This window comes from Isoptericola sp. NPDC056578, from assembly GCF_042793275.1.
In the GTDB taxonomy this organism is placed as follows: domain Bacteria; phylum Actinomycetota; class Actinomycetes; order Actinomycetales; family Cellulomonadaceae; genus Isoptericola.
This window is the reverse complement of sequence record NZ_JBHTVC010000021.1, coordinates 34,225-75,739: the sequence shown is the minus strand read 5'-3', so window position 1 is coordinate 75,739 and position 41,515 is coordinate 34,225. Positions and strand designations below refer to the sequence as shown.

Below are 41,515 nucleotides of genomic sequence, written 5' to 3'. Positions count from 1 at the left end.
GTGCACTACCTCGCGAGAACTCGAACTACCTCGGCAGTTCTCGTGCTACCTCGCGACCGGAGCGGTCAGCCGCCGCTGACGCTGAGCTCGGCCTCGCGCAGCTTCGCCTCGAACTCCGCGTCGAGGTCGCGGGAGTCGAGCCAGCCGTACGGCAGGTGCGGCTGCTTCGGTGAGCCGGCGCGGCCGCGCGGACCCTCGGCGTCCTCGCCCGGGTAGCCCTGCTCCAGGTCGAGGGCGTCGAGCCGCTCGCGCAGCTCCGCCAGCGTGGAGACCATCGCGAGCTCGTGCCGCGCCTCTCCCCCGACGACGTAGCCCTTGAGGTACCAGGCCATGTGCTTGCGCAGGTCGCGCATGCCCTTGCCCTCGTCGCCGTCGAAGTAGGCGATCATCAGCTCGCCGTGGCGGAAGATCGCGTCGGCGACCTCGCGCAGGCCGGGTCGCACGCGCGTCGTCGTGCCGTGGAACGCGGCAGCGAGGTCGGCGAAGAGCCACGGGCGGCCCTGGCACCCGCGCCCGACGACGACGCCGTCCGCCCCCGTCTCGCGCACCATCCGCAGCGCGTCCTCGGCGGACCAGATGTCGCCGTTGCCGAGCACGGGGACGCTGCGCACCTCCTCCTTGAGCCGCGCGATCGCGGTCCAGTCGGCGGTGCCCGAGTAGTACTCGGCGGCGGTGCGCGCGTGCAGCGCCACCGCGGCGACGCCGAGCGACTCGGCGATGCGGCCGGCCTCGAGGTAGGTGAGGTGGTCGTCGTCGATGCCCTTGCGCATCTTCACGGTGACGGGGACGCCGTGCGGCTCGGCCGCCTCGACGGCCGCCCGCACGATGTCGGTGAAGAGCTGCCGCTTCCACGGGAGCGCGGAGCCGCCGCCCTTGCGCGTCACCTTGGGCACGGGGCAGCCGAAGTTGAGGTCGACGTGGTCGGCCCGGTCCTCGCCCGCGATGATCTTCACCGCGGCACCGACCGTGGCGGGGTCCACGCCGTACACCTGGGCGGAGCGGGGCGTCTCGTCGTCGCCGAACGTGACGATCCGCAGCGACTCGACGTTCCGCTCCACCAGCGCGCGGCTGGTCACCATCTCCGCCACGTACAGCCCGGGGTCGTAGCCCTGCGACGCGCCGGCCTCCCGGCACAGCGTGCGGAAGGCCCGGTTGGTGACGCCGGCCATCGGCGCCAGCACCACCGGGGTGTCCACGGTGATCGGCCCGATCTGCAGCGGCGGCAGGACGCGCTCGGCGGCGGGCACAGCCGCGCCGAGCTCTCCGGACGCAGGCGTGCTGACGGGATCGAGGGTGGAAGTCACGTTCCCATTGTCGCAAACCCCGCCGTGCCGGCGCGGTCAGGTTCGTCACGCCGCCCGTCCCGGTCGCGGCGGCGGCTCAGAGCCAGCCGTTGTCCTGCGCGATCCGCACGGCCTCGGCACGCGTCCGGGCGCCCGTCTTGCCGATGGCCGCCGACAGGTAGTTGCGCACGGTGCCCTCGGAGAGGAACGCCTCCGCCGCCGCCTGCGCGACCGTGCCGCCGTCGGCCGCGAGCGCCAGCACGTGCCGCTCGCGCTCGGTGAGGGGGCTCGCCCCGACGGCCAGGGACGCGACGGCGAGGTCCGGGTCGACCGCGCGCAGCCCGGCGTGGACGCGGCGGACGGCGTCGGCGAGCTGCTCGGCGGGCGTGTCCTTGACGACGAACCCGCTCGCCCCGGCGTCGAGCGCGCGGCGGAGGTAGCCGGGACGGCCGAACGTGGTCACGACGAGCGAGCGGCACGACGGCAGCTCGCGGCGCAGCACGGCGGCGGCCGCGATGCCGTCGAGGCCGGGCATCTCGACGTCGAGCAGGGCGACGTCGACGGCGTGCTCACGGGCCGCGTCGAGCACCTCGTCGCCGCGCCCCACCTGGGCCACGACCTCGAGGTCGGGCTCGAGGTCGAGGAGGGCGGCGAGCGCGCCGCGGACGAGGGCCTGGTCGTCGGCGAGCAGCAGTCGGATCACGGGTCGATCCTGGCACCCGCCGGGGCGCCGTCGCGTACCGTCACGGCGAGATGGAAGCCGCCGAGCGTGCCCGGGCCCGTCTCCAGCACCGCGCCGGCCTGCCGGGCGCGCGCGGTCAGTCCGGTCAGCCCGTGCCCGCCGCCCCCGTCCCGTGTCCCCTCCCGTGTCCCCTCCCGTGTCCCCTCCCGTGTCGCCGGCCGGCCGCGGCCGTCGTCCTCCACCACGAGCGAGTCGGCGGTGACGGTCACGACCACGCGCGACGCGCCTGCGTGCCGCAGCACGTTGGTGGTGCCCTCGCGCAGCACCCACGCGAACAGCTCACGCCGGTCGGCGGGGACGACGTCGACGGCGCCGGGGAGGTCCGCCGCGACGCCGGCCGCGTCGAGCGCGGACCGGGTGGCGGCCAGCTCGCCGGCGAGGGTCACGCGTCGTGACCCGGCGACCATGCCGCGCACGTCGGCGAGCGCGCCGCGCGCCAGGTCCTGGATGTCCGCGACCTCGTGCGCGGCACGGGCCTCGGGCGCGGCGTCGGGCCGGTCGGGCGCGCCGGCACGCAGCAGCTTCGCGGCGAGCTCCGCCTTGACGGAGATGACGGTGAGCGAGTGGCCGAGCACGTCGTGCATGTCGCGGGCGATCCGCTCCCGCTCGCGGGCGACGGCGAGGTCGGCGAGCTCCTGCCGTGCGGCGATCAGGCGCCGGTTGCGGTCGATCACCTGCATGAACCCGTAGACAGCGGCGCTGGCCAGGACGACCGCCAGCGCGTTGCCGTCCTCCGTCGCCCAGCCCGGCAGCGCGCGGGGCAGCACGAGCATCACGACGATGCTCGTCACGACGACCCACAGCGCGGCACGGCCGCCGAGGGAGTAGATCGCCGTGACGCACACGAAGACGAGACCCACCAGGCCGTGCTCCTGCGCGGCGAGGCACGACAGGGCGACGCACCCGGCCTGGACCACGATCAGCACGACGGCGGCCCGGCGCGGCACGCGACCCCGGCGCTGCAGGGTCAGCACCGTACCGGCGAAGATGGCGCCCACGCCGAGCACGCCGAGCACGCCGACGACACGCAGCGCGACGGTCTCGGCGTCGAGCGACGCCCTGAACGGCTCCGCGAGAAAGACGACCCAGACGACCGAGACGAGCAGCCCGACGCGCCGCCGCGCCCAGGGCGGCCCGCCGGGAGCGCCGCCCTGGGCGGGGTCGAACGCGGCGCCGCCCGCGGGCTCGGCGGACGGCGCGGCGGGGGACGTCGAGGTCACGCCCCCCACCGTGCCACGCCCGCGCAGGATGCGGGCCGGAGGGTCGGCACAGCCGCTCACACCCGCGCCGTGTCCTTGCGGAACCGCCAGGCGGCGCCCGCCGCGAAGACGGCGGCCCAGGCCAGCACGTTCACGACCGCGGCGACGCCGAGGTCGCCGCCGAGCGGGGCGTGCACGAGCTCGGCCAGGCCGTACGTCGGGAAGAGCTGCGCCACCGTGGCCCACCAGCCGTCGCCGAGCGGCATGAACAGCCCGCCGGCGAAGGACAGCAGCGCCAGCACGGGCCCGAGGATCTGCATGACGTTCTCCGCCGGCAGCAGGTAGCCCATGAACAGGCCGAACGCGGCGAAGACGAGGGAGCCCACCCAGGCCAGCAGGGCGCACAGCACCCAGGCCCCCGCCGACATCCGGGCCCCGGCGACCGCCGCCACCGCGAGGGTGACCACGACGGAGCCCGCGCCGAGGACCATGGCTCCGGCGAGCTTCACCCCCACGTAGACGGCGGGGCGCAACGGCGTGAGGCGCAGCTGCCGCGTCCACCCCTGGGCACGCTCCACGGACACGCCGGCGCCGCCGGCGGTGGCGGTGACCATCGCCCCGTACAGCGCCATCGAGACGGCGATCCACCCGGCGACGTTCCCGTGGCCCGTGCTCTGGCTCACGTCGTCGCCCTGCAGGCCGAAGATGAGGAAGAGGGCCGGCGGCATCACCATCGAGAAGATCAGGGTGCGCCGGTTGCGCAGCGCGCGGCGCAGCTCGACGGCGAGGTAGGCGCGCGCGGCCGTGAGGGGCCGGACGGCGGGCCGGGCCGTGCGGGCGGCCGGGGCCGGCGTCGTCGTGCCGGGGGTGAAGGTCGTGGCGCTCATCGGGTGGCTCCGTCCGTGCTCGGCGCGGCGCCGGGGGCCGCGGTGGTGGTGAGGGCGACGAACGCGTCCTCGAGGTTCTCGGAGGCGACCTCGAGGTCGCGCGCCGCGGTCTGCGTGAGCAGGAAGCGGGCGACGACGTCGGAGTCGGGGGTGCGCACGACGAGCCGCGTCCCGCGGTGGTCGATGGCGTCGACGACGGGCAGGTCGCGCAGCCGGGCGGCGACGGCGGCACGCTCGCCGTCGTCGTCGATGCGGGCGCTCACCGTGCGGCCGGACGCGAGGCTCCTCACCTCGGCGGTCGAACCGTCGGCGACGACCCGTCCGCGGCTGACCAGCACGACGCGGTCGGCGTACGTGTCGGCCTCCTCCAGGTAGTGCGTGGCGAAGACGACGGTGCGCCCGGCGGCGGCGTCGGCGCGGATCGCTGCCCAGAACTCGCGGCGGCCCTCGACGTCCATGCCGGTGGTGGGCTCGTCGAGGAGGAGCAGGTCCGGCTCGCTGACCAGCGCCATCGCGAAGCGCAGGCGCTGCTGCTGCCCCCCGGAGCACGTGCCCACCAGGCGGTCGGCGAGGTCGGCGATGCCGGCCCGCTCCAGGTAGGGCGCCGGGGAGCCGGTGCGGCCGAAGAGCGCCGCGGTGAGCGCGACCGTCTCGGCCACCGTGATGTCGCGCAGCAGGCCGCCCGTCTGCATGACGGCGGCCACGCGGCCGGCGGCGATCGCGTCCGCGGGGTCGGCGCCGAACACCTGCACGGTGCCGGCGCTGGGGGCGCTCAGGCCGAGCACCATGTCGATCGTGCTGGTCTTGCCGGCGCCGTTGGGGCCGAGGAAGGCCACCACCTCGCCGGGGGCGACCTCCAGGTCGATGCCGTCGACCGCGCGGACGGGTCCGGACGGCGACGCGAACTCCTTGCGCAGCCCGCGCAGGCTCAGCGCCGGCGGTGCGGACGATGTGGTGGTGCTCGTCGAGGTCATGCCTCGATCGTCGTCGCCCTGCGCGCTGACCTGCAGGGTCGCCTGTCACGACGTGGCCATGACAACTGTCATGGCCACGCCGCGACGGGAGCCGTCAGCCGAAGTTCACGCCCTGCGCGAGGGGCAGCTCGGTCGAGTAGTTCACGGTGTTGGTGACGCGGCGCATGTACTGCTTCCACGAGTCGGAGCCGGACTCGCGGCCGCCGCCGGTGGACTTCTCGCCGCCGAACGCGCCGCCGATCTCCGCCCCGGACGTGCCGATGTTGACGTTGACGATGCCGCAGTCGGAGCCCACCTCCGACAGGAACGTCTCGGCCTCCCGCACGTCGAGCGTGAAGATGGCGCTGCTCAGCCCCTGCGGGACGTCGTTGTGCAGCGCGATGGCCTCGTCGAGCGTGTCGTAGGTGAGCACGTAGAGGATCGGCGCGAACGTCTCCCGGCGCACGACGTCCGTCTGCCCCGGCATCCGCACCAGCGCGGGCGAGACGTAGGCCGCGCCGGGCGCGCCGTCCACGTCCACCGCCTCGCCCCCCACGACGACCGTGCCGCCGTCGGCGCGCGCCTCGTCGAGCGCGGCGAGCATCCGCTCGCGCGCCCCGGCGTCGGTGAGAGGCCCGACGAGCGTGCCGTCGGCGCGCGGGTCGCCGACCGGGAGCCCGGCGTAGACGGTCTCGAGGCGCCCGACGAGATCGTCCACCACGGACGAGTGCACGACGAGGCGGCGCAGGCTGGTGCACCGCTGGCCCGCCGTGCCCGCGGCGGCGAAGACGATGCCGCGCACGGCGAGGTCGAGGTCGGCGGACGGCGCGACGACGGCCGCGTTGTTGCCGCCGAGCTCCAGCAGGTACCGGCCGCCGCGGCCGGCGACGACGGGCGCCACCTGCTGGCCCATGCGCTCCGAGCCGGTGGCCGACAGCAGCGCGACCCGGCGGTCCGCGACGAGCGCCTCCCCCGCCTCGCGGGCGCCGAGCACGACCTGGCTCACGGCCTCGGGGAACCCCGCCTCCGCGAGCGCCCGCCGCAGCAGCGCGTTCGACGCGAGCGCGCTCAGGGGCGTCTTCTCGCTCGGCTTCCACACGACCGTGTCGCCGCAGACCAGCGCGACGGCGGTGTTCCAGGACCACACCGCCACGGGGAAGTTGAACGCGCTCACCACGCCGACGACGCCGAGGGGGTGCCACTGCTCCATGAGCCGGTGCCCGGGGCGCTCCGACGGCATCGTGCGGCCGCCGAGCGACCGCGACAGGCCGACCGCGTAGTCGCAGACGTCGATCATCTCCTGCACCTCGCCGAGCGCCTCGGAGGTGATCTTGCCCGCCTCGATGGTCACCAGCTCGGCCAGGTCGGCCTTGTGCTCGGTGAGCAGCTCGCCGAGGCGGCGCACGACGCCGCCGCGCACCGGCCCGGGCACCGAGCGCCAGGTGCGGAAGGCCTCCGTCGCGGCGGTGACGGCGGCGTCGACGTCGGCCGCGCCCGCCTCGGGGAGCGTGAGCAGGGCCTGGCCCGCCAGCGGCGAGACGACGGCCAACCCGCCCTCCGCGGGGGCGGCGGGGACGTCGGCCCCGATCCGGGCCAGGGCCGCCAGCGCGGCGTCGCGCAGCTCGGCGCCCAGGGTGCCCGTGGCGGGGGTGGTGGTGTCGATGGTGGTCATGCGTCGGCTCCCGTGCTCGTGGTGGTGGGGACGGCGGGCGTCGCGGCCAGGGTCTCCGGCGCGACGCCGAGGCGCTGCGCGGCGGAGGTGAGCGAGGCCGCCACCTGCGCCGCGTAGAGGTCGAAGGGGTCGAACAGCTCGCGCCCGACGGCGCCGGCCATCCAGTCGGCGTCGCGCTCCTCGCCCGCCTGGCTGGCGTCCTTGGAGCCCTCCTCCGTGAGGTTCGACTGGAAGATGCCGGCGGCGGAGCGGGGCAGGAAGTCCTCGTAGACGATCGGCTCGCGACGCACCCCGGCGGGCCCGGCGCCGTCGTCGGACACCTCGTAGGTGAACCAGCCGAGGCCCTGCTCGACCAGCCCGGCCTCGCTGTCGGGGAAGGTGCGGCGCCACACCTCGGGCGTCGCGCCCTCGACGACGGCGGCGTCGTACCGCGCGCGCCCCTCGCGGGTCAGCGCGATCCCGCGCGCCTCGACCTCGCCGAACCGCACGCGCAGGGAGTCCTGCACGACCTCGCCGTCCGGCGTGCGGAACGTGCGCGGCTCCGCGAGCGCGCGGAACGACGTCTGCCGCAGCAGCACGTCCGGCCCCTCCCACAGCGGCGGGCCCTGGATGGCGTCGATCATCGTGATGCCGCGCGCCTCCATGCGGGCGTACAGGTCGTCGATGTCGAGCACGCGCGGGGTGAGGTGGTTGATGTGCGTGGACGGCACGCCGCCGATGTCGGCCGCCACCGCCGAGACGGCCTCCAGCTCCCGGTACCAGGCCTGGTCGACGGGCTCGCGCCCCAGCTCGAACGCGGCGGTCGCGCGGCGCAGGAACTCCGCGGCGTCGCCGGCGCCCAGGCCGCCGTCCGCCTCCGCGCGGTCCGCGAGCGCCAGCAGCTCGGGCCCGAACAGCGTCCGCCTCGTCAGGAACGTCTCGAGGCGCTCCTGCAGGTCGGCGCTGAAGAACCGCCGGTCGGACGGCACGAGCATGGACGTGAAGACGCGGAACGGGTTGCGCGCCAGCTCGGCGCGGTCGGTCGGTCGGAAGGCCGTCGAGATGACGGGCACGGAGGACGACGACGCGTCGCGCAGGTCGTAGAAGCCCACGGGGTGCATCCCCATCGCGCCGAAGATCCGCGCGACCTGCTGCAGCTCCGCGGGCGTGCCCACGCGGATCGCCCCGTGGCGCTCGGCCGTGACCCGGTCGATGGAGCCCAGCCGCTCCGCGTCGGCGCCACGGGCGCGCACGACGTCGGCGTTGACGTCGTGGGACACCTCGAGCAGCGTCGTGTAGGCGGGCACCTCCCGCCCGTACATGTCGGACAGCGAGCGCGCGAACGCGGCCCGGAGCTGCCACGGTGCGAAGAAGTCGGTCGTCACGGTGCGTGCGTCCTCTCTCAGATGATGTTCGCCTCGGTGCGCGACCGTCGCGCCCCGAACCGCCCGGCGTCGAACGCGGACACGTCGACACCGCGTGCCGCGGGCGTCCCCGCCCGCCCGAGGTACAGGTCGGCCACGGCCTCCCCCACGGCGGGCGCCTGCAGGAAGCCGTGCCCGGAGAACCCGCAGGCGTACAGCACGCGCGCCCCGCCGGGGCCGGCCGGCGCCTCGCCGATCAGCGCGTCGTGGTCCGGCGTGAGCTCGTAGAGCCCGGCCCAGCCCCCCGTCAGCGGGGCATCGGCGAGCGCCGGGGTGGCCCGCGCGACCAGCTCGCGCAGCCACGGCTCCCACCCCGGGTCGTAGGCGGTGTCGAAGCCGACCGGGGTGTCCGGCTCCGAGGCGCCCAGCAGCAGGGTGCCGCGGGCGTCCGCGTTGTGCAGGTAGAACGTGGTGCCGAAGTCGATGGTGAACGGCAGGGTCGGCGGCGCGGGGTCGAGCGGTCCCGTGAACACGATCTGGCGCCGCACCGGGTCCACGGGCAGGTCGACGTCGGCGATCGCGCCGACGTCGCGGGACCAGGCCCCGGCGCACACGACGACGGCGGGCGCGGTGACGGCCCCGCGCGGCGTCACCACGGTGAGCCGGCCGTCCGCCTCGGTGTCGACGGCGGTCACCGGCGCGCCCGTCACGACGCTCGCGCCGTGCCGGCGCGCGCCGTCCGCGTACCCCGCCACGACCGCCGCCGGGTGCGCCCAGCCGTCCCGGGGTGCATAGGCCGCGCCCGCGTAGGCCGTCGCGGACAGGTACGGGTTGAGGCGGCGGGCCTCGGCGACGGTGAGCAGGCGGCTGTCGACGCCGAGGTCGCGCTGCATCGCGACGGACCGTCCGAACAGGGCGACGTCGTCGTCGGTGGGCAGCGCGAAGAGGTAGCCGGTCTGGCGCAGCCCGACGTCGGCACCAGGGCGGGACCGGAAGTCCTCGAACAGCTCGAGGCTGCGGTGGCCGAGCGCGACGTTCGCCGGGTCGGAGAACTGCGCGCGCACGCCCCCGATCGGCTTGCCGGAGCTCCCGCGGCCGAGCTCGCCGGCCTCGAGCAGCACCACGGCCGCCCCCGCCTCCGCGAGGTGGAAGGCCACGGACGCCCCCATCACCCCGCCGCCGACGACGACCACGTCCGCCCGCGACGGCACCGCCTGGGACCGCTCCACCCGACCTCCTCGTCGACCTGCTCGTGCGCCCATCGTGGACCGGGACGAGCGTCCAGCACCATCGAAGGTTCGTCGCCGTAACCGTGCAGGGACTCTGCACGGTTGTAGCCTGGCGAGATGGACACCGGTGCGGCCGAACCGCCGGGACGCGACCTCCCCTGGTCGGGGCTGCGCGCCCTGCGCGCGCTCGCCGACCACCGCACGATGACCGCCGCCGCCGCGGCCCTGGGCTACACGACGGGCGCCGTCTCGCACCAGCTCGCGGCGCTCGCCCGGGCGGTGGGCACGGAGGTGGTCCGGCCGCACGGACGGGGGGTCGCGCTCACCGAGGCCGGTCTCGCGCTCGCGGAACGGGCCGAGCCGCTCCTCGCGGCCCAGCGCGACGCGCTCGACTCGGCCCGCGCGGCGAGCGGCGACGCGTCGGGCACGGTGCGCGTCGGCGCCTTCGCGACGGTCGCCGCCAGCCTGCTGCCCCAGCTCGTCGCGCGCCTGGCGGCGTCGCACCCGCGCATCACCCTGGTCGGGATCGAGCTCACGGTCGACGACGTGGCGGGCGCGGTCCGACGCGGCGACGTCGACCTCGGGCTCGGGCTCGACTATCCGGGCGCGCCCATCCCCCGGCTCCCCGGCACGGCCCTGCGCCCCCTGCGGACCGAGCGGTTCGAGCTGGTCTCCACGCCCACCTCGGACCTGCCCGCACGCCTCCACCTCGCCGACCTCGCCGAGATGCCCTGGATCCTGCCCCCGTTGCCGACGCACTACGGCGCGGCGGTGCGGGGCGCCTGCCGTGCCGCGGGCTTCGAGCCCCGCGCCGCGCACGAGGTGAACGACACCTCCACGACGCTCGCCCTGGTGGCGCAGGGGCTCGGCGTGACGCTGGCCACGCCGATCATGCTCACGCTGCGCCCTGCGCACGACCTGCGCACCACCACCCTGTTCGACCTCGTGGAGCGCGAGATCGTGCTGCTCGAGCCGTCGACGGCGCCCCGCCGTCCCGCGGTCGAGGAGGTGGCCCGCACCATCGAGGCCGTGGTGCACGGGACAGGGCGGTTCACGACCGGGTTGTGAGGGGCATCACGGGCGAAGCCGACAACGCGCGTGTATCGGGAATGCGTGCCAACATCGTCGCGATCGCGTCGCCGCACGGGTGGCGCGAAGAGACTGGAGGTCCCCATGCCCGCATGGCTCATCCTCGTTCTGGTCGGCGTCGTCCTCGTGATCCTCGGGGTCGCGACGAGCATCGGCCAGTTCCTGATCTGGCTCGGCGTCATCGTCCTGGTCGCGAGCCTCGTGCTCGGACTGGTCCGGCGAAGCCGCACCTGAGCGAGCAGCGTCAGGGGGACGCACGAAGGGGCTCGGGTCCGCTGCGGCGGATCCGAGCCCCTTCCGCCTTGAAGGCGGGCTCCGGTCAGAAGGCGGCGAGGTGCTCCGCGAGGTAGGCGGTGACCTTGGGGAGCGCCACGCGCTCCTGCGCCATGGTGTCGCGGTGGCGGATGGTCACGGCGTCGTCGTCCAGGGTGTCGAAGTCGACCGTGACGCAGAACGGCGTGCCGATCTCGTCCTGACGGCGGTAGCGCCGACCGATGGCGCCGGCGTCGTCGAAGTCGACGTTCCAGCTCCGACGCAGCTCCGCGGCGAGGTCGCGCGCCTTGGGCGACAGGGCCTCGTTGCGCGACAGCGGGAGGACGGCGGCCTTGACCGGCGCGAGGCGCGGGTCGAGGCGCAGCACCGTGCGCTTGTCGACGCCGCCCTTGGTGTTGGGCGCCTCGTCCTCGGCGTACGCCTCGACGAGGAACGCCATGAGCGAGCGGGTCAGGCCCGCCGCCGGCTCGATGACGTACGGCAGCCAGCGCTCGTTCGTCGTCTGGTCGAAGTACGACAGGTCCTTGCCGGAGTGCTCCGAGTGGGTCTTGAGGTCGAAGTCGGTGCGGTTCGCGATGCCCTCGAGCTCGCCCCACTCGCTGCCGGTGAAGCCGAAGCGGTACTCGATGTCCACCGTGCGGGTGGAGTAGTGCGAGAGCTTCTCGGCCGGGTGCTCGTACAGGCGCAGGTTCTCGGGGTCGATGCCGAGGTCCGTGTACCAGGACATCCGGGTGTCGATCCAGTACTGGTGCCACTCGGCGTCCGTGCCCGGCGCGACGAAGAACTCCATCTCCATCTGCTCGAACTCCCGCGTGCGGAAGATGAAGTTGCCCGGCGTGATCTCGTTGCGGAACGACTTGCCGATCTGCGCGATGCCGAACGGCGGCTTCTTGCGCGACGCGGCGGCCACGTTGGAGAAGTTCACGAAGATGCCCTGCGCCGTCTCGGGGCGCAGGTAGTGCACGCCGGACTCGTCCTCGACGGGGCCGAGGTACGTCTTGAGCATCATGTTGAAGTCGCGGGGCTCGGTCCACTGCCCGCGGGTGCCGCAGTTGGGGCAGGCGATCTCGGCGAGGCCGCCCTCGGGGGCGCGGCCCTTCTTCTCCTCGAACTCCTCGATCATGTGGTCCTCGCGGAACCGCTTGTGGCACGAGAGGCACTCGGTCAGCGGGTCGTTGAACGCGCCGAGGTGGCCGGACGCGTGCCACACGGGCGTGGGCAGGATGACGGCGGAGTCGAGACCCACGACGTCGTCGCGACGCGTCATCGCGCGCCACCACTGCTGCTTGATGTTCTCCTTCAGCTCCACGCCGAGGGGCCCGTAGTCCCACGCGGAGCGCGTACCGCCGTAGATCTCGCCGGACTGGAACACGAAACCTCGCCGCTTGGCGAGGGAGACGACGGCGTCGAGCTTGGCGGACGGGGACGGTGCTGCCACGGATCACTCCTGGATGTCGGGCCGCCACGTGGCTCGTGGGGCCGGTGCGGGGAACGCCGCCCGGTCGGCACGTCGGGGCCCGACGTCGACCGGCTGCGGTGCCCCCAGCCTACCGGGGCCCGTCCACCGGCCCGGGCGGGCCCGACCCGGCCCGTCACCCCTCGGCCTCGGCCACCGAGCGCGGCGGGGCGCCCGGTCCGGGGACGACCATCCCGGCCGGCATGAGCCACGCCGTGCATTCGGCCACGAACCGGCCCGCGAGCACCGCGGGGTCCTGGGCCCACAGCTCCTGGGCCTCCTCGAGACCGCACGTCATGACGGCGAATCCCCGGACCTGCTCGCCGGCCCCCTCCGCCGGGCCGGCCGCGAGCAGCAGGCCGCGCTCGTGCAGGTCGGCGACGGCCGCCAGGTGCGCGTCCTGGACCGCCACCGCGTCGTCCTCGGGCAGCGGCGCCCAGCCCTCGGGGCGCAGCAGCCGGACCAGCACCAGCTCGTCGAACCGCATCGGGTCCTCCTCGCGACCGGGGCTACGGGAGCACCGCGAGCTCGCGCCGCAGGAACGCCGCCAGGCGGTCGAGCGCCGGCACGGCGGCGGCGCACCAGCCCGGGAACGAGAAGACGCCGTGCGGGCTGTCGACGAGGTGCAGGTGCTCCACGCGCACGCCCGCCGCGCGCAGCGCCGCGCCGTAGCGCTCCCCGTCCTCGCGCAGGTAGTCATGGTCGGCGGTGAGCACGAACGCCGGGGGCAGCCCCGCGTGCTCGGCGAGCTGCGGCGACACGAGCGGGTCGCCCGGGTCGCCCGCCGAGCCCAGGTAGGCGGCGACCGCGTCCGGCGCGTCGGCGGTGCGCCCGAAGGGCCAGGCCGCCTGCGGGATCATCATCGGCGCCCCCGGGCGCAGGTCGAAGGCGCCCTGCGCCAGGGCCTGGGCGCGGAGGTGCGGGCCGCCGCGCTCGCGCGCCAGCAGCGTCACCACCGCGGCGAGGGTCGCCCCGGCGCTCTCCCCCACGACGGCGAGCCGGCCCCCGTCCCCGCCGAGCTCGGCGGCGTGCGCCGCCGCCCAGGCCGCGACGGCGTAGCAGTCCTCGCCCGGCGCCGGGACGGGGAACTCCGGGGCCAGGCGGTACCCGGGCGCGACGACGACGGCGCCGACGCGCGTCGCGAGGTGGCTGGACAGCCAGGCCGTCATGGACCGGTGCCCGAAGACGAACCCGCCGCCGTGCAGCACGACGAGCAGTGGGAGGCTTCCCTCGACCCCCGCGGGCCGGTAGGTCAGCGCGGGGATCCCGCCGGCCGGCCCCGGGACGACGAGCTCTCCCACGCCCGCCGCGGGGTCGGGGCGGCCGCTGAGGACCTCGCCGACCCAGCGGGGTCCGGACCGGGAGTTCAGCCTGTGCCGCGTGGCGTCCGACATCCGGGCGTACGGGACCACCGCCCGGTTGATCGCCGCCCCGAGCAGGCGCACCCGCCACTGCAGCGCCATGGCGGCCCTCCTTCCCGCGCCGCACCCTCCGATGATGGGACGTCCCGCCCGGTGGCCGGTGACGCGCCGGAGAGGGTGAGATCGGCTCCGGGCCGGCGGGCGCACGGCCGTGTTGACAACCGTTCTCAATTATCTGAGAATCGTTCTCATGCTTCGCCGACGCGCGGCCCTCGCCGCCCTGCCCGTCCTCGCCCTGCCCGCCGTGCTCGCGGGCTGCTCCACCGACGACGGCTCCGCCGACGGCACGCTCGAGGTGCTCGCGTCCTTCTACCCGCTCCAGTACGTCGCCGAGCAGGTGGGCGGCGACCTCGTCACGGTCTCCAACCTCACGCCGCCGGCAGCGGAGCCGCACGACCTCGAGCTCTCCCCCGCGCAGGTGCGCGAGATCGGCACGGCGGACCTCGTCGTGTACTCCTCCGGCTTCCAGTCCGCCGTCGACGAGGCCGTCGCGACGCAGTCGCCCGAGCACGTGGTGGACACGAGCGACGTCGTGACGCTCGAGCAGCACCCCGGCACGCCGACGGGCGAGGACGCGACGGCGGACGCGCTCGAGGACACGGGCGAGCACGCCGACGAGGGCGCCGACGACGGCCACGACCACGCCGAGGGCGCGAAGGACCCGCACTTCTGGCTCGACCCGACGCGCGTGATCGACGTCGGCCATGCCGTCGCCGCGTCCCTCGGGGAGGCGGACCCGGAGCACGCGGCCACGTACGCCGAGAACGCCCGCACCCTGGAGAAGGCGCTGACGGACCTGGACGGCGAGTTCTCCGCCGGCCTGGAGGAGTGCGAGTCGCGCACGCTCGTCACGTCGCACGAGGCGTTCGGCTACCTCGCCGAGCGCTACGACCTGGAGCAGGTGGGCATCGTCGGCCTCGACCCGGAGGCCGAGCCGTCCCCCGCGCGGCTGCGCGAGGTGGGTGCGATCGTCGAGGAGAACGACGTCAGCACCATCTTCACCGAGACGCTCACCAGCCCGAAGGTGGCCGAGACCCTCGCGAACGACATCGGCGTCACGACGGCCGTCCTCGACCCGCTCGAGGGCCTGTCGAAGGACGCGGCCGCGGCAGGGGACGACTACGTCTCGGTCATGCAGGACAACCTGGCCGCGCTCACCGAAGGGCTCCAGTGCTCATGACCACGCTCGCCACCGACTCCCCGAGCGGGGCCGAGACTCCCCCGCCGCCGCGGGACGACGCCGTCCCGGCGATCGAGGCCCGTGACGTGCACGTCCGCCTCGGCGCCAGCCCCGTGCTGCGCGGGGTGGACCTCACGGTCCGCCGCGGCGAGGTCGTCGCGCTGCTGGGCGCCAACGGCTCCGGCAAGTCCACCCTGGTGCGCACGCTCGTCGGCGTGCTGCCGGCTGCCGAGGGCAGCGTGCACCTGTTCGGGCACGCGCTCGGCAACGCCGTCCCCTGGTCCCGCGTCGGCTACGTCCCGCAGCGCGTCAGCGCCGCCGCCGGCGTCCCGTCCACGGCGGCCGAGGTCGTGGCCTCGGGCCTGCTGCACGGCCGGCGCCTGCGGCTGCCGCGCGGCTGGCGCGCCCGCGTGCGCGAGGCGCTCGACCTGGTCGGCCTCGCCGACCGCGCCCGCTACGCCACGCACCAGCTCTCCGGCGGCCAGCAGCAGCGCGTGCTCATCGCCCGCGCCCTGGTCCGCAGGCCCGAGCTGCTCGTGCTGGACGAGCCCGTCGCCGGCGTCGACCGGCCCAGCCAGGAGGCCTTCGCCGCCACCATGACGCGGCTCGTGGCCGAGGGCATGACCGTGCTGGTCGTGCTGCACGAGCTCGGCGAGCTCGCGCCCCTGGTGCAGCGCTGCGTCGTGCTGCGGCACGGGCGCGTGGTGCACGACGGCGCCCCGCCCGCCCCGCAGCCGGGCCACGGCGGCGACGCCCACGAGCACGTGCACCCGCACGCGCACGCCCGCACCGTGCAGCGCCCCGAGGACGTGCGCCTCGCCGAGGGCCCGTTCGAGCGACCCGACGACACCGAGGACGAGGTGGCACCGTGAGCGGCCTGTGGGAGATGGTCACCGACCCGTTCATGCAGCGAGCGCTCGTCGCCGCCCTGCTGGTCGGCCTGAGCGCGCCCGTCGTCGGCACGTACCTGGTGCAGAAGCGCCTCGCCCTGCTGGGCGACGGCATCGGGCACGTCGCGCTCACCGGCGTCGCGCTCGGCTGGCTCGTGGGCGCGGCGATGGGCCTCGTGCCCGACGACGTCCTCGCCGTCCCCGGCGCGGTGGTCGCCGCCGTCGCCGGCTCGGTCCTCATCGAGGTCGTGCGCCGCCGCGGCCGCACGTCGGGCGACCTGGCGCTCGCCATCCTGTTCTACGGCGGCATCGCGGGCGGCGTGCTGCTCATCGGGCTGGCCGGCGGCTCGTCCGGCAGCCTCATGGCCTACCTGTTCGGCTCCATCTCCTCGGTGACGCTCTCCGACGTCTGGGTCACCGTGGCCCTGTGCGGCCTCATCCTGCTCATCGGCCTGGGGCTGCGCGCCGCGCTGTTCTCCGTGAGCCACGACGAGGAGTTCGCCGTCTCCTCGGGGCTGCCCGTCTGGGCGCTGAACATGGCCGTGGCGGTGCTCGCCGCGCTGACGGTGACGGTCGCGATGCGTGTCGTCGGGCTGCTCCTCGTCTCGGCGCTCATGATCGTGCCGGTGGCGATCGGCCAGCTCGTCACCCGGTCGTTCCGGCGCACGATGCTCGTCGCGTCGATCGTGGGCGTCACCGTGTGCGTCACGGGACTGTCCATCACCTACTGGCACAACGTCTCGCCCGGCGCGCTCATCGTGGTCCTCGCGATCGCCGTCTACGCCGTGGTCGCCGCGCTGCACCCGCTGCTCGCCCGCCGGCGCGCGCCCCGCGACCCGCATCCCGACATCCCCGACGACGTCGCCGTCTCCCCGGCCGGCGCCGGCCGGGGCGCACCTCAGGAGGAGTGCACGCCGTGAACGACACCACGTCCCGCACCGCCCGGACCGCCGCACCGCCGCGAATGACGCGGCAACGGGCGGCCGTGGCGGACGCCCTCGGCGACACCGACGAGTTCCGCAGCGCCCAGCAGCTGCACGAGCTGCTGCGCTCCCGCGGGGACGCGGTCGGCCTCGCCACCGTGTACCGGACGCTCCAGGCGCTGGCCGACGGCGGCGACGTCGACGTGCTGCGCAGCGAGGACGGCGAGAGCCTCTACCGCCGCTGCGCCCGGCGAGAGCACCATCACCACCTGGTGTGCCGGACCTGCGGGAGCACGGTCGAGATCGACGGCCCGACGGTCGAGCAGTGGTCCGCGTCGGTCGGTGCCGCGCACGGCTTCGCCGACATCGAGCACACCGTGGAGCTGTGGGGCACCTGCGCCGCGTGCCGGTCGGCGGACGACCGGTCGAATTAGGGCAGGCATACCTCAGTCGGGCACAATGTTCCCGTGCACCTGACCACGCCCGCGCTCGCCGCGGCCGCCGAGGAACCCACCGGCGTCTTCACGATCGCCGGTGTGCCGTTCTGGGTCGTCTACGCGGCCGCGTTCGGGATCGTGCTGGTGCGCGCGCAGGCCACCTACTGGGCGGGGCGCGGCGTGGCCCGCGGCACGTCCCGCGGCCGGGTCGCCGACACGCTGGCCCGCCCGGGCGCGGCGGCCGTGATCGAGCGCGTGAACCGCTGGGGCCCGCCCGCGGTGACCCTGTCGTTCTTCACCGTCGGGGTGCAGACCCTCGTCAACCTCGCCGCGGGCTACCTGCGGATGCCCTTCGGCCGCTACCTCGCGGCGCTGCTCGCCGGCTGCGCCGTGTGGGCCGGCATCTGGACGACGGTCGGCACCGCCGCCGTCAACGCGGCGATCGCCGTCGGCCTGCGCCATCCCGTCACCCTCGTCGCGGTCGGCCTCGGGGCGGTGGCCCTGGTCTCCTGGGTGGCCTACCGGCTGACCCGTCGGACGCCCGCGGAACACCCCGCCGGACGCCCCGCCGACCCGACGGCCGCCCCCGCGGCCGAGGACGCGTCGTGAGCACGACCACCGCCGCCGTCGCCCCCGCAGCCCGGCCCGCGTCCGCCCTCGTCGCCCGGCGCGCCCGCGGCCGCCTCCTGGTGGTCCTGGCCGCCCTCGTGGTGCTCACCCTCGTCGTGCTGGCGAGCCTCGCGCTGGGCGTGCGCGACATCGACGTCGCGACCGTCTGGCAGGCCCTCACCCACCCGGTCGCGGGGAACGTCGACCACGACGTCGTGCGGGACCAGCGGGTGCCGCGCACGCTGATCGGCCTCGCCGCCGGCGCGGCGCTCGGCATCGCGGGCACCCTCGTGCAGGGCGTCACCCGCAACCCCATCGCCGACCCCGGCCTGCTCGGCCTCAACTCGGGCGCGTCGCTCGCCGTCGTGATCGCCGTGTCGATGCTCGGCGTGGCCTCGCCGCTCGGGTTCGTCTGGTTCGCGTTCGCGGGCACCGCCGCCGCCGCGCTGCTGGTCTTCTCCATCGGCGCCGGGCAACCGGTCAAGCTCGCCCTCGTCGGCGCGACCGTCACCGCGCTCATCACGCCCCTGATCACCCTGGTGCTGCTGCGCGACCCCGAGGCCTTCAACATGTACCGGTTCTGGGCGGTGGGCTCCCTCACCGGGCGGGGCACGGAGACGCTCGCGGTGCTGTGGCCGTTCGTCGTCGTCGGCGTCGTGCTGGCCGGGGCGCTCGCCCACCGGCTGTCCATGCTCGCGCTCGGTGACGACGTCGCCTCCGCGCTCGGCCAGCGCGTCGGGGTGACGCGGGGGCTCACGGCCGTCGCCGTCATCCTGCTCGCCGGGACGGCGACGGCGCTGGCCGGCCCCATCGCCCTCGTCGGGCTCGCCGTGCCGCACGCCGCCCGGCGCCTGGTCGGCACGGACTACCGCTGGATCGTCCCGCTGACCGCCGTCCTGGGCCCCGTGATGCTGCTGGGGGCCGACGTCGTCGGACGCCTGGTGCTGCCGCACTCCGAGCTCGAGGCCGGCGTCGTCGCCGCCGCGATCGGCGCCCCCGTCCTCGTGGCTGTGGCCCGCGGCCGGACCGTGGCGGGGGTGTGAGATGACCGCCGACCTCGCCGCCCGCCCGGCGGGCCCCGACTCCCCCGTCGCCGCCGCGGACCCCGTCGCCTCCCTGCGCCGCCGCCGGCGGCGGCGGCTCACCCTCGTGGTCGCGTCGCTCGTCGTCCTCCTCGTGGCGTTCGCGACCCTCGCCCTCACGCTCGGCGAGGCGTCGCTCGCGCCCGGCCGCGCCCTGGCGGCGCTGTTCGGCGTCGGGTCGGACGCCGACATGTTCGTCGTGCACCGGCTGCGGCTGCCCCGCATCGAGACGGCCGTCCTCGCGGGCGCGTCCTTCGGGCTCGCGGGCGCCATGTTCCAGACCACCCTGCGCAACCCGCTCGCCAGCCCGGACATCCTCGGCATCGCCAGCGGCGCGAGCCTCGGCGCGGTCACCGCGATGCTCGTGCTGGGACTCACCGGCCTGGCCGTGTCCGGGGCGGCGTTCGTGGGCGCGCTCGTCGTCGCGATCGCCATCTGGCTGTTCGCGTGGCGCCAGGGCCTGCACTCGATCCGCTTCGTCCTGGTCGGCGTCGGCTTCGCCTACCTGTGCTCGTCGCTGCTGGCCTGGCTGCTGGCGAGCGTCGAGATCCGCGCCGCCCAGTCCGCCCTCGTGTGGACGGTCGGGAGCGTGGCCGACGTGCGCGGCGCGGACCTCGTGGCGTTCGCCGCGGCCGCCCTGGTCCTCGGCGCCGGGATCGCCGCCGTCTCACGGTGGCAGGGACCGCTCGCGCTCGGCGACGACAACGCGCGCGCCCTCGGCGTCCCCGTCGACGCCGCCCGCGTGACGTCCCTGCTGCTGGCCGTCGGCCTGGTGGGTGTCGCGACGTCGTTCGTCGGCCCGCTCGCGTTCGTGGCCCTCGTGGCCCCCGCGATCGCGCGCCGCCTGCTGTCCGACGGCGGCGCCGCCCTCGCCGTCTCGGTGCTCACCGGCGCCGTCCTCGTGCTCGCCGCGGACGTCGTGGGTCAGCACCTGCTGTTCGGCCTCGAGGCACCCACGGGCATCGTGACCGGGCTGATCGGCGCCCCGTACCTGCTGTGGCTCCTGGCCACCGACCGAAGGAAGAGGCTCGCATGACCGACGTGCACCGGCCCCCCGCGCCGCCCGCGCGTCCTGACGCGACGCCGGGCACGACGTCCGGCACGCGCCGGGAGGCGGCGCCGGACGTCACGCTGCGCGCGCACGGCGTGAGCCTCGGGTACGACGGGCACCGCGTGATCGACGGGCTCGACCTGGAGCTCCCCGCCGGCCGCGTGACGGCGATCGTCGGCCCCAACGCCTGCGGCAAGTCGACCCTCCTGCGCGGCCTGGCGCGCCTGCACCCGCTCGACGGCGGCCGCGTGACGCTGGGCGGCGAGGACGTGGGCGGCCTGTCGCGCAAGGAGCTGGCGAAGCGGGTCGGCGTGCTGCCGCAGTCGTCGATCGCGCCCGACGGCGTCCGCGTCGCGGAGCTCGTGGGCCGCGGCCGGTATCCCCACCAGGGGTGGTTCGGCCGGCACAGCTCCACCGACGACGGCGCGGTGCTGCGCGCCCTGGAGGCCACCGGGGTCGCCGACCTCGCCGACCGGCCCGTCGCCGAGCTGTCGGGCGGCCAGCGCCAGCGGGTGTGGATCGCGATGGTGCTGGCGCAGGAGACCGACGTCGTGCTGCTCGACGAGCCCACCACGTACCTCGACCTCGCCCACCAGGTCGACCTGCTCGACCTGCTGACCGAGCTGAACCGCACCCGGGGCACCACCGTGGTGATGGTGCTGCACGAGCTCAACCTGGCCGCCCGGTACGCCGACCACCTGGTGGTGATGAGCGCCGGGCAGGTGGTGGCCGAGGGCCGCCCCGGTGACGTGCTCACCGCCGCCTCGGTGCATGCGGCGTTCGGCCTGCGGGCGCAGGTCGTGCCGGACCCGGTGTCGGGAACGCCACTCGTCGTCCCCCTCGGCCGGACGCACGGCGACGGCCCGAGATAGGTTAGGCTCGCCTCACCTATTGTTCCTCTCGCGCCGCCGGCGCGAGCAACCGAGGAGAACTCGTGCGTCTTCGCCGTCCTCTCACCGCTGCCGCCGCCCTCGCGGCGACGGCCGCCCTGACCCTCGCCGGCTGCGCCTCCGACGACGCCCCGGAAAGCGACCAGTCGGCCACCTCGGGCAACGTCCGCTCCGAGCCCACCGACGAGTTCCCGATCACGATCGAGCACGCGCTCGGCGAGACGGTGATCGAGAAGGCGCCGCAGCGGGTCGCCACGTGGGGCTGGGGCTCCACCGAGGCCGCCATCGCCGCCGGCGTCTACCCGGTCGCGGTCGCCGAGCAGATCTACACCGTCGGCGAGGACGCGCTGCTGCCGTGGGTCGAGGACGCCTACGACGAGGAGGGCGTGGACAAGCCCGCCATCCTGTCCGACCCCGAGGGCGGCTCGACGGTGCCCTACGAGGAGTTCGTCGAGGCGAAGCCCGACCTCATCGTGGCGCCCTACTCCGGGCTCACCCAGGAGCAGTACGACGTCCTGAGCGACATCGCCCCCGTCGTCGCCTACCCCGACGCCCCGTGGACCACCACGTGGCAGGACACGATCACGCTCACGGCCGAGGCCCTCGGCCGCTCGGACGCGGGCGACCAGGTGCTCGGCGACATCGACGACTTCGTCGCCCAGCAGGCCGCCGAGCACCCGGAGTTCGCCGGCAAGACGTTCGCGGCGATCTACGACGACCCGACGAAGGGCATCGTCTCCGTCTACACGCCGCTGGACCCGCGGACCGTGTTCCTCGAGGGCCTGGGCGTGAAGAACGCGCCCTCGGTCACGGACCTCGACACGTCGAACGGCAGCTTCTACTACGACCTGTCCTACGAGGAGCTGGACAAGCTCGACTCGGACTTCGTCATCTCCTACTCGGCCAGCGACGAGGCCGCCCAGGCCTTCGACGACAACAAGGACCTCCAGGCGATCCCCGCGGTCAAGGCCGGGCAGGTCGTGAAGGTCGTCGGGACGGCGGAGGTGTCGGCCGTGTCGCCGCCCACCGCCCTGTCGGTGTACTGGGAGAACGGTCTGCCCGCCCTCGTCGACTCCATGGCGACGGTGCTCGGCGACTGATCCCCCCGCCCGAACACGCAGGAACCCCCGCCCGGTCGCCACGACCGGACGGGGGTTCCTGCTCGTTCATCCGGCGTCGGGGGTGTCGACGGCCCCGCCGTAACGGCGGTCGCGGCGCGCGAACTCCTCCACGGCCCGCCACAGGTGCCGACGGTCGACGTCGGGCCACGGCTCGGGCAGGAACACCATCTCGGCGTACGCCGCCTGCCAGATCATGAAGTTCGAGGTGCGCTGCTCCCCCGACGAGCGCAGGAACAGGTCGACGTCCGGCAGGTCGGGCTCGTCGAGGTACTTCTGGACGGTCTTCTCCGAGACCCGCGCCGGGTTCAGCCTCCCCGCCGCAGCCTCGCGCGCGATGGCGGCCGCGGCGTCGGCGATCTCCGCCCGCCCGCCGTAGTTGACGCACATCGTCAGCGTGCAGCGGTCGTTCTCCCGGGTCATCTCCTCGGCGACCTGCAGCTCCTTGATCACCGAGCCCCACAGCTTCGGCCGGCGGCCGGCCCAACGGATGCGCACGCCCCACGACGACATCTCGTCGCGTCGCCGGCGGATGACGTCGCGGTTGAAGTTCATGAGGAACTTCACCTCGTCCGGCGACCGCTTCCAGTTCTCCGTGCTGAACGCGTACGCGGAGACGTGCCGGACGCCGATCTGCACGGCGCCGGCCACGACGTCGAGCAGGGACTTCTCCCCCTGCTTGTGCCCCTCCACCCGCGGCAGCCCGCGCGCGTTGGCCCACCGGCCGTTGCCGTCCATGACGATCGCCACGTGGTTCGGCACGAACTGCGCGGGGATGTTCGGCGGCGTCGCGCCCGAGGGGTGCGGGTAGGGCTCGGCGTACTCGACGGACGAACGGGGCATCAGGCCTCTCTCTCGATCATGTGCGCTCGATCATGCGCAGCGAACGCAGCGTGCGCTCCAGGTAGTACTGGGAGTAGGCGGCGACCAGCCCCGAGGCCTCGGTGCGGTGGCGCGTCTCGGAGGCGTCCGCCGTCTCCCAGTCCCCGCCGAGCAGGGCGCCGAGCAGCGCGAAGGTCTCCGGAGCGGGTGCCGTGGAGCCCGGCGGCCGGCAGCGGGAGCACACCGCGCCGCCCTGTCCGACCGAGAACGCGTGGTGCGGGCCGGGCTCGCCGCAGCGGGCGCAGTCGGTGAACGACGGCGCCCAGCCGGCGACGGCGAGCCCGCGCAGCAGGTACGAGTCGAGCACCAGGCCCGGCGCGTGCGCGCGCTCGGCCAGCGCCCGCAGGGCCCCGGCGAGCAGCCAGTACTGCTGCACGGCGGGCTCGTGCTCCGCGGCGACCAGGCGGTCGGCGGCCTCGAGCATCGCCGCGCCGGACGTGTACAGCGCGTAGTCCTCGCAGATGGCGCGGGCGTAGGCCCCCACCGTCTCCACCTGCGTCACGGTGTCGAGGTTGCGCCCGGTGTGCAGCTGCACGTCCACGACCATGAACGGCTCCAGCCGCGCCCCGAAGCGCGACGACGTGCGCCGCACCCCGCGGCCGACCCCGCGCACCTTGCCGTGCTCGCGGGTGAGGAACGTGACGATCCGGTCGGCCTCGCCCAGCTTGTGGGTGCGCAGCACGATCGCGTCGTCTCGGTACAGGGGCACGGGCCCATTCTCTCAGCCCCCACCCACGAAACAGGTCAGGGCCAGGGCCACGCGGACGTGGCCCTGGCCCTGATGGCTCGCGGGACGGGTCAGGCGCGGGCGGCGCGGTTCACGGCCGACACGATCGCCTTGAGCGACGCCGTCGTGATGGACGGGTCGATGCCGACGCCCCACAGCACGTCGTCGCCCACCTGGCACTCGACGTAGGCCGCGGCGGTGGCGTCGCCGCCCTCGGACAGGGCGTGCTCCGCGTAGTCGAGCACCCGCACGTCCACGCCGACCTTCGAGATCGCGTCGACGAACGCGGCGAGCGGCCCGTTGCCGGTGCCCTCCAGCGTGTGCTCCACGCCCTGGTCCAGGACGTCGACGGCGAGCGCGGTGACGCCGCCCTCGGCCGACGTCGTCCGGGTCTCGCGCAGCCGCAGGCGGCCCCACGGCTCCAGCCCCCGCGGGTCGCCCACCTCGACGGGCAGGTACTCGTCGCTGAAGATCCGCCAGATGTCGGATCCGGTGACCTCGCTGCCCTCGGTGTCCGTGTAGTGCTGCACGACGCCGGAGAACTCGATCTGCAGGCGACGCGGCAGGTCCAGCGAGTGCTCGGTGGACAGCAGGTACGCGATGCCGCCCTTGCCGGACTGCGAGTTCACGCGGATGACGGCCTCGTACGACCGGCCCACGTCCTTCGGGTCGATGGGCAGGTACGGCACGCCCCAGGTGAGCTCGTCGACCGGCTTGCCCTCCGCCTCCGCGCGGGCCGCCATGTGCTCGAAGCCCTTCTTGATCGCGTCCTGGTGGGAGCCGGAGAACGCGGTGAAGACGAGGTCGCCCACGTACGGGTGCCGCTCGTGCACGGGGATCTGGTTGCAGTGCTCGACCGTGCGGCGGATCCCGTCGATGCCGCCGCCGACGGTGAAGTCGATCTGCGGGTCGACGCCCTGGCTGAACAGGTTCATGCCGAGCGTCACCAGGTCGACGTTGCCGGTCCGCTCGCCGTTGCCGAACAGGCACCCCTCGATGCGGTCTGCGCCGGCCTGGTAGCCGAGCTCCGCGGCGGCGACGGCGGTGCCCCGGTCGTTGTGCGGGTGCAGCGACAGCACGACGTGCTCGCGGAACGCCAGGTTCCGGTTCATCCACTCGATCGAGTCGGCGTAGACGTTCGGGGTGGCCATCTCGACCGTCGCCGGCAGGTTGACGATCACCGGGCGCTCGGCCGTCGGCTCCAGCACCTCCAGCACCTCGTTGCAGATGCGGGCGGCGAACTCGAGCTCCGTGCCGGTGTAGGACTCGGGCGAGTACTCGTAGTACACCGTCGTCTCGGGGACGGTCTCCTCGAGCTTGCGGCACAGGCGCGCGGCCTGCAGCGCGATGTCGACGATGCCGTCCATGTCGCTGCGGAACACGACCTCGCGCTGCAGGATCGACGTCGAGTTGTAGATGTGCACGATCGCCTGCTTGGCGCCGCGGATGGCGTCGTAGGTGCGCTCGATGAGGTGGTCGCGGCACTGCGTGAGCACCTGGATGACCACGTCGTCGGGGATGCGGCCGGTGTCGATGAGCTGGCGCACGAAGTCGAAGTCCGTCTGCGACGCGGACGGGAAGCCGACCTCGATCTCCTTGTAGCCCATCTGCACGAGCAGGTCGAACATGCGCAGCTTGCGCTCGGCGTCCATCGGCTCGATCAGGGCCTGGTTGCCGTCGCGCAGGTCGACGGCGCACCAGCGGGGGGCCTTCGTGATGCGCTTGTCGGGCCACGTCCGGTCCGGCAGGTCGACGGCGATCTGCTCGTGGAACGGGAGGTATCGCGTGTACGGCATCCCGGAGGGGCGCTGGGGGTTGGCGCCGGCGATGCCCTGAGGGTGATGGTTCTGCATGGTGTCGCGTCCTTCGGTGGGGGCTCGGTGACCGCCGACCCGGGTGGGGTCGTCGGTCATGACCAGTCGGCCGGCGCGCCACAACCTCCGCGACGGGGGTCCGGCCTTAGAGGACCCCGCCGCGGCACCGAAGGAGAAGGCTCACCGTGCGCTGCACGCTGCCACCGTACACCTTCGTCAGGGCGTCGCCTGAGGCGTCCAGGATCCGACCGGACGCCCGCCTTGCCGCAGCGTATTGACCTAGCGCCGGGAGCGCAGCGCGGCGTCGACGGCGGGGTCTCCGAGGGCGCCGAGCCAGTCCAGCAGAGCCGGATAGGTCGAGGGGTTCGCGGCCACGTACGAGCGCAGGTGGGGTGCCTCCGCCGAGATCCGCGCGAGGTCCGCGAGCGGCGTCGACGGGTCCATCGCCTGGGCCACCGACCACCCCGGCGCCTGGGCGGGCGGCGCCTGCACGGGCGGGAGCACCTGCGTGGAGTCGGGCGCGAGGGCGGCGCGGACGGGCTCCATCTGCTGGGTCGCGTCGACGGGGCGGGGCGCCGGGCGGGACGCGGCCGCGGCCACCGGGGTCGGCGACGTGCCCGTCGCGGGCTCCGTCGTCTCCGCCTCGGTCGGTGCGGGCTCGGTCGGTGCGGGCTCGGTCGGCGCGGGCTCGGGCGTCGCCGGTCCGGTCGGCGCGGGCTCGGGCGCCGCAGGGCCGGAGGCCGGGAGGTCGGAGGACGCCGGGTGCGTCGGCTCGGGATCGGGCGTCTCGGGCGCGGAGGCGACGAGCGCACGGACCGACGGCGGCACGAGCAGGACGGCGAGCGCGATGGCCGGCAGACCGAACGCCACCAGCAGCTCCTCCACGTTGGACTGCGTGCCGAGACCGGCGCGGGCGACGACGATCACCAGGCCGAGCACCACGATCACGCACGCGGCGCCCACGGCGGCGGCGTGCCCGGTGCGCGGGTCGCGGGCGAGGGACCGCCGCGCGGCGATCGCGACCCCGACCATCAGCACGCCGACGACGAGCCGCAGCACGCGGCCCACGCGGACGCCGTCCGCCACGATCAGCACCAGCGCGACGAGGGCGACGAACGCCGCGACCAGCGCCACGATGGCCAGCGCCCGCAGCGCGACGGCCACCCAGCGGGAGGCCCGCACGTCGTCGGGCTCTCCCGCCGTCGCCGCGGCGTCGTCGACGATGCGTCGCGCCGTGACCGCCGCGACCACCGGGAGGAGCAGGAGGCCGAGGCGCTGCCCGTGCACGCTCTCGAACCAGGGGTCCGCGTTGCCCCCGGCGAAGAGCACGAGCTCCAGCGTGACGGCGCCGCCCAGGGCCAGCAGCACGTAGCCGGAGGCGAGGTCGCCCGAGCGCAGGTACGTCCCGACGGTGAACCACAGCACGCCCAGCACCACGAGGGCGTTGAGGAGGCCGACGACGGACACGGCCCAGGGAGCACCCTGCACGAGCGCCGCGACCGGGGTCGCGAGCGTGCCGAGCGCGACCACCCCGGCGACGACCGCCGGGGCGTGCGCCCACCGGGGCGCGGCCGCGAGCGCGGCACCCGCGAGGCCGACCGCGAGCCCGGCTCCGACGCCGCCCGCGGCGTCCGCCGGGGCGAGGGCGTCCAGCACCAGGTACACGACCGCGACGACCGCATAGGGGACGCAGGCGAGCGCCACCGTGCGCCGCGAGGTCAGGACGTCCCACGACGACGGGCCGACGCCGCCGCGCCGCAGGTACGGGGCGGCGATCGCCAGGAGCGCGAGGACGGTCGCGAGCACGATCTCCAGCCGGTCGCTGCCACGGTGGGCGTGGTCCCACGGCAGCGGGAGGGCGACGAGCAGCGCGAACGCGGCCACCACGTCGCGCACGAGCTCGCGGACCGCCACACCGCCGAACGGCGAGCGCTCCTGCTCGGGGGCGTCGAGGGTGTCGGGATCGGTCATGCGTGCGTCTCCAGGGCTGGGATCCGAAGGGGACCGGGCCATCGTGCCCCCGCACCCGTTTCTACCCGACGCCGGCCCTTCGCGTCGTCTCCCGCGCGGACGGGTCGGTCACACCGTCGCCGCTCCCGCACGCCGCGCTCACCCTCCGCCCGCAGATCCCGGCACGGTGCCGGCTCGCTGCCGGTACGGACGCCGGTCAGATGCCGAGCTGGTACACGCCCCAGTACGCGAGGGTGCCCAGGAGCGCGAGCGACCCGGCCAGGGTGCACCAGAACGTCAGCACGGCGGGCCAGCCGCGTGCGACCACCACGACGTCGTCCCCCGCACGGCGCTCCGCCCTGGCGTCGGCCACCCGGCGGATCACCAGCGCGGCGGCGACGGCCGTCGCGACCCCGAGGAGGCGCACCACGATCCAGCCGCCCTGCACGACGAGGTCGTCGCGCTGGTAGTCGAGGGCGAGGCGCGCCACCGCCAGGAGGTACACCACGAGCGCGACCATCGTCGCCACCGAGCCCAGGCCGAGACCCAGCAGCGACGACCGGAGCCCGCGGGCGAGGCGCGGCGCGGCGACCGACGACCGGCGCAGGAAGGCGCGCCGCACCAGCGCGTGCACGCCCCACACGAGGGGGCCGACCACGAGCAGCGCGGCGCCCGCGATCACCGCGCCCACGACGATGTCCCCGTTGCCCCACCACCGCGGCTGCGGGACGGCCGACGCGACGTAGAGCTGGTTGGGAGTCTCCCCGGCGACCCGGGGCGGCGCGTCGGCCGTGCCGGGCATGCCCTGGATCCAGGTGGCGACGTCGCGCGCGAAGTCGGGGTGCAGGTGCATCCCGCCGTCCAGCGGCACGTTGATCCCGTGGTTGGCCCCGGCGTAGTAGCGCACCGTCACGGGGGCGTCGTCCCCGTTCACGGCGGTGTCGGCGATGACCTGTCGCGCGCCCTGCTCGACCGGCATCGACGGGTCGGCCGTGCCGTAGGCCACGAGGACGGGTGCGGTCTGCCGCTCGAGCCACGGGCGCACGTCGAAGTCGGCGTACTCGAAGCCGCCGCCGGGCAGCTGCATCCCGACCGCCCGCGGGATCGCGCGGAACACCTGCTGGGGCACCCCGGTGTTGCGCAGGTAGCTGTCCACCGCGAACGCGGCCTGCTGGCGGGGCGGCACCACCGGCGCCGAGACGAGGACCGTGTACGCGATGGTCGGGTCCTGCGCCTGCATGACGGGCACGATCCAGGTGCCCTCCGACTCCCCGTAGACGCCGACCTGCGCGGCGTCGACGCCGTCGATCGTGCGCAGCAGGTCGACCGAGTGCTGGTAGTCCGCGGCCATGGCCACGTAGTCCCGGTCCCGGGTGGTGTAGGTGTCCAGCCGCTTGTCGGGCACGAGCGTCGCGACGCCCGCGCTCGCGAGCGCGGTGGCCGACTCGGTGAAGGCCTCCGTGGACTTGCCCGTGCCCGCGCCGTGCACGTACACGACGCCCGGCCGGTCGGCCAGCAGGTCGCCGTCCTCGGTCAGCGGCTGGCGCAGCAGCCCGCCGACGACGGCGCCGTCGAGCGGGATCGTCACGGGCGTCTCGCGGACCTCGAACTCGCCGACCTCGCCGACGTCCGCGCCGGGCGCGACGCCGCCGATGGCCGTGTCGTCGGTGGCCGGGACGAGGTGGTCCGTCACGGGCACCGGGTCCCACTGCGGGCCGGCCACCGCCCCGGTCAGTGCCAGGCCCACCAGGATCGCCGCCGTCGTCGCAATAGTCCGGAACACCACGCAGCGATGCTACTCGGCGCCGTGCCGGGAGACGGCAGGGATTTCCCCCACGACCTCGGAGGACGTCCCCCGGGAGCCGGCTGGCTCCCGCCCGCGCGACGTCAGAAGCCGAGGCGCTGCAGCTGCTTGGGGTCCCGCTGCCAGTCCTTGGCCACCTTGACGTGCAGGTCGAGGTACACGCGCGTGCCGAGCAGCTTCTCGATGCCCTTGCGGGCGTTGGTGCCGACCTCCCGCAGCCGCGACCCGCCCTTGCCGATGATGATCGCCTTCTGGCTGTCGCGCTCCACGAACAGGTTGACGCGGACGTCCAGCAGCGGCGGCTTCCCCCTGTCCGGGTCGCCGCTGCCCTCGCGCTCGAGGATCTCCTCGACCACGACGGCCAACGAGTGCGGCAGCTCGTCGCGGACGCCCTCGAGCGCGGCCTCGCGCACCAGCTCGGCGACCATGACCTGCTCGGGCTCGTCGGTGAGCTCGCCGCCCGGGTAGAGCGCCGGCCCGGCGGGCAGGTGGGCGACGAGCACGTCGGTCAGCTCGTCCACCTGGTAGCCGTCGCGGGCGGACACCGGCACGATCGCCGACCAGTCGCGGTCGACGGAGCGGGCGAGCTCGTCGACGGCCAGGAGGTGCTCCGCGAGGCGCCCGCGGTCCACGAGGTCGGACTTCGTCACGACGGCGACGACGGGCACCGCACGCCGGCCCTCCATCAGGGGGGCGAGCTGCGAGGCGATGTACCGGTCGCCGGGGCCGATCTTCTGGTCCGCGGGCAGGCAGAACGCGATGACGTCGACCTCGCCGAGCGTGTCCTGCACCAGCGCGTTCAGCCGCTCGCCGAGCAGGGTGCGCGGGCGATGCAGGCCCGGCGTGTCGACGAGCACCAGCTGGGCGTCGTCGCGGTGCACGATGCCGCGGATCGTGTGCCGAGTGGTCTGGGGCCGCGCGGACATGATCGCGACCTTCTCCCCCACCAGCGCGTTGGTGAGCGTCGACTTGCCGACGTTGGGCCGCCCGACGAGGCAGGCGAAGCCGGAGCGGTGGGCGTCGCCCTCGTCGTGCGGGGCGACGACGGAGGGATGGTGGCGCTCGGTGGTCATGCGTGTGCTTCCTTCTGGTCTGGCGGCGTGGCGTGCTGGCCACCCGCTGCTGGGTCGTCCTCGTCGTGCGAGGGAGAGGTCGTGCGGCGCACCCGGAGGGTGGCGAGCTGCTTGCGGCGGCCCTCGACGCGGTCGGCCACGAGGTGCAGCCCCCCGACGTCGGCCGTCGCCCCCGTGAGCGGCACCTTGCCGAGGGCCTTGGCGATCAGGCCGCCCGCGGTGTCCACGTCGTCGTCGTCGAGCCGCAGGTCGAACAGCTCGCCGAGCTCGTCGACGGGCATCCGCGCGGAGACGAGGAACGTGCCGTCGCCCAGGTCCTCGGGCTCGAGCTCCGGGGCGGTGTCGTGCTCGTCGGTCAGCTCGCCGACGAGCTCCTCGATGACGTCCTCGACGGTGACGAGCCCGGCGATGCCGCCGTACTCGTCGACGACGACCGCGATGTGGGAGCGGGAGGCCTGCATCTCGCGGAGCAGCTCGTCCGCGGGCTTCGACTCCGGCACGAAGACGGCGTCCCGGGCGACCTCGACCACGGGCCGGTCCGCGGCCGAGGGCTCGTTCTCCAGCACACGGGCGACGTCCTTGAGGTAGGCGACGCCCACGAGGTCGTCCACCTCCTCGCCGACGACGGGCACGCGCGAGTACCCCGAGCGGAGGAAGAGGCGCATCGCCTTGCGCAGCGGGGTCGTCGCCGTGACCGTCACCATGTCGGTCCGCGGCACCATGACCTCGCGGGTCAGCGTGCCGCCCAGCTGGACGACCGAGCGGATGAGCTCCCGCTCGGCGTCCTCGATCGCCTCGTTGTCGCGCACCCGCTCGGCGACCTCGCGCAGCGCGTCCTCGCCCGGGTCGTGCTCGCCGTCGCGCTCGGGGGCGCGCCCCGCGCCGCGTTCGGTGGTGCGGTCGGTGAGCCAGGCCGCGGCGCGGTGCACCGCGGACAGCGGCCCGGCGAGCGCGACGAGCACGGGCAGCGGCCGGCGCAGCCCGAGCGCGCGCGGACTGAGGCGCACGAAGACGACGCCGGCCACGAGGCCCACGACGCCGGCCACGAGCAGCACCTGCCACCACGTGTCGAACCAGTCCGCGATCATCAGCGTCGCCGCCGCGAGCGCGACGGTCTCGGCGAACACCCGCACCAGCGCGAACGCCGCGACGGCGGCGGGCGGGTCGACGACGAGACCCTGCACCGCGCGCAGCCGGGTGAGGCGGGTGCGACGGGCCGTGGCCGTGAGGTCCTCCGCGGTCTCCGCCTCGATCACCGCGTCCGAGACCGAGGTGCGGGTGATCCGCAGCACCGCGGCCTCGCCGGCCGACAGCATCCCCGCCAGGGCGAGCGCGACCACGGCCACGAGCGCCAGCAGCAGCTCCGGTCCGTCCATCAGGCCACCATCCGGTCCGACGTCGCGCTCACCGGCCGGCGAGGAAGGTGAGCAGGAGCCGGCGCTGCAGCGCGAACATCTCCTTCTCCTCCTCGGGCTCGGCGTGGTCGTAGCCGAGCAGGTGCAGGATGCCGTGCGTGGTGAGCAGCAGCAGCTCCTCGGCCGTGGAGTGCCCCGCGACCTTCGCCTGCTGCGCCGCCACCTCCGGGCAGAGCACGACGTCGCCCAGCGTGCCGGGCGGCGTCTCCTCGCCCTCGCGCCCGGGGCGCAGCTCGTCCATCGGGAAGGAGAGCACGTCGGTGGGGCCCGGCTCGTCCATCCACTGCACGTGCAGCTCGGTCATCACGGCCGTGTCGACGAACATGATCGACAGCTCGCTGCGCGGGTGCACGTGCAGGGTGTCCAGCACGAACCGGCCGAGCGCGGCGAACTCCGCCTCGTCCACCTCGACACCGGACTCGTTCGCGACCTCGATGCTCATGACCTGCGTGCCCCTCGCTCGTGCGGGCCGCGGCCCTGCCGTCCCTGTCCCTGCCTGCCCTGGTCCGGGCGTGCCGTCGCCACGTCCCAGCGCGCGTAGGCGTCGATGATGTCGCTGACCAGCTTGTGCCGCACCACGTCCGCCGAGGTCAGCCGGCAGAACTCCACGTCGTCGACCCCGGTGAGGATGTCCTCGACCACCCGCAGGCCCGACGTCGTGCCGCCCGGCAGGTCCACCTGCGTGGCGTCGCCCGTGATGACCATCGTGGAGCCGAAGCCCAGGCGCGTGAGGAACATCTTCATCTGCTCGGCGGACGTGTTCTGCGCCTCGTCGAGGATGAGGAAGGAGTCGTTAACCGTGTTGTGCGTGACCAGGAAGTCGTCCGTGACGTACAGCGAGTCCGCCGCCGCGACCTGGATGCACATCGTCTCCTTCTCCCCGGCGGGGAGGATCGAGTCGATGAACCGCATCGGCCGGCCGCCGCCGAGCTCGGCGTACTTCTGCGCCTTGCGCGTGAGGCGGAACGGCGCCACGCCCTCGGGCAGCCGGATCTCGACGACGAACGCGTCCGACCGGTACGGCACGGGCCGGCCGTTCGCGAGACCGGGCTTGCGCCCCTCGGCCTCCCGCAGGCGCGTCGTCGCGGTACCGCCCAACGACTGGACGAGCCGCACAACGTCCTTGTGCAGCCGAGGGGACGTTGTCACGTACTGCACCCGGCAGGTGCGCCCGGCCTGTGTCACGGGACCACCATCGGTGTCCAGGAGTCCCTGGAGGACGGCGAGCCGCACGGCCCTGCTGTTGTTCAGGTAGACCTCGGGCACGAACTTCGTGCGCGACTTCTTGCCGTCCAGACCGAGCTCACGCAGCGCGACCTTGACCGGGTTCGCGACGATCACCCCGCCGCGATGGCCGTCGACGTGCCGGAGCACGTAGTTGTACCCGCCCTTGTCGACCAGCACGATACTGGGCAGCGCAGCCTCGAGCGCCTCGGCGAGCTCGGGGTCCGCCGTCGTGAAGGAAGGGGTCGCGTACGAGGTGCTGCTCCCGTCGCCCAGCATGAGGCCGAGTGCATAGGGGTCCATCGGCACACCTTGGGGTTCTTGCTCCACCGGGGCGACCATCGGGAGCTCGAACCGCCGGGTATGGCCGTTCCACTCCTGGCCGAGCATCTCGCGGGTCTCGAGGGTCCGGGACCTACCGCGCCGCTTGTCGGAGGCGGTCCGCACGGTCCACAGGTGCTCACTGCAGCACACCGTCGACGACCCGTCGGACGCGGTCACTCGGTACACCTGCTTGACGCCTTGCGGGTAGATCCCGATCACCGGCGTGGGACGCCCGTCCGACCCGACCACCAGGTCGCCCACCCGGAGGCTGCCCATCTCGCGGAAGCCGGTCGGCGTGAGGATCTTCGCGTCGTAGGGCTGCGCACGGCCCCGCATGTAGGCCAGGGGCGCCACCTCGATGGTCCCGGCCTCGATGAGCCGCGGGATGGCGTCGGGGTCCATCATGTCGTGCAGCGCGTCGTACAGCGGCCGCAGGTACGGGTCGATCTTGTCCGACAGGGAACCAGGCAGGAAGCCGAGCTTCTCCCCCGCCTCCACGGCCGGGCGCGTGAGCACGATCCGGTTGACCCGCTTGGCCTGCAGGGCCTGCACGGCCTTGGCCATCGCGAGGTACGTCTTGCCCGTGCCGGCGGGGCCGATGCCGAACGTGATCGTGTTCGCGTCGATCGCCTCGACGTAGTGCTTCTGGCCCACCGTCTTCGGCCGGATCGTGCGCCCGCGGCTGGACAGGATGTTGAAGGTCAGGACCTCGGCCGGACGCTGCACGGACGCGGCGGTGAGCATCTGCACCGACCGCGCCACCACCTCGGGGGTCAGCGGCGTGCCGGACTCGACCACCTCGACCAGCTCGTCGAGGAGGCGGGAGACCAGGGCGACGTCCCCGGCCGGCCCGCTCACGACGATCTCGTTGCCGCGCGCGTGCACGTCGACGCCGGGGAAGCCGTCCTCCACGGCCCGCAGCACGGAGTCCCTGCTGCCCAGCAGCGCCACCATCGGCACGTGCGGCGGCACCACGATGCGGTGCTCGGTGGACCGTTCGGCGTGCGCGCCGGGCGTGCCGGGGGCGGTGTGGGGTGTCGATGTCATGGGCCGGCTGCCGCCGGGGCCCTCCTTCAGCGAGACGGTGCGAGAGACGATGCTAGGGACGTGCTGAGGAACCGAGTCTATCGAGCGGCGGCAGGCAGGACAGCCGAATTCAGGCCGGCGTCCAGCCCAGCTGGGCGCCTGCGAGCACGTGGCCGTGCACGTGGAACACGCTCTGCCCCGCGCGGGGCCCGGAGTTGAAGACGAACCGGTACTGGCCGTCGGCGAGGTCGCCGGCCACCCGGTCGGCCATCGCCACCACCTCGGCGAGCAGGGCCGGGTCCGCCTTGGCGAGCGTCGCGACGTCGCCGTGGTGCTCCCTCGGCACCACCAGCACGTGCACGGGCGCCTTCGGGTCGATGTCGCGGAACGCGATCACGCGGTCGGTGCTGGCGACCACGTCCGCCGGCAGGTCGCCGGCGACGATCTTGCAGAACAGGCAGTCGGTGCTGGGCGCGCTCGTCATGACCCGGACGTTACCGCGCGCCGCGACGGCGTGCCGTCGGTCCGCTCAGGCCCAGCGCCCGAGGCGCTCGCTGAGCAGCGCGACGGCGACCGGCCCGGCCGTGGAGGTCCGCAGCACGTGCGGCCCGAGCCGCGCGGTCACGGCGCCCGCCTCCTCGAGCGCGGCGACCTCCGCGTCGGAGATCCCGCCCTCCGGTCCGACGACGACGAGCAGCGCCGGCGTGGCCGAAGTGGCCGGCGCTGCCGACGACGGCGCGGGGAGCGTGACGTCCGCGAGCGCCGTCGTGGCGTCCTCGTGCAGCACGACGACGGCCCCGCCGTCGGCGACGACGTCGCGGACGCGGACGGCGAGCTGCCGCGAGGTGACGGGTTCCGCCACGGGCGGGAGGCAGGCGCGCCGCGCCTGCTTCACGGCCGAGCGCACGGTCGCCACCCACTTGGCGCGCGACTTCGCCGCCCGCTGCCCGCGCCACACGACGACGGACCGGTCGGCCTGCCACGGCACCACCGCGTCGACGCCCACCTCGACGGCGGCCTCGACGGCCAGCTCGTCGCGGTCCCCCTTCGCGAGCGCCTGCACCAGGGTCAGCACGACGCCGGGGGCCGGCTCGACCACCACCTCGTCGACGCGCAGCCGCACCTCGCCGTCCTCGACGGCGTCAACCACGCACCGCAGCCGCGTGCCCGCGCCGTCGACCACGTCAAGCCGCTCGCCCGGGCCCCGGCGCTGCACGACGCCCGCGTGCCGCCCCTCGGCGCCGTCGAGCACGTAGACGTCACCCGGGCCGAGCGCACCGAGCGCCCCGCCGTCGGCGAGGAACACCGGCGCGCTCACGTCGTGCGCCCCGCCCGCGAGGCCCCGGGTGCCGCGCCCACGTCAGCGACCGCTCAGCTTGTCCCGCAGCCGCGAGAACACGCCCGGGTGCGCGGCGGAGAGGCGGGGCTCGGGCCGCTCCTCGCCACGCAGCGTGGCCAGCGAGCGCAGCAGCTCGGTCTGCTCGTCGTCCAGGCTTGTCGGCACCTGGACCTCGACGTGCACGTTGAGGTCGCCGCGGCCGCCGGCGTGCAGGTGCCCGACGCCCAGGCCCTTGAGCGTCACGACCTGGCCCGGCTGGGTGCCCGGCCGCAGGTCGATCTCCTGCTCGCCGTCCAGCGTCTCCAGGTCGAGCACGGTGCCGAGGGCGGCCGCCGTCATCGGCACCTGGAGGGTGCAGTGCAGGTCGTCGCCGCGCCGCACGAACGTGTCGTGCGGCTTCTCGCGGATCTCGACGTACAGGTCGCCGGCGGGGCCGCCGCCGGGGCCGACCTCGCCCTGCGAGGTGAGCTTGATGCGCGTGCCGGTGTCCACGCCGGCGGGCACGTTGACCGTCAGCGTGCGGCGCGAGCGGACGCGCCCCTCGCCCGAGCAGTCGGCGCACGGCTCGGGGATGACCGTGCCAAAGCCCTGGCAGGCTGCGCACGGCGCGGTCGTCATGACCTGTCCGAGGAAGGAGCGGGCCACGCGCTGCACGTTGCCGCGGCCGTGGCAGACGTCGCAGGTCTTGAGGTCGGTGCCCGGCCGGCAGCCGTTGCCGCCGCAGGTGCCGCACACGACGGCGGTGTCGACCTGGAGCTCGCGCTTGGCGCCGAACGCCGCCTCCGCCAGGTCGATGTCCATCCGCACGAGGGCGTCCTGGCCGCGACGGGCGCGCGGCACGGGCCCGGCGGGCTGGCCGCCGCCGCCGAAGAAGGTCTCGAAGATGTCCTGGAAGCCGAAGCCGTTGCCGAAGCCGGCGCCCGCGCCGCCGGACGGCGAGCTCGGGTCCACGCCCATGTCGTACTGCTGGCGCTTGTCCGGGTTGGACAGCACCTCGTAGGCGCGGGCGACGTCCTTGAAGCGTTCCTCGCCGGCCTCGCCGGCGACGTCGGGGTGCAGCTCGCGCGCGAGCTTGCGGTACGACTTCTTGATCTGCTCGGCCGAGGCGTCACGGGGGACGCCCAGGATCTCGTAGTAGTCGGTCACAGGTCTCTCTTCGGTGACGTGTCGGTGACGTGCACGGTCAGGTCGGCTGGTTGGGGGATGCCGCCGCGGCCCGGTCAGCCGGGCAGCACCCGGGACAGGTAGCGGGCGACGGCCCGCACGGAGGCGATCGTGCCCGGATAGTCCATCCGGGTGGGGCCGATGGACCCCAGGATCGCCACGGTGTCGCCGTCGCCGCCGTAGCCGGAGGCGACGACGGAGGTCTCGGCGAGGCCGTCGAGGCGGTTCTCGTGCCCGATGCGGACGCCCACCCCGCCGCCCCGGCCGACGGGCTCGGCCGCCAGCTCGGTGAGGAGCCCGAGCAGCACGACCTGCTCCTCGAGCGCCTCGAGCACGGGGCTCAGGCCCTGCTCGAACCGCATGTCGGCCCGGGCCAGGTTGGCGGTGCCCGCCAGCACGATGCGGTCCTCGCGCTGCGCGCCGAGCGTGTCGACCACGAGGTCGGCGATGCCGCGGGCCAAGGGGGCGAGGGTGGCGTCCACCCCGGCCACGACGCGCGCGAAGGCCTCGGGCAGGTCGGCGAGCCCCTTGCCCGCCGCGGCGGAGTTGAGCCGCGCGCGCAGCTCGCTCAGCGTGCCCTCGTCGAGGGCACCGGGGTCGGGCTCCGGGCCGGCAGGGGCGTCCACGGCGACGACCGCGGGCTCCGCCCCCGGCCCGACGCCGACGTCGAGGAACCGCTGCTCCACGCGGCCGGCGTCGCTGATCACCACGACCAGCAACCGCGCGCCGCCGACGGGGACGAGCTCGAGGTGCCGGAGCCCCGCGAGCCGCAGCGACGGGTACTGGACCACCGCGACCTGGCCGGTGAGCTGGGCGATGAGCCGCCCGGCACGGCCGAGCACGTCGTCCATGTCGATCGCCTCGGACAGGAACGTCTCGATCGCCCGTCGCTGCGGGCTGGTGAGCGGCCGCACCTCCGCGAGCCGGTCGACGAAGAGGCGGTACCCCTTGTCGGTCGGGATCCGGCCGGCGGACGTGTGCGGCTGGGCGATGTACCCGGCCTCCTCCAGCGCCGCCATGTCGTTGCGGATCGTGGCGGGCGAGACCCCGAGACCGTGTCGCTCCGTGAGCACGCGCGACCCCACGGGCTCGCGCGTGTGGACGTAGTCCTCCACGATCGCGCGGAGCACGGCCAGGCGACGTTCCTCGCTCACGGTCCTCCTCGGGTCCGACGGGGTGATGCGGGCCCTCCTGCCCTGAGCGCCCACCCTTAGCACTCTCATGTCCCGAGTGCCATCCTACGCGGGCTCGCCGGAGGTCCGCGGGACCCGCGCCCGACACGCCGGGCCCCGGCCGGAACCCGCGCCGACCCGCACCCGCGCGCCGGGCTGAGGTACCCCGCGACCGTCTGAGGTACCCCGGCCCGCGAAGATCCGGCACCTGACCGATCCGCGCCGGTACCTCAGGAACGGAGGGTGGAACCACCGGCGGCCGTCCGGACCGGACGACGCCGAGCGGAGAAGGAGACCGGTGATGAACGAGTACCTGTACTACGACGAGTTCCGCGCCCGCCAGGTCGACCTGGAGCAGGCGGTGCGCCAGGAGGCGGCGGCACGGAGCGCCGCACGGCAGGCCCGTCACGCCCGCCGTCGGGCGACCGCCCGCCGCCGCCGCGCGACCCGCCGCTCCTGGGAGCTGCCCGCGGGCCTGGTCCGGCCCTGGCCGCAGTGACCGCCACCTCGGGCGCGGCGGCGCCCGCGGACGCGGCGGGGCCCCGTCCGGCCTGGCACGATGACGACGTGCCCACCCCAGCCGCCCCCTCGCCGCTCGTCGGCCGCGCCGCCGAGCTGACCTCCCTGCGCGAGGCGTTCACGAACGCCCGCGACGGCTCCGGCGGCGTGGTCGTCGTCGGCGGCGAGGCGGGCATCGGCAAGACGCGCCTCGTGACGGAGTTCCTCGCAGAGGTCGGCACGGAGATCGGGGCCGGCGACGCCGCGCCGCTCGTCCTGCACGGGCAGTGCGCCGACTCCGGCTCGGGCCCCCTCCCCTACGCCGCGCTCACCGGGGTCCTGTCCGACGTCGTCGACACGATCGGGCCGGAGGCGACGCTCGCCGCGGCCGGGCCGGCCGCGGACGCGCTCGGGCTCCTCGCGCCGCGCCTGGTCGACGTGCGGCGCGACGTCGACACCGGGCGCCTGCCCGAGGTGCTCGCCGACCTCATGACCGCGCGCGCCGGCGAGCGCCCGGTCGTCCTCGTCCTCGAGGACCTGCACTGGTCCGACGACGTCACCCGCACCGTGCTCGCCCGCCTGGCGCGTACCGCGCCCGCCACCACCCTGCTCGTCGTCGCCACCTACCGCAGCGACGACGTCGGGCGGCGCCACCCCTTGCGCACCACCCTGGCCGAGCTGGAGCGGGCGCGGCTCGCGACCCGCGTCGACGTGCCTCGCCTCGACGCCGCCGAGGCGACGCGGCTGTTCTGGTCCCTCGTCTCGAGGCGCCCCGACGCCCCCGACCTGCCCGGCACGGTGCTCGGCGAGCTCGTCGAGCGCAGCGAGGGTGTGCCGTTCTACGCCGAGGAGCTGGCGGACTTCGCCGGTGACGCACTGCCCGACTCGCTGCGCGAGCTGCTGCTCCTGCGCTACTCGTCCCTCAGCGACGCCGCCCAGCGCTTCTGCCGCACCGTCGCCGCGGCGGGCCAGCGGGCCCCGTACGAGCTGCTCGTCGCCATGCTCGGCGCGGGAGGCCTCGACGACGCGGAGGCCGCCGCCCGGGAGTCGGTCGACGCGCACGTGCTCGTGGCGGACACCGACGGCTACCGCTTCCGGCACGCGCTCATCCAGGAGTCGGTCGACGCCGAGCTCCTGCCCGGCGAGTCGCGCCGGCTGCACGCGGCGTGCGCGAGCGCGCTCGAGGACGGCGAGCGCACGCTCGCGCGGATCGCGGCCGCGGCCGACCACTGGTGGCGCGCCCGCCTGCCGGACCGGGCGCTCGCCTCGGCGGTCGAGGTCGTCGCGGTGCCCGAGACCTACGGGCAGGCGTCCTCCGCCGTGGTCGCCGCCGCGGGCGAGCGCGCGCTCGAGCTCTGGGAGCTGGTGCCCGACGCCGAGAAGGTCGCCGGGCTGCACCGAGCCGCCCTGCTGCGCCACGTGTCCGTCGCCCTGCAGGACTCCGCGCAGATCGACCGGGGGGCGGCGCTGGCCCGAGAGGCGGTGGCGGAGTGGCCCGCGGACGACCCCGCAGGGCGGGCGCAGGCGCTGTCGACCCTCGCCCACATCCTCGGCAAGGCCGGCGACCCGGGCTCGGACCAGATGCTCGACGAGGCGCTCGCCCTCCTGCCACCGGACGACCCCGCCGGCCGGGCCCCGCTGCTCCGGCTCAAGGCGCGGAACGCGATGATGGACCACCGCCACGGCGAGGCGATCGCGGCCGCCGGCGAGGCGCTCGCCGCCGCGACGTCGGTCGGCGACCGCCAGAACGCCTCGCTCGCCCTCAACCTCCGGGCGATGAGCCGCCTGGACCGCGGGGACCTCGACGCCCTGGACGAGCTCGAGCGGTCCCACGAGATGGCGGGCGACGACTGGCGCGCCCAGTGCCACTACTACACCAACGCGTCCGACACCCGCCTCAAGCTCGGCCAGTTCGCCGAGGCGGAGCACCTCGCCGAGTCGGGCGCGCAGTTCGCGCGCGCGCTCGGTGCCGGCTGGGCCACCCGAGCGATGCTCGAGGGGAACGTGGCGGAGGCGTGGATCGGGTCCGGCCGGTGGTCCGACGCCGAGGCGTGGTACGCGCGCTCCGTCCCGCTCGTCGACCCCAGCGACTACGCCGTGTACCTGGGCGAACGATGGACGTGGCTCACGATGTGGCGCGGTGACGTCGACGCCGCCCAGGCGCGGGCGCGGGTGCACCGCACGACCTGGCAGCGCTTCGGCCGGGTGGAGGAACAGATCCGGGCGCGGGTGTCGGGAACCCTGGCAGAGCTCGCCCTCCTGCGCGACGACCTGGACGACGCGCTCGACCTCGTCCGGATCGCCGTCGAGCCCGAGGCGCTGGGCCCGTTCTACCGGCTCACGACGCTCGCCGTCGCCGCGCGCGTGCTCGACCGCGCCCGGCGGGCGGGGCGGCAGGTCGACGTCGCGCCGTACCGTGCGGCGCTGGCGACGTGCACCGTGTGGCCGACCTACCCGACCTGGGCGGCGGTGTTCGCCGCCGAGCTCGGAGACGGGTCGTGGGAGGCGGTCGTCGCGGCCGACGGGCCCGCGCACCTGCGGCCCTACGCCCTGTACCGCGACGGGGCGTCGCTCCTGGAGGCCGGCGACCGCGCCACCGCGCGCGAGCGGCTGGACGCCGCCGTCGAGGCGGCGGACGCGATCGGCTGCGGCCTCGTGCGCGACCAGGCGCGCGCGCTGCTCACCGGCGCGGGCCTCGCCCGGGCCACCACCCGCGCACGGCAGCCCGACCGCGCGCTCACCGACCGCGAACGTCAGGTGCTCGAGCTCGTCGCCGAGGGTCTGACGAACGGGCAGATCGCGGAGCGGCTGTTCATCAGCCGCAAGACGGCGTCGGTGCACGTCTCCGCCATCCTGCGCAAGCTCGGCGTGTCCAGCCGCACGGAGGCGGCGGTCCTGGCGCGCGACGATCCGGCCTGACGTCGCCCGACGCACCTGTACACATGCCCTGAGCAGTCGTGTACGGACGGCCCCCTGGCGTCCTCCCTAGGCGTGACACCACACCCCGGCTGGAGGACATCATGGATCCGCACGTGTACGACATGCTCTTCGAGCGCCGTCAGGAGGAGCTCGAGCGCGAGGTCGCGCTGCGCCGCCTGGCGCACGAGCTCCACGCCTCGCGCCGCGCGCTCCGGGGCGCTGTCGCGGGCCTGGAGCCGTCGGGGCGGGCCGAACCGCCGCAGGCCCGGCGCCGCCCCGCGGTGGCCCCGCTGCACCGGCCGCGGCACGCGTGAGCGGAGCGCGCACGACATCACACCAGGCAGCTCACCAGGCATCACCGTCCGCGCGCCCGCCGGGTGCCACCCGACCGCGCGCGGCGCGGGTCGGGGGGAGCTCCCTGGCGGGGGGGACCGGAGGCTCAACCCCCGGGCCCGCC

At 74.8% G+C, this 41,515-nt stretch carries 37 protein-coding genes and 3 pseudogenes; 14 read left to right on the top strand and 26 right to left on the bottom strand.

What is annotated here, in order from left to right:
• Window positions 1-65: 65 nt before the first annotated feature.
• The 8 genes from dusB to ACFQ80_RS10605 all read right to left on the bottom strand — a co-directional run bounded on the left by dusB (window position 66) and on the right by ACFQ80_RS10605 (window position 9,308).
• On the bottom strand, window positions 66-1,304 hold the full coding sequence (dusB, locus tag ACFQ80_RS10640; protein ID WP_430550050.1) for a tRNA dihydrouridine synthase DusB: 1,239 nt from the start codon (window positions 1,302-1,304) through the stop codon (window positions 66-68).
• 76 nt (window positions 1,305-1,380) lie between these two features.
• Entirely contained in the window at window positions 1,381-1,986 is a 606-nt protein-coding gene (locus tag ACFQ80_RS10635; RefSeq protein WP_430563627.1) for a response regulator transcription factor, read from the bottom strand.
• Window positions 1,983-3,245: a sensor histidine kinase gene (locus tag ACFQ80_RS10630; RefSeq protein ID WP_430563626.1), complete on the bottom strand. Its 1,263-nt coding sequence runs from the start codon at window positions 3,243-3,245 to the stop codon at window positions 1,983-1,985. The genes ACFQ80_RS10635 and ACFQ80_RS10630 overlap by 4 nt, the downstream gene beginning before the upstream one ends.
• Before the next feature lie 56 nt (window positions 3,246-3,301).
• The gene (locus ACFQ80_RS10625; RefSeq protein WP_430563625.1) at window positions 3,302-4,111 is read right to left on the bottom strand and encodes an ABC transporter permease; all 810 of its coding nucleotides are present in this window, start codon (window positions 4,109-4,111) and stop codon (window positions 3,302-3,304) included.
• Window positions 4,108-5,085, bottom strand: coding sequence for an ABC transporter ATP-binding protein (locus ACFQ80_RS10620; RefSeq protein ID WP_430563624.1), 978 nt, complete (start codon window positions 5,083-5,085; stop codon window positions 4,108-4,110). The genes ACFQ80_RS10625 and ACFQ80_RS10620 overlap by 4 nt, the downstream gene beginning before the upstream one ends.
• Window positions 5,086-5,179: 94 nt before the next feature.
• Window positions 5,180-6,736, bottom strand: coding sequence for an aldehyde dehydrogenase family protein (locus ACFQ80_RS10615; RefSeq protein WP_430550055.1), 1,557 nt, complete (start codon window positions 6,734-6,736; stop codon window positions 5,180-5,182).
• Window positions 6,733-8,100, bottom strand: coding sequence for a 2-oxoadipate dioxygenase/decarboxylase family protein (locus ACFQ80_RS10610; RefSeq protein WP_430563623.1), 1,368 nt, complete (start codon window positions 8,098-8,100; stop codon window positions 6,733-6,735). Before ACFQ80_RS10610 ends, ACFQ80_RS10615 begins: the two co-directional genes overlap by 4 nt.
• Before the next feature lie 17 nt (window positions 8,101-8,117).
• Window positions 8,118-9,308, bottom strand: coding sequence for an NAD(P)/FAD-dependent oxidoreductase (locus tag ACFQ80_RS10605; protein WP_430563622.1), 1,191 nt, complete (start codon window positions 9,306-9,308; stop codon window positions 8,118-8,120).
• A gap of 117 nt (window positions 9,309-9,425) precedes the next feature.
• On the opposite strand from ACFQ80_RS10605, the gene ACFQ80_RS10600 reads away from it, so the two are divergent.
• Window positions 9,426-10,376, top strand: a complete 951-nt coding sequence (locus ACFQ80_RS10600) for a LysR substrate-binding domain-containing protein (RefSeq protein ID WP_430563621.1) — start codon at window positions 9,426-9,428, stop codon at window positions 10,374-10,376.
• A 105-nt stretch (window positions 10,377-10,481) separates the two neighbouring features.
• Window positions 10,482-10,631 carry a hypothetical protein gene (locus tag ACFQ80_RS10595; protein ID WP_429764160.1) on the top strand — a complete coding sequence of 50 codons (150 nt, stop codon included), beginning with the start codon at window positions 10,482-10,484 and terminating at the stop codon, window positions 10,629-10,631.
• 85 nt (window positions 10,632-10,716) lie between these two features.
• Here ACFQ80_RS10595 and ACFQ80_RS10590 read toward each other — a convergent pair whose 3' ends face one another.
• The 3 genes from ACFQ80_RS10590 to ACFQ80_RS10580 all read right to left on the bottom strand — a co-directional run bounded on the left by ACFQ80_RS10590 (window position 10,717) and on the right by ACFQ80_RS10580 (window position 13,589).
• Window positions 10,717-12,108, bottom strand: a complete 1,392-nt coding sequence (locus ACFQ80_RS10590) for a glycine--tRNA ligase (protein ID WP_430550059.1) — start codon at window positions 12,106-12,108, stop codon at window positions 10,717-10,719.
• A gap of 154 nt (window positions 12,109-12,262) precedes the next feature.
• Window positions 12,263-12,613 (bottom strand): YciI family protein, encoded by a 351-nt coding sequence (locus ACFQ80_RS10585; protein WP_430563620.1) that lies wholly within the window; start codon window positions 12,611-12,613, stop codon window positions 12,263-12,265.
• A 22-nt stretch (window positions 12,614-12,635) separates the two neighbouring features.
• Window positions 12,636-13,589, bottom strand: a complete 954-nt coding sequence (locus tag ACFQ80_RS10580; protein ID WP_430550061.1) for an alpha/beta hydrolase — start codon at window positions 13,587-13,589, stop codon at window positions 12,636-12,638.
• A 148-nt stretch (window positions 13,590-13,737) separates the two neighbouring features.
• Here ACFQ80_RS10580 and ACFQ80_RS10575 point away from each other — a divergent pair, with 148 nt between their 5' ends.
• The 9 genes from ACFQ80_RS10575 to ACFQ80_RS10535 all read left to right on the top strand — a co-directional run bounded on the left by ACFQ80_RS10575 (window position 13,738) and on the right by ACFQ80_RS10535 (window position 21,709).
• Window positions 13,738-14,727, top strand: a complete 990-nt coding sequence (locus ACFQ80_RS10575) for a metal ABC transporter solute-binding protein, Zn/Mn family (RefSeq protein ID WP_430563619.1) — start codon at window positions 13,738-13,740, stop codon at window positions 14,725-14,727.
• Window positions 14,724-15,599, top strand: a complete 876-nt coding sequence (locus ACFQ80_RS10570; RefSeq protein WP_430563618.1) for a metal ABC transporter ATP-binding protein — start codon at window positions 14,724-14,726, stop codon at window positions 15,597-15,599. Before ACFQ80_RS10575 ends, ACFQ80_RS10570 begins: the two co-directional genes overlap by 4 nt.
• Before the next feature lie 14 nt (window positions 15,600-15,613).
• Entirely contained in the window at window positions 15,614-16,537 is a 924-nt protein-coding gene (locus tag ACFQ80_RS10565) for a metal ABC transporter permease (RefSeq protein ID WP_430563628.1), read from the top strand.
• Window positions 16,538-16,581: 44 nt separating this feature from the next.
• The gene (locus ACFQ80_RS10560; RefSeq protein WP_430550378.1) at window positions 16,582-16,974 is read left to right on the top strand and encodes a Fur family transcriptional regulator; all 393 of its coding nucleotides are present in this window, start codon (window positions 16,582-16,584) and stop codon (window positions 16,972-16,974) included.
• Window positions 16,975-17,007: 33 nt separating this feature from the next.
• A complete protein-coding gene (locus tag ACFQ80_RS10555) occupies window positions 17,008-17,586 on the top strand; it encodes a DedA family protein (RefSeq protein WP_430563617.1) in 579 nt (192 codons plus the stop codon).
• Window positions 17,583-18,629: a FecCD family ABC transporter permease gene (locus ACFQ80_RS10550; RefSeq protein WP_430550065.1), complete on the top strand. Its 1,047-nt coding sequence runs from the start codon at window positions 17,583-17,585 to the stop codon at window positions 18,627-18,629. Before ACFQ80_RS10555 ends, ACFQ80_RS10550 begins: the two co-directional genes overlap by 4 nt.
• Before the next feature lies 1 nt (window position 18,630).
• Window positions 18,631-19,704, top strand: a complete 1,074-nt coding sequence (locus ACFQ80_RS10545) for a FecCD family ABC transporter permease (protein WP_430550066.1) — start codon at window positions 18,631-18,633, stop codon at window positions 19,702-19,704.
• Window positions 19,701-20,591, top strand: coding sequence for an ABC transporter ATP-binding protein (locus ACFQ80_RS10540; RefSeq protein ID WP_430563616.1), 891 nt, complete (start codon window positions 19,701-19,703; stop codon window positions 20,589-20,591). Before ACFQ80_RS10545 ends, ACFQ80_RS10540 begins: the two co-directional genes overlap by 4 nt.
• A gap of 62 nt (window positions 20,592-20,653) precedes the next feature.
• The gene (locus ACFQ80_RS10535; protein ID WP_430563615.1) at window positions 20,654-21,709 is read left to right on the top strand and encodes an iron-siderophore ABC transporter substrate-binding protein; all 1,056 of its coding nucleotides are present in this window, start codon (window positions 20,654-20,656) and stop codon (window positions 21,707-21,709) included.
• Window positions 21,710-21,775: 66 nt separating this feature from the next.
• On the opposite strand, the gene ACFQ80_RS10530 is transcribed toward ACFQ80_RS10535, so the two are convergent.
• From ACFQ80_RS10530 to ACFQ80_RS10460, 15 genes and pseudogenes are all read right to left on the bottom strand, one after another.
• Complete coding sequence (locus ACFQ80_RS10530) at window positions 21,776-22,570, bottom strand: isoprenyl transferase (RefSeq protein WP_430550069.1); 795 nt, start codon at window positions 22,568-22,570, stop codon at window positions 21,776-21,778.
• A gap of 16 nt (window positions 22,571-22,586) precedes the next feature.
• Complete coding sequence (gene recO / locus ACFQ80_RS10525; RefSeq protein WP_430550070.1) at window positions 22,587-23,318, bottom strand: DNA repair protein RecO; 732 nt, start codon at window positions 23,316-23,318, stop codon at window positions 22,587-22,589.
• Window positions 23,319-23,407: 89 nt separating this feature from the next.
• Window positions 23,408-25,189, bottom strand: coding sequence for a 2-isopropylmalate synthase (gene leuA / locus ACFQ80_RS10520; RefSeq protein ID WP_430563614.1), 1,782 nt, complete (start codon window positions 25,187-25,189; stop codon window positions 23,408-23,410).
• 240 nt (window positions 25,190-25,429) lie between these two features.
• Window positions 25,430-27,121 (bottom strand): hypothetical protein, encoded by a 1,692-nt coding sequence (locus tag ACFQ80_RS10515; RefSeq protein ID WP_430563613.1) that lies wholly within the window; start codon window positions 27,119-27,121, stop codon window positions 25,430-25,432.
• Between the two features lie 196 nt (window positions 27,122-27,317).
• Window positions 27,318-28,886, bottom strand: coding sequence for an alpha/beta hydrolase family protein (locus ACFQ80_RS10510; protein WP_430563612.1), 1,569 nt, complete (start codon window positions 28,884-28,886; stop codon window positions 27,318-27,320).
• Between the two features lie 101 nt (window positions 28,887-28,987).
• On the bottom strand, window positions 28,988-29,977 hold the full coding sequence (era, locus tag ACFQ80_RS10505) for a GTPase Era (protein ID WP_430563611.1): 990 nt from the start codon (window positions 29,975-29,977) through the stop codon (window positions 28,988-28,990).
• The gene (locus ACFQ80_RS10500) at window positions 29,974-31,353 is read right to left on the bottom strand and encodes a hemolysin family protein (protein WP_430550075.1); all 1,380 of its coding nucleotides are present in this window, start codon (window positions 31,351-31,353) and stop codon (window positions 29,974-29,976) included. The genes era and ACFQ80_RS10500 overlap by 4 nt, the downstream gene beginning before the upstream one ends.
• A gap of 28 nt (window positions 31,354-31,381) precedes the next feature.
• Window positions 31,382-31,834 (bottom strand): rRNA maturation RNase YbeY, encoded by a 453-nt coding sequence (gene ybeY, locus ACFQ80_RS10495; protein WP_429732311.1) that lies wholly within the window; start codon window positions 31,832-31,834, stop codon window positions 31,382-31,384.
• Window positions 31,831-32,193 (bottom strand): annotated as a pseudogene (locus ACFQ80_RS10490) (PhoH family protein); the annotation flags it as partial. The pseudogene ACFQ80_RS10490 and the gene ybeY, both read right to left, overlap by 4 nt.
• 267 nt (window positions 32,194-32,460) lie before the next feature.
• A pseudogene (locus tag ACFQ80_RS10485) lies at window positions 32,461-32,895 on the bottom strand (LAGLIDADG family homing endonuclease); the annotation flags it as partial.
• Between the two features lie 369 nt (window positions 32,896-33,264).
• Window positions 33,265-33,987: pseudogene (locus ACFQ80_RS10480) on the bottom strand (PhoH family protein); the annotation flags it as partial.
• 109 nt (window positions 33,988-34,096) lie between these two features.
• Window positions 34,097-34,450, bottom strand: coding sequence for a histidine triad nucleotide-binding protein (locus ACFQ80_RS10475; protein ID WP_430550076.1), 354 nt, complete (start codon window positions 34,448-34,450; stop codon window positions 34,097-34,099).
• A 45-nt stretch (window positions 34,451-34,495) separates the two neighbouring features.
• Window positions 34,496-35,284: a 16S rRNA (uracil(1498)-N(3))-methyltransferase gene (locus ACFQ80_RS10470; protein ID WP_430563610.1), complete on the bottom strand. Its 789-nt coding sequence runs from the start codon at window positions 35,282-35,284 to the stop codon at window positions 34,496-34,498.
• 42 nt (window positions 35,285-35,326) lie between these two features.
• Window positions 35,327-36,451: a molecular chaperone DnaJ gene (gene dnaJ / locus ACFQ80_RS10465; RefSeq protein WP_430563609.1), complete on the bottom strand. Its 1,125-nt coding sequence runs from the start codon at window positions 36,449-36,451 to the stop codon at window positions 35,327-35,329.
• A 74-nt stretch (window positions 36,452-36,525) separates the two neighbouring features.
• Window positions 36,526-37,623, bottom strand: coding sequence for an HrcA family transcriptional regulator (locus ACFQ80_RS10460; protein ID WP_430550079.1), 1,098 nt, complete (start codon window positions 37,621-37,623; stop codon window positions 36,526-36,528).
• 319 nt (window positions 37,624-37,942) lie between these two features.
• Here ACFQ80_RS10460 and ACFQ80_RS10455 point away from each other — a divergent pair, with 319 nt between their 5' ends.
• The 3 genes from ACFQ80_RS10455 (at window position 37,943) to ACFQ80_RS10445 (ending at window position 41,372) form a co-directional block, all read left to right on the top strand.
• The gene (locus tag ACFQ80_RS10455; protein WP_430550080.1) at window positions 37,943-38,140 is read left to right on the top strand and encodes a hypothetical protein; all 198 of its coding nucleotides are present in this window, start codon (window positions 37,943-37,945) and stop codon (window positions 38,138-38,140) included.
• A 68-nt stretch (window positions 38,141-38,208) separates the two neighbouring features.
• Window positions 38,209-41,058, top strand: coding sequence for an AAA family ATPase (locus ACFQ80_RS10450; RefSeq protein WP_430563608.1), 2,850 nt, complete (start codon window positions 38,209-38,211; stop codon window positions 41,056-41,058).
• 101 nt (window positions 41,059-41,159) lie between these two features.
• Complete coding sequence (locus ACFQ80_RS10445) at window positions 41,160-41,372, top strand: hypothetical protein (RefSeq protein ID WP_430550082.1); 213 nt, start codon at window positions 41,160-41,162, stop codon at window positions 41,370-41,372.
• Window positions 41,373-41,515: the final 143 nt, after the last annotated feature.

Bases quoted from the DNA above. Each gene is read 5' to 3' on its own strand.
- ACFQ80_RS10625 (WP_430563625.1), bottom strand. From the start codon at position 4,111: ATGAGCGCCACGACCTTCACCCCCGGCACGACGACGCCGGCCCCGGCC.
- ACFQ80_RS10620 (WP_430563624.1), bottom strand. From the start codon at position 5,085: ATGACCTCGACGAGCACCACCACATCGTCCGCACCGCCGGCGCTGAGC.
- ACFQ80_RS10615 (WP_430550055.1), bottom strand. From the start codon at position 6,736: ATGACCACCATCGACACCACCACCCCCGCCACGGGCACCCTGGGCGCC.
- ACFQ80_RS10600 (WP_430563621.1), top strand. From the start codon at position 9,426: ATGGACACCGGTGCGGCCGAACCGCCGGGACGCGACCTCCCCTGGTCG.
- ACFQ80_RS10595 (WP_429764160.1), top strand. From the start codon at position 10,482: ATGCCCGCATGGCTCATCCTCGTTCTGGTCGGCGTCGTCCTCGTGATC.
- ACFQ80_RS10585 (WP_430563620.1), bottom strand. From the start codon at position 12,613: ATGCGGTTCGACGAGCTGGTGCTGGTCCGGCTGCTGCGCCCCGAGGGC.
- ACFQ80_RS10580 (WP_430550061.1), bottom strand. From the start codon at position 13,589: ATGGCGCTGCAGTGGCGGGTGCGCCTGCTCGGGGCGGCGATCAACCGG.
- ACFQ80_RS10575 (WP_430563619.1), top strand. From the start codon at position 13,738: ATGCTTCGCCGACGCGCGGCCCTCGCCGCCCTGCCCGTCCTCGCCCTG.
- ACFQ80_RS10570 (WP_430563618.1), top strand. From the start codon at position 14,724: ATGACCACGCTCGCCACCGACTCCCCGAGCGGGGCCGAGACTCCCCCG.
- ACFQ80_RS10565 (WP_430563628.1), top strand. From the start codon at position 15,614: ATGGTCACCGACCCGTTCATGCAGCGAGCGCTCGTCGCCGCCCTGCTG.
- ACFQ80_RS10560 (WP_430550378.1), top strand. From the start codon at position 16,582: ATGACGCGGCAACGGGCGGCCGTGGCGGACGCCCTCGGCGACACCGAC.
- ACFQ80_RS10545 (WP_430550066.1), top strand. From the start codon at position 18,631: ATGACCGCCGACCTCGCCGCCCGCCCGGCGGGCCCCGACTCCCCCGTC.
- ACFQ80_RS10540 (WP_430563616.1), top strand. From the start codon at position 19,701: ATGACCGACGTGCACCGGCCCCCCGCGCCGCCCGCGCGTCCTGACGCG.
- ACFQ80_RS10530 (WP_430550069.1), bottom strand. From the start codon at position 22,570: ATGCCCCGTTCGTCCGTCGAGTACGCCGAGCCCTACCCGCACCCCTCG.
- leuA (WP_430563614.1), bottom strand. From the start codon at position 25,189: ATGCAGAACCATCACCCTCAGGGCATCGCCGGCGCCAACCCCCAGCGC.
- ACFQ80_RS10515 (WP_430563613.1), bottom strand. From the start codon at position 27,121: ATGACCGATCCCGACACCCTCGACGCCCCCGAGCAGGAGCGCTCGCCG.
- era (WP_430563611.1), bottom strand. From the start codon at position 29,977: ATGACCACCGAGCGCCACCATCCCTCCGTCGTCGCCCCGCACGACGAG.
- ACFQ80_RS10500 (WP_430550075.1), bottom strand. From the start codon at position 31,353: ATGGACGGACCGGAGCTGCTGCTGGCGCTCGTGGCCGTGGTCGCGCTC.
- ybeY (WP_429732311.1), bottom strand. From the start codon at position 31,834: ATGAGCATCGAGGTCGCGAACGAGTCCGGTGTCGAGGTGGACGAGGCG.
- ACFQ80_RS10475 (WP_430550076.1), bottom strand. From the start codon at position 34,450: ATGACGAGCGCGCCCAGCACCGACTGCCTGTTCTGCAAGATCGTCGCC.
- ACFQ80_RS10455 (WP_430550080.1), top strand. From the start codon at position 37,943: ATGAACGAGTACCTGTACTACGACGAGTTCCGCGCCCGCCAGGTCGAC.
- ACFQ80_RS10445 (WP_430550082.1), top strand. From the start codon at position 41,160: ATGGATCCGCACGTGTACGACATGCTCTTCGAGCGCCGTCAGGAGGAG.